46 protein-coding genes (1 of these 46 running past the window's edge) are annotated in these 57,671 nt (G+C 71.2%); 23 read left to right on the top strand and 23 right to left on the bottom strand.

Annotated features, from left to right (window positions below):
* A protein-coding gene (locus ABZ272_RS28045; protein WP_355052928.1) for a histidine decarboxylase crosses the window boundary here: on the bottom strand, positions 1–404 show its beginning. It extends 811 nt beyond the left edge of the window; the window shows 404 of its 1,215 coding nt (coding positions 1–404); the start codon lies at positions 402–404; the stop codon falls past the left edge of the window.
* A 348-nt stretch (positions 405–752) separates the two neighbouring features.
* Here ABZ272_RS28045 and ABZ272_RS28040 point away from each other — a divergent pair, with 348 nt between their 5' ends.
* Positions 753–1,565, top strand: a complete 813-nt coding sequence (locus ABZ272_RS28040) for a hypothetical protein (protein ID WP_355052927.1) — start codon at positions 753–755, stop codon at positions 1,563–1,565.
* A gap of 60 nt (positions 1,566–1,625) precedes the next feature.
* On the opposite strand, the gene ABZ272_RS28035 is transcribed toward ABZ272_RS28040, so the two are convergent.
* Positions 1,626–3,050, bottom strand: coding sequence for an APC family permease (locus ABZ272_RS28035; protein WP_355052926.1), 1,425 nt, complete (start codon positions 3,048–3,050; stop codon positions 1,626–1,628).
* 411 nt (positions 3,051–3,461) lie between these two features.
* Here ABZ272_RS28035 and ABZ272_RS28030 point away from each other — a divergent pair, with 411 nt between their 5' ends.
* Entirely contained in the window at positions 3,462–4,649 is a 1,188-nt protein-coding gene (locus ABZ272_RS28030) for an amidohydrolase family protein (RefSeq protein WP_355052925.1), read from the top strand.
* A 14-nt stretch (positions 4,650–4,663) separates the two neighbouring features.
* On the opposite strand, the gene ABZ272_RS28025 is transcribed toward ABZ272_RS28030, so the two are convergent.
* A complete protein-coding gene (locus ABZ272_RS28025; protein WP_355052924.1) occupies positions 4,664–5,929 on the bottom strand; it encodes a prolyl oligopeptidase family serine peptidase in 1,266 nt (421 codons plus the stop codon).
* A 138-nt stretch (positions 5,930–6,067) separates the two neighbouring features.
* Positions 6,068–6,670 (bottom strand): hypothetical protein, encoded by a 603-nt coding sequence (locus ABZ272_RS28020; RefSeq protein ID WP_355052923.1) that lies wholly within the window; start codon positions 6,668–6,670, stop codon positions 6,068–6,070.
* A 112-nt stretch (positions 6,671–6,782) separates the two neighbouring features.
* On the opposite strand from ABZ272_RS28020, the gene ABZ272_RS28015 reads away from it, so the two are divergent.
* The 3 genes from ABZ272_RS28015 to ABZ272_RS28005 all read left to right on the top strand — a co-directional run bounded on the left by ABZ272_RS28015 (position 6,783) and on the right by ABZ272_RS28005 (position 11,215).
* Positions 6,783–9,107: a tetratricopeptide repeat protein gene (locus ABZ272_RS28015; protein WP_355052922.1), complete on the top strand. Its 2,325-nt coding sequence runs from the start codon at positions 6,783–6,785 to the stop codon at positions 9,105–9,107.
* A 106-nt stretch (positions 9,108–9,213) separates the two neighbouring features.
* Positions 9,214–9,921: a TMEM175 family protein gene (locus ABZ272_RS28010; protein WP_355052921.1), complete on the top strand. Its 708-nt coding sequence runs from the start codon at positions 9,214–9,216 to the stop codon at positions 9,919–9,921.
* A gap of 190 nt (positions 9,922–10,111) precedes the next feature.
* Complete coding sequence (locus ABZ272_RS28005; RefSeq protein ID WP_355052920.1) at positions 10,112–11,215, top strand: NADAR family protein; 1,104 nt, start codon at positions 10,112–10,114, stop codon at positions 11,213–11,215.
* Positions 11,216–11,279: 64 nt separating this feature from the next.
* On the opposite strand, the gene ABZ272_RS28000 is transcribed toward ABZ272_RS28005, so the two are convergent.
* The 4 genes from ABZ272_RS28000 to ABZ272_RS27985 form a co-directional block, all read right to left on the bottom strand.
* Positions 11,280–12,635, bottom strand: coding sequence for a glycosyl hydrolase family 18 protein (locus tag ABZ272_RS28000; RefSeq protein ID WP_355052919.1), 1,356 nt, complete (start codon positions 12,633–12,635; stop codon positions 11,280–11,282).
* Positions 12,636–12,730: 95 nt separating this feature from the next.
* Positions 12,731–13,438 carry an alpha/beta hydrolase gene (locus ABZ272_RS27995; RefSeq protein ID WP_355052918.1) on the bottom strand — a complete coding sequence of 236 codons (708 nt, stop codon included), beginning with the start codon at positions 13,436–13,438 and terminating at the stop codon, positions 12,731–12,733.
* Positions 13,439–13,616: 178 nt separating this feature from the next.
* Complete coding sequence (locus ABZ272_RS27990) at positions 13,617–13,742, bottom strand: hypothetical protein (protein ID WP_355052917.1); 126 nt, start codon at positions 13,740–13,742, stop codon at positions 13,617–13,619.
* Between the two features lie 172 nt (positions 13,743–13,914).
* Positions 13,915–14,742, bottom strand: coding sequence for an SAM-dependent methyltransferase (locus ABZ272_RS27985; RefSeq protein WP_355052916.1), 828 nt, complete (start codon positions 14,740–14,742; stop codon positions 13,915–13,917).
* Between the two features lie 224 nt (positions 14,743–14,966).
* On the opposite strand from ABZ272_RS27985, the gene ABZ272_RS27980 reads away from it, so the two are divergent.
* On the top strand, positions 14,967–16,154 hold the full coding sequence (locus ABZ272_RS27980; RefSeq protein ID WP_355052915.1) for a cellulose binding domain-containing protein: 1,188 nt from the start codon (positions 14,967–14,969) through the stop codon (positions 16,152–16,154).
* Between the two features lie 26 nt (positions 16,155–16,180).
* The gene (locus tag ABZ272_RS27975; RefSeq protein ID WP_355052914.1) at positions 16,181–17,308 is read left to right on the top strand and encodes a glycosyl hydrolase 53 family protein; all 1,128 of its coding nucleotides are present in this window, start codon (positions 16,181–16,183) and stop codon (positions 17,306–17,308) included.
* Between the two features lie 71 nt (positions 17,309–17,379).
* On the opposite strand, the gene ABZ272_RS27970 is transcribed toward ABZ272_RS27975, so the two are convergent.
* The gene (locus ABZ272_RS27970) at positions 17,380–18,903 is read right to left on the bottom strand and encodes an RICIN domain-containing protein (protein WP_355052913.1); all 1,524 of its coding nucleotides are present in this window, start codon (positions 18,901–18,903) and stop codon (positions 17,380–17,382) included.
* Between the two features lie 269 nt (positions 18,904–19,172).
* On the opposite strand from ABZ272_RS27970, the gene ABZ272_RS27965 reads away from it, so the two are divergent.
* A complete protein-coding gene (locus ABZ272_RS27965; protein WP_355052912.1) occupies positions 19,173–20,411 on the top strand; it encodes a hypothetical protein in 1,239 nt (412 codons plus the stop codon).
* Positions 20,412–20,422: 11 nt separating this feature from the next.
* On the opposite strand, the gene ABZ272_RS27960 is transcribed toward ABZ272_RS27965, so the two are convergent.
* Together ABZ272_RS27960 and ABZ272_RS27955 are read right to left on the bottom strand one after the other, a co-directional pair.
* Positions 20,423–21,643, bottom strand: coding sequence for an MFS transporter (locus ABZ272_RS27960; RefSeq protein ID WP_355052911.1), 1,221 nt, complete (start codon positions 21,641–21,643; stop codon positions 20,423–20,425).
* 22 nt (positions 21,644–21,665) lie between these two features.
* Complete coding sequence (locus ABZ272_RS27955) at positions 21,666–22,226, bottom strand: hypothetical protein (protein ID WP_355052910.1); 561 nt, start codon at positions 22,224–22,226, stop codon at positions 21,666–21,668.
* A 93-nt stretch (positions 22,227–22,319) separates the two neighbouring features.
* On the opposite strand from ABZ272_RS27955, the gene ABZ272_RS27950 reads away from it, so the two are divergent.
* Positions 22,320–22,820 carry a YcxB family protein gene (locus tag ABZ272_RS27950; protein ID WP_355052909.1) on the top strand — a complete coding sequence of 167 codons (501 nt, stop codon included), beginning with the start codon at positions 22,320–22,322 and terminating at the stop codon, positions 22,818–22,820.
* On the opposite strand, the gene ABZ272_RS27945 is transcribed toward ABZ272_RS27950, so the two are convergent.
* Positions 22,783–24,765: a GTP-binding protein gene (locus ABZ272_RS27945; protein WP_355052908.1), complete on the bottom strand. Its 1,983-nt coding sequence runs from the start codon at positions 24,763–24,765 to the stop codon at positions 22,783–22,785. The two genes, ABZ272_RS27950 and ABZ272_RS27945, sit on opposite strands and share 38 nt — an antisense overlap.
* Positions 24,766–25,149: 384 nt before the next feature.
* Here ABZ272_RS27945 and ABZ272_RS27940 point away from each other — a divergent pair, with 384 nt between their 5' ends.
* From ABZ272_RS27940 to ABZ272_RS27930, 3 genes are all read left to right on the top strand, one after another.
* Entirely contained in the window at positions 25,150–26,418 is a 1,269-nt protein-coding gene (locus tag ABZ272_RS27940; RefSeq protein WP_355052907.1) for a cellulose-binding domain-containing protein, read from the top strand.
* Between the two features lie 137 nt (positions 26,419–26,555).
* Positions 26,556–27,167, top strand: coding sequence for a YdeI/OmpD-associated family protein (locus tag ABZ272_RS27935; RefSeq protein WP_355052906.1), 612 nt, complete (start codon positions 26,556–26,558; stop codon positions 27,165–27,167).
* A gap of 87 nt (positions 27,168–27,254) precedes the next feature.
* A complete protein-coding gene (locus ABZ272_RS27930) occupies positions 27,255–28,850 on the top strand; it encodes a Na+/H+ antiporter (RefSeq protein ID WP_355052905.1) in 1,596 nt (531 codons plus the stop codon).
* Here the strand turns inward: ABZ272_RS27930 and ABZ272_RS27925 are convergent.
* The 4 genes from ABZ272_RS27925 to ABZ272_RS27910 form a co-directional block, all read right to left on the bottom strand.
* Positions 28,847–29,149 carry a transcriptional regulator gene (locus tag ABZ272_RS27925; protein WP_355052904.1) on the bottom strand — a complete coding sequence of 101 codons (303 nt, stop codon included), beginning with the start codon at positions 29,147–29,149 and terminating at the stop codon, positions 28,847–28,849. The genes ABZ272_RS27930 and ABZ272_RS27925 overlap by 4 nt on opposite strands.
* Before the next feature lie 2 nt (positions 29,150–29,151).
* Positions 29,152–29,607, bottom strand: coding sequence for a hypothetical protein (locus ABZ272_RS27920; protein WP_355052903.1), 456 nt, complete (start codon positions 29,605–29,607; stop codon positions 29,152–29,154).
* A gap of 141 nt (positions 29,608–29,748) precedes the next feature.
* On the bottom strand, positions 29,749–30,501 hold the full coding sequence (locus ABZ272_RS27915) for a GNAT family N-acetyltransferase (protein WP_355052902.1): 753 nt from the start codon (positions 30,499–30,501) through the stop codon (positions 29,749–29,751).
* A 51-nt stretch (positions 30,502–30,552) separates the two neighbouring features.
* Positions 30,553–31,509 (bottom strand): sigma-70 family RNA polymerase sigma factor, encoded by a 957-nt coding sequence (locus ABZ272_RS27910; protein ID WP_355052901.1) that lies wholly within the window; start codon positions 31,507–31,509, stop codon positions 30,553–30,555.
* A 248-nt stretch (positions 31,510–31,757) separates the two neighbouring features.
* Here ABZ272_RS27910 and ABZ272_RS27905 point away from each other — a divergent pair, with 248 nt between their 5' ends.
* The 3 genes from ABZ272_RS27905 (at position 31,758) to ABZ272_RS27895 (ending at position 36,998) form a co-directional block, all read left to right on the top strand.
* Complete coding sequence (locus ABZ272_RS27905; protein ID WP_355052900.1) at positions 31,758–34,658, top strand: BTAD domain-containing putative transcriptional regulator; 2,901 nt, start codon at positions 31,758–31,760, stop codon at positions 34,656–34,658.
* Between the two features lie 91 nt (positions 34,659–34,749).
* Positions 34,750–35,958 carry an alcohol dehydrogenase catalytic domain-containing protein gene (locus tag ABZ272_RS27900; RefSeq protein ID WP_355052899.1) on the top strand — a complete coding sequence of 403 codons (1,209 nt, stop codon included), beginning with the start codon at positions 34,750–34,752 and terminating at the stop codon, positions 35,956–35,958.
* A gap of 116 nt (positions 35,959–36,074) precedes the next feature.
* Positions 36,075–36,998: a hypothetical protein gene (locus tag ABZ272_RS27895; RefSeq protein ID WP_355052898.1), complete on the top strand. Its 924-nt coding sequence runs from the start codon at positions 36,075–36,077 to the stop codon at positions 36,996–36,998.
* Between the two features lie 83 nt (positions 36,999–37,081).
* On the opposite strand, the gene ABZ272_RS27890 is transcribed toward ABZ272_RS27895, so the two are convergent.
* The 4 genes from ABZ272_RS27890 to ABZ272_RS27875 all read right to left on the bottom strand — a co-directional run bounded on the left by ABZ272_RS27890 (position 37,082) and on the right by ABZ272_RS27875 (position 40,983).
* A complete protein-coding gene (locus tag ABZ272_RS27890; protein ID WP_355052897.1) occupies positions 37,082–37,798 on the bottom strand; it encodes a zf-HC2 domain-containing protein in 717 nt (238 codons plus the stop codon).
* The gene (locus ABZ272_RS27885) at positions 37,795–38,343 is read right to left on the bottom strand and encodes a sigma-70 family RNA polymerase sigma factor (protein ID WP_355052896.1); all 549 of its coding nucleotides are present in this window, start codon (positions 38,341–38,343) and stop codon (positions 37,795–37,797) included. Before ABZ272_RS27885 ends, ABZ272_RS27890 begins: the two co-directional genes overlap by 4 nt.
* Before the next feature lie 235 nt (positions 38,344–38,578).
* The gene (locus ABZ272_RS27880; RefSeq protein ID WP_355052895.1) at positions 38,579–39,163 is read right to left on the bottom strand and encodes a type VII secretion system-associated protein; all 585 of its coding nucleotides are present in this window, start codon (positions 39,161–39,163) and stop codon (positions 38,579–38,581) included.
* On the bottom strand, positions 39,160–40,983 hold the full coding sequence (locus tag ABZ272_RS27875) for a putative T7SS-secreted protein (RefSeq protein ID WP_355052894.1): 1,824 nt from the start codon (positions 40,981–40,983) through the stop codon (positions 39,160–39,162). The genes ABZ272_RS27880 and ABZ272_RS27875 overlap by 4 nt, the downstream gene beginning before the upstream one ends.
* 200 nt (positions 40,984–41,183) lie before the next feature.
* Between ABZ272_RS27875 and ABZ272_RS27870 the strand changes: the two genes are divergently transcribed.
* Entirely contained in the window at positions 41,184–41,489 is a 306-nt protein-coding gene (locus ABZ272_RS27870) for a hypothetical protein (protein WP_355052893.1), read from the top strand.
* Positions 41,486–42,160, top strand: a complete 675-nt coding sequence (locus ABZ272_RS27865) for a hypothetical protein (protein ID WP_355052892.1) — start codon at positions 41,486–41,488, stop codon at positions 42,158–42,160. The genes ABZ272_RS27870 and ABZ272_RS27865 overlap by 4 nt, the downstream gene beginning before the upstream one ends.
* 53 nt (positions 42,161–42,213) lie before the next feature.
* On the opposite strand, the gene ABZ272_RS27860 is transcribed toward ABZ272_RS27865, so the two are convergent.
* Positions 42,214–46,602 carry an FtsK/SpoIIIE domain-containing protein gene (locus ABZ272_RS27860; protein WP_355052891.1) on the bottom strand — a complete coding sequence of 1,463 codons (4,389 nt, stop codon included), beginning with the start codon at positions 46,600–46,602 and terminating at the stop codon, positions 42,214–42,216.
* An 87-nt stretch (positions 46,603–46,689) separates the two neighbouring features.
* Positions 46,690–46,986 (bottom strand): WXG100 family type VII secretion target, encoded by a 297-nt coding sequence (locus tag ABZ272_RS27855; protein ID WP_007457407.1) that lies wholly within the window; start codon positions 46,984–46,986, stop codon positions 46,690–46,692.
* 233 nt (positions 46,987–47,219) lie between these two features.
* On the opposite strand from ABZ272_RS27855, the gene ABZ272_RS27850 reads away from it, so the two are divergent.
* The 3 genes from ABZ272_RS27850 to ABZ272_RS27840 all read left to right on the top strand — a co-directional run bounded on the left by ABZ272_RS27850 (position 47,220) and on the right by ABZ272_RS27840 (position 49,026).
* Positions 47,220–47,900, top strand: coding sequence for a hypothetical protein (locus ABZ272_RS27850; protein ID WP_355052890.1), 681 nt, complete (start codon positions 47,220–47,222; stop codon positions 47,898–47,900).
* 16 nt (positions 47,901–47,916) lie between these two features.
* Positions 47,917–48,363, top strand: coding sequence for a DUF4333 domain-containing protein (locus tag ABZ272_RS27845; RefSeq protein WP_355052889.1), 447 nt, complete (start codon positions 47,917–47,919; stop codon positions 48,361–48,363).
* 147 nt (positions 48,364–48,510) lie between these two features.
* Complete coding sequence (locus ABZ272_RS27840; RefSeq protein ID WP_355052888.1) at positions 48,511–49,026, top strand: sigma-70 family RNA polymerase sigma factor; 516 nt, start codon at positions 48,511–48,513, stop codon at positions 49,024–49,026.
* Between the two features lie 27 nt (positions 49,027–49,053).
* Here the strand turns inward: ABZ272_RS27840 and ABZ272_RS27835 are convergent, their stop codons facing one another.
* Positions 49,054–51,117: a glycogen debranching N-terminal domain-containing protein gene (locus tag ABZ272_RS27835; RefSeq protein ID WP_355052972.1), complete on the bottom strand. Its 2,064-nt coding sequence runs from the start codon at positions 51,115–51,117 to the stop codon at positions 49,054–49,056.
* 355 nt (positions 51,118–51,472) lie between these two features.
* Between ABZ272_RS27835 and ABZ272_RS27830 the strand changes: the two genes are divergently transcribed.
* The 3 genes from ABZ272_RS27830 to ABZ272_RS27820 all read left to right on the top strand — a co-directional run.
* Positions 51,473–54,442, top strand: coding sequence for a BTAD domain-containing putative transcriptional regulator (locus ABZ272_RS27830; RefSeq protein WP_355052887.1), 2,970 nt, complete (start codon positions 51,473–51,475; stop codon positions 54,440–54,442).
* A gap of 535 nt (positions 54,443–54,977) precedes the next feature.
* Positions 54,978–56,309, top strand: coding sequence for a cellulose binding domain-containing protein (locus ABZ272_RS27825; RefSeq protein WP_355052886.1), 1,332 nt, complete (start codon positions 54,978–54,980; stop codon positions 56,307–56,309).
* A 487-nt stretch (positions 56,310–56,796) separates the two neighbouring features.
* The coding region (locus ABZ272_RS27820) for a non-reducing end alpha-L-arabinofuranosidase family hydrolase (RefSeq protein ID WP_355052885.1) at positions 56,797–57,671 on the top strand (875 nt) is incomplete at its 3' end.

The raw sequence follows: 57,671 nt of genomic DNA, 5'->3' as shown, positions 1-57,671 counted from the left end.
AGCATGCTGGCGGTCTTGCGGATCCAGTCGTGGGTCGCCTGGCTGTAGTAGAGGACGGGACTCGCGCCGGCGAACCGGTCCCGGGCGAGCAGAATGGCCGCCTGGTTGGCCTCCGTGCCACCACTGGTCAGATATCCCCACCGATCGTCGGCGGGAGCGCCGAAGAGATTCGCGTGCCAGTCGATGACCTTGCGCTCGTAGGCCTTCGTGTGGCCGGTGTCGGGGTCGGTATCCGGGTCACCGACATTATTGATCAACAGTTCGAACAGGGAGGTCACGGGTCCATAGTCGATATCCACCGCGGCCGGGAAGCCGATCGACCTGCGTGCTGACAGAGCGGCTCGTAACTGCTCGATCTCAGCGGTGAGGGAAAGGTCGTCGGGAACGCTTGTGGGGGAGGTCACGGGCTCTCCGTTGATAGGCGACTCAGCGAAGAGTGGACCATGACGCCGACGTACAGGCAACCGTCTCCGAATCGCGATCAAGCCGACTGGCGGTGCATGGTTGATCGCGGTGTGTGTGCAATGAGAGGCTGTGGCGACGTCTTTGGAGGGACTGACACCGTGGCGTACGACAGGCCGGGAACGCGCTCGAATCCTTTTGAGAGGAGCGCCGACGATTGGAGAGCGGCGGCGAGTGCCGGAAGGACGGCAGCGGTCCCCTGGGACCAGCACTCGGGCAGCCAGCCGTCCCTCCCTCCGGAGCCGGCGCCGGCGGTCGGACGCCACGGTTGGGTCGCGCCCACGACCGCGATGCCGTCGCCCGCCGTCGAGCAGCAGCCGCCGGTCCCCTGGCAGCCCACGCCGTCCGCGTACGCGCCGCCACCGGTGGAGCCGCCGCCGACCACGCGCGAGTCGCCGAGCGCGCCCCCGGTCAGCGATCCGGAGACGCGGCGGATCTGGGCGTCGTTGCGGTCCTCCGCGTTGAGCCGGGTCGGGTTGATGAACACCATGCACGGCCGGCACGCGTGGGCGCAACGCCGGCGCAACCCGCTGTGCCCCTACGGCTTCGCCTTCCTCTACGCCGTGCCGGTCGTCGGGTCCACAGCGGATCGATCGGTCTTCGAGGTGGGCGCGGCGACGCGCCTCGACAAGGCCGGCGAGGACGTCTCACACCTGCCCAGGCTGCTGTACGACCTCGCCCAGACGGCGCGGCACTACCTCGACAACGGGGGTCTGGATCCACGTCAGCCCCCGCAGATGTGCAACCGGGTCGACGAGCGGATCACCGCCGAGTCGACGTTCATCGGGCTCGCGGTCAGCTCACTCGACGGTCCGCTCGGTACCTGGGAGCAGACGATGCGCCGGGTGGAGGGTGAGGACCGAATTCCCGGCCGCTTCTACATCCAGATGATGGATCCGGAAGAGACGCGGATCGTCGTCGACCGGCCCACCGATCCATGGGAGAGACCGCTGATCCAGTCCACCACGCCGCTCTACGAGTCGTGGCGACCGTTGCAGAGCTACTCGGGCGACGCTCCGATCTGGACGGGGATCGCCCAGTTGGCGACGCTGGTGCACCTCGGCGCGCAGCGAATCAGCCCGACCAGGGGCGCGACAGCCTAGGGCCTGAGGCAGGCGGCGCCGCTTCGGCGGCGCCGCCTGCCTCGACGTGTGGACGAGGGCTCAGAGCGTGAGGTGACCCAGGTCCTCGTCGACCTGCCGCGTCGGGTTGGTCTCCCGTTCCCCGATGCCGGTGAGCAGGTCCGGCCGGCGGGCCCGAACGCTGATCGCCCACAGCACGCCGATGACGACGAAGGCGCCGACCGTTCCGGGCACCAGCCAGGCGGTGTGGGAACCGGGTGGCGTGCCGAGCGCGGCGCTGATGTTGACCAGCGTGACCAGCAGGATCACCGCGATCGCGATACCACCGAGGGTGGGAGCGATCGCCCGCGCCCACAGCGACTCGCTGCGTCCGCCGCCACGGGCGAAGTAGCGGACGGTGGCTAGTGAACTCACCGTCATCAGGAGCATCAGACTGATCGCGGCGATGTTGCTCAGCCAGGTGAACATGGTCAACGCCTCGGCGCCGCTCACCACGAACAGCAGGATGACGATCAGAGCGGTGATCGACTGGGTGATCGAGCCACCCAGCGGCGCGCCCGACCCACCCTCGCGGATGGCCGCCAGGCGAGCGGGCAACAGCCGGTCCTTGCCGAGCGCGAACAGGTATCTGGCCACGCTGTTGTGGAAGCTGATCATCGCCGCCAGGACGCTGCTGACCAGCAGCAGACCACCCAGCGCCACCAGCAGCACGCCGGCGCTACCGGCGCGGGAGCCCGAGAAGACCTCGAACGGCAGCGGCGCCGCCGGGTCGCGGGCCAGGTCGACGACCCGGTCGGCGCCCACCGTTGCCACCATCGCCCACGCGCACAGCGCGTAGAGCAGGCCCAGGCCCAGGATCACGTAGATGATGCTGCGCGACACCGCCCGTGGGGTGCGCGCCTCCGCACCGTACGCGGCGATGGTCTCGGTGCCGAAGAACGCGGCGAAGCCGAGGGGAAGGACCGCGAGCCCGGCCACCACCCCGGTGTCGAACAGTTGCGTCGGGTTCAACGCCGCGAAGGTCAGTTGACCGCCCGCCGGGTGGGCCAGTCCGACCAGCACGAACACCAGCAGCAACGTGATCTCGACGATCAGGATGGTGCCGAACATGGCGGTGCTGACGCCGGTGCGTTGCAGACCGAAGGCCGCGACGATGGCCCACGCGAGGAGCGCGCCGACCCACCACGGTCCGCCGACCAGGCCGCTGATCACCGAACCGAGCAGCCCGTACAGCGATATCTGAATGGTGTTGTAGGCCAGGAGCACGACCGGCGCGCCCGCGACCCCGACGAGCCGGGACAGGCCGGCGGCGAGGGCGGTGTAGAAGATTCCACTGGGCTGCACGTAACGGGCGATGGCGATGTACCCCGGTGCCCACAGGAGCATCACGACCGTCAGGAGCAGGAAACTGGAGGCCACACCGGTATTGCCGGTCGCCGCATAGGTGGCGACGATACCGCCGACGAGAACGGCCATGGGAGACGACGCGGTCGCGCCGAACGTCACCAGAGAACTCGTTCGCAGAGTTTTGCGTGCCAGTCCCCGCTCGGCGGACACCGTCAGGGGGGTCACCGAAGGCGTGACCATAACTGAACCTCCCCAGGTTCTAGGCGATAGGTCAGGGACGGGACTCGATGACCTTACAGGTGATCTCGCCGTTACTGGGAGCAGCGGGTCGCAGAATTTGAGCGCCCCGGGGAAGCGCTGCGGTGACTCGGCAGGACGCACCTCGCGTCCTGTGTGGACATCAGCTCCGATGATCGTTGGCCGCCTCGGAAGAGGGAGGAAGGATCACCCCGCCGAGGGAGGCTGGACACCCGCCGCCGGTGCGATGGTCGAGTCACGGCCGGTGGTTCGCCGGAGGACGCGAGACACCGCGGCGGGGGTGATGGCCGCGGTCGTGCGGATGGGGTGACGATGACGAAGCAGGCTGTCCGGGCGGCCCGGATGTTCGACGGCGAGCGGCTCACCGATGGTGGGGTGCTGGTCCTCATCGAGGGCGGGCGCATCGCCGACGTGCACCGGGGCTGGATCGACGCGCCGGTGGGCTGGCCGGTGCGCGAGGCGCCGGACGGGACACTGTTGCCTGGTCTGGTCGACGCACACGTGCACCTCTGCGCCGACGCCGGGCCGGACGCGCTCGGTCGACTCGCCGGGTGCGCCGAGGCGGATCTCGGCGCGGTCATCGAGGCGTCACTGCGCGCGCACCTGGCGGCCGGCGTCACGACGGTACGGGACCTGGGCGACCGACGCGACGCGGTGCTCCGATGGCGGGCTCGGGGAGTACGCGACGACCTGCCGACGGTGGTGGCGTCGGGTACGCCCATCACCAGCGTTGGCGGACACTGCTGGGCGCTGGGGGGCGAGGCGAGCGGTGTCGACGGTGTGCGGGAGGCCGTGCGGCTGCGGGCGGCGGCCGGCGCGGACCTGATCAAGATAATGGCCAGCGGCGGGGTCTTCACCCCTGGCACGGACACCAGTGGGTTGCAGTTCAGCGATCAGGAGATGACCGCCGCCGTCGCCCAGGCGCACGACCTGGATCTGCCGGTGACCGCGCACGCGCACGCCCTGCTCGCGGTCGAGCAGGCGCTGCGCGTCGGTGTGGACGGCATCGAGCACTGCACCTGCGTGACCGCGGCCGGGGCCCGCGTCCCCGACGAACTCGCGGACCGCCTGGCCGCGTCCGGACCAGCGGTCTGCGCCACGCTCGGCACGGATCCGGCCGTGGTCACGCCGCCGGAGGTGGTGGCGATGGCGGAGCGGGCCGGGCTCAGTGCCGCCGCGCTACGTGCCGGCGCCACCACCCTCTATCGGGCCGGGGTCCGTCTGGTGGCCGGTTCGGACGCGGGCCTCGGCCCCGCGAAACCGCACGGGATCCTGCCGGAGACACTCGTCGAGTACGTGGCCTGCGGCATTCCCGCCACCGCCGCCCTCGCCGGGGCCACCGCGGTCGGCGCGGAGGTGTGTGGCGTGGGCGGCGCCAAGGGCCGTGTCCGGCCCGGATTCGAGGCCGACCTGTTGATCGTCGACGGTGACCCGACGAGCGACATCGGGGTGCTACGCCACCCACTCGCCGTGTACCGCGCAGGTGTTCAGGTGGGCTGACCTTCGCAGGTAGATCACCGACGACGGCGGGCCATCCACTGCCAGATGTGGGTGCCGTGCTGGTTGGGGTCGTTGCGGGCCACGTAGATCCAGGACCAGTGACCGGGGAACTGATAGCCGTTCCAGACAACGTGGTCGTACAGGGTGACCAGCGATCCTCGGATGAGGTTGTGCGCGTGGATCGTGTTGGTCTCCGGCGGCACGGTGTCGTCGTCGAGCGAGGTGACCAGCCAGGTCGGCGTCCGGATCGCCGCCAGCTCCGTGTCCGTGACCAGCGGCGGGCCCTCCCCGCCGAGCGGCTCGACGACGCCGCAGATCGGCACCGACGCGGCGAACAGGTCGGGATACGTGACGGTCATCTCCAGGGACATGTAGCCGCCGTTGCTGCAACCGACCACGTAGATCCGGTCGGGGTCGACGCGCTCGCGACGGACGAGATCCTGGACGATCTCGCGGATCAGCGGTGCGAACCGGGGGCCGTCCTCCATCCAGTAGGAGGTGCTCTGCGGGGCCACGACGTACGCGCCGGAGAAGATCCGTTGGGCCTCCGGGGTGGCGAAACCCAGCGCGCCGCGGTTGGCGCGCAGCGTGGTCTCGTTGTCGTAGTAGCCGTCGGGGAGGGAGGCGCCCTCGCCGGCGCCGTGCAGCCAGAGGATCAGGGGCCGTCGGCCGTGCGGGCGCGGCCGCTGGGGGGAGTACAGCCGGTACTTGAGGCCCGACCCCGATACGTGGTGGGTGAAGGAGTCCACCTCGGGGTTCGACAGTCGTCCCTGCACGAAGCGCGTGATGGCGAGCGGGGAGCCGTGGCGGCGCGCGAGCGGCGTGTTCTGCGTGATGGTGTAGACGAGGTCCAGCCGGACGTTGCGGCCCTTGCTCAGGATGTAGCCGAGGGTGCCGCCGCCGGGTTGACCCTCGGCGTGGCTCAGCTCCAGCACGATGTTTCCGTGCCGGTCGAGCCGGGCCGCGGTTACCGTGCGGTCCAGGTCGTACTCGCTGAAGATCAGATCGCCGGGAGCGATCGGGAGCGGGCTGGTGGCCTTGGCGTGCACGGTGAACGTGTCCGGGGTGAGCCCCGCCGGGTCGATCGGGCCGAGGCGACGGGTGTCGAGGGTGACCGAGGTGACCTGCTCGCCACCGTCGAGCGTCCGCGCGTCGAGGGTGAAAGTCACGCCGGCCTCGTGGGGGCGGTCGTCGGCCTGGGCAGCGCCCGGCAGGGTGAGACCGAGAGCGGCGCCGGCCCCACCGGCCAGCACGGTACGGCGAGTGACAGGCGTGGACATACGGCCCCCCGTTTGTAGACAAACGTCGATGGCACACCACCGTAACGGCGTGGAAATCCATCGGCAACCGGTGCGGACGCGCGGCCAGGGCGCCGCAGGCCGGAGTGACCCGAACGGCGCCCTGATCACGGCAGGGGGTCAGCTCAGGCGCTGGAACACCGAGAACGGGTAGACCCAGGCGGGATTGAAGATCAGGCCCAGCCGGTGCAGGTAGCGCTGACAGGTGGTGGGCTGCGCGGGATCGGTGCAGAAGGTCACCCACAGCTCGGAGTACCCGTCCTTCTCGGTCGGGCTGTAGGTCACGATCTGGTCCCGCACGACGAACTGCATCGAGGTCAGTCGCGGGTCCTGTACGTCGTTGGGAAAGGAGAGGGACGTGTCCAGGCCGTACAGCACGATCTCCTTGGCGAACAGGCAGACGCTCGCCTGGAAGTACAGCTCGTAGATGGTGGTGTAGGTGGCGGTCTCGTAGACCTGCTCGGAGACCTCCTCCCGATAGCAGGGGGTGCCCGCCGGGAAGCCCGCCGGCGGGGGAACCGGGATGACGTTGGTGCCGACGCCGCCGATGGCGCGGGCCGCCCGGTGCGTCGACGCCACGGCGAGATCGCCGTCGGCGCAGGCCGTCTTCGTCGTGCAGATGGCCGTGTCGGAGGTCGCCGCCGACGCGGCCGCCGCCGGAACGGCGAGCGTCGCCGCGAGCAGGGTCAGGGCCAGAACCAGAGACTTGAGATGTACGGACACATGCCCTCCATCGATCGGATCGGTGCGCTGTGCTCTGCGCACGAGCAGGATCGCGGATCCGATCGGGCTCTGGCCGGAATTCCGTACACCGCCGTACAATGACGAACGTCTATTGTCGACTGTTGGGGGCAGGGCACTGGATGCCGCGGGGGCGCAGACGTCCGACGACCTCGCCGGCCTGTTGCGGGCGTTGCGCCGCAGGCACGCACGCCAACAGGGTGACGGCGAGCTGACCTATCGAGAGCTGGCCGCCCGCACCGGCTGGTCGCACACCGCGATCGCGGAGTACCTCACCGGGAAGACGCTGCCACCCACCGACCGGCTCGACGCCCTGGTCCGGCTCCTCGGCGCCACGCCGGCCGAGCAGGGGGCGCTGGCCACCGCCCGGGACCGCATCGAGGAGAGCCGTCGTCGCGCGCCGCGTACGCCCGGCCGGCTGGTACCCCGGCAACTGCCCGCAGACGTGGCCAGCCTCGCCGGCCGCGACGACGAGGTGACCCTTCTCGACAAGCTCGTTGCCGCGCCCACCTCCGTCGTGGTGGCCGCGATCTCGGGAACCGCGGGGGTGGGCAAGACGGCCCTGGCCGTGCACTTTGCGCATCGCGTCGCCGATCGCTTCGACGACGGGCAGCTCTACGTCAACCTGCGCGGCTTCGACCCGCGCGGGCAGGCGGTGAGCGCGGCGAAGGCGCTGCACGGCTTCCTGGACGCGCTCGGCGTTCCGGCCACCCGGGTGCCCGCCGACCTCGACGCCCAGGCCGCCCTGTACCGCAGCGCGCTGGCCGGCAAACGGATCCTCATCGTGCTGGACAACGCCCGGGACGCCGAACAGGTCCGCCCGCTGCTGCCCGGCACGCCCACCACGATGGTGCTGGTGACCAGCCGCAGCCAGCTCACCTCGCTGGTCAGCCTGGACGGCGCGCACCCGCTCCCGCTCGGCCTGCTCAGCCGCGACGCGTCCGCCCACCTGCTCACCAATCGGCTCGGTGTCGAACGGGTGGCCGCGGAGCCGAAGGCCGCCGAGGCGATCATCACCGCGTGCGTCCGGCTGCCGCTGGCGTTGAGCATCGCCGCCGCCCGGGCCCAGCAGTCCGGCTTTCCGCTGGCCACCCTCGCGGCCGAGTTGGGCACGGCCGGTCAGCGCTTCGGCGTACTCGACGCGGGCGACGCGGTCGGCGAGGTGCGGACGGTGTTCTCCTGGTCGTACACGGCGCTCAGCGTGCCGGCCGCCGGGCTGTTCCGGCTGGTGGGCCTGCACCCCGGCCCGGACATCACGGTGGCCGCCGCGGCGAGCCTGGCCGGTCGGCCGGTGGACGACACCCGCCGGCTGCTGACCGAACTGACCCGCGCGAACCTGCTGGCCGAGTACCGGCCCGGCCGGTTCACCGCGCACGACCTCCTGCGCGCGTACGCGGCCGAACTCAGCGACGGCACCGACCCGACGCCCGACCGCAGGTCCGCCACGATCCGGCTCCTCGACCACTACACCCACACCACCCACGCCGCCGACACCCTGCTGCGCCCGCACAGCGACCCGGTCGACCACCTCATGGCCCCGGCGGCGGCCGGTGTGCTCCCGGAACGGCCCACTTCCCACGCGGAGGCGTTGCAGTGGTTGACCGCCGAACATCCCGTGCTGCTCGCCGTGCTCCGCCTGGCCGCGAGCGCCGGTCACGACGCACACACCTGGCGGTTGGGGCGGGCCCTCGACACGTTCCTGGACCGGCAGGGGCACTGGCACGACCGGGTCGAGACCTGCCGGGCGGCCCTGCTCGCCGCCGAACGTCTCGGCGACCCGGTCGCCCAGGCGGTCGCGCACCGCTTTCTCGCCGGCGCCCACACCGTGGTCAACCGGTACGCCGACGCCCACAGCCACCTCGAACGCGCCCTCGACCTGTACGTCGCCAGCGGTGACACCGAGGGCGAGGCGCGTACGCACCAGAACCTCGCCTCGCTCTGGGACCGTCAGGGCGAGCACCGCAGGGCCCTCGAGCACTCGAAGCGGACCCTCGACCTCGCCCGGGCCGCCGGCCACCGTCGGGCCCAGGCCGACGCGCTCAACGCCGTCGGCTGGTGCCACGCCCAGCTCGGCGAACACCTCGCGGCCCTGGCCTACTGCGAGGAGGCGCTCGACCTGCTCCAGCAGCTCGACGACCGGGCGGGCGAGGCCGCGACCTGGGACAGCCTCGGGTACGCACACCACCACCTCGGCCAGTACGGCCGGGCCGTGGAGTGTTACGAGCGCACGCTCGGCCTGACCCGGGATCTCGGCGACCTCTGGGGCGAGGCGGACACCCTCAGTCGGCTGGGCGACACGCGCCTCGCACTCGGCGACCCCGCCTCGGCCCGAGCCGACTGGCAGCGGGCACTGGAGATCTTCACAGCCCTGGACCACCCGGACGCCGACGCCGTCCGCGCCAGGTTGCGGGCTCGGTAGGCGTTCGCGCCGACCAGGCGAGGGCGCGGGTGCCGGTTTAGCTCCTTGCGCGGCGGGGATTCCCGGCAGCGCTCCGGCGGCGGCCGGGTACGGGTGAGGGAGGCTGATGCGTAGGATCCGGGCGTCCCGCGGCGCCACCTCGAACGGGGCGACCAGATCCCGAAGGCCGTTGGGGGCGGAACGCGACCCGAGCCGGGTGGTCACCTTCAGCGACGCTGTCACGGCGATCGCCATCACCCTTCTCGTGCTGGAGATCCGGCCGCCCGAGGACACCGAACACCTCATGCGCGGGCTGCTCGACCTGTGGCCGTCCTACCTGGCCTACGGCGTCACCTTTCTGCTGCTCGGTCAGATCTGGGTGAACCACCACGTCATGTTCGATCACATCCGCTCCGCCGACCGCCTGCTGCTACTGCTCAACACCCTGCTCCTGATGGTGATCGCGTTCCTGCCGTTCGTCTCGTCGGTGCTGGCCCGCGCCTTCGAGGAGGGGCCCGGCAAGCGGGCCGCGTTGGTCTTCTACGGCATCGTCTACGGGGCCGCCGCCATCCTCTTCAACGTCATCTGGGAGTACGCGAGGAGCGGTCACCGCCTGTTGACGTCCACCACCGACGAGGCCACCGCCCGAGCGATCAGCAAGCGTTTCCGGGTGGCCCCCATCTGGATCGCCGTAGGAACCGCGCTCTGTGTCGTCCACCCGATCGCCGGCCTGATCGCGGTCGCGGCGTTCATTCCCTTCTACTGGCTGCCGATCAACGGTGAGATCGACAGCATCAGACGCACCCGGGCCCAGGCCGCGAACGGCCCGCCCTGAACCTGTCCTGCCGCAGGCTCGGGGCGGGCCGGCGCGGGCGCCTCAGCGACCCTGGAGACGCTTCACGTTGTCGCCGAAGGTCGACCCCTTCGACCCGTCCCAGTTCGCCGAGCAACGCCGGTAGGTGCTCTGACGGAGATGCGCGCCGGGCAAGCCGGATCCGGCAGCACGTGCCGTTAGGCTCGCCCACATGCCGGACAGCACCTCAACGTCGCGGATGGTCGGCGACGACGTCATCGAGGGGCGGCAACGCCTCGTCTTTGTCAACAAGGGTGATCATTACACTCTCAGCACACTCGGCGTCTTCGCGGACGGCGTCGTCCTCTGGCGATTCGGATCGACTGATCTCGACGGCCTCCGCGCCGCGTTCGACGACGGCACGCTGACATTGACACCGCCCGAGGGCGCATCGTTGATCATCACCGGCACGGCATGCGGGACCGTGCCGGCGCTGGAGTCGTGGCTGACTCCGGAACTAGTGATCGGCGAGCTCGCCGACGAGGTGGACGATCTCAACGGTCGGCCGGATTCCTCCCGGCGCTGCTGGAACGCGCTTCTGGCTTATGCCGCGAATCCGACCGGGGCCAACCTGGAAATCGTCCGCGAGTTGTATCACGCGGTGCCGGAGCACCGCCGAATCTACATGCTCGGCGACATGGACCAGAACGACGTTCCGGTAAGGATCCTGCTCGCCGAGGTGGGCGAGACGATCCCGGCCCGACACCCGGACCACCCGCTCACGGTGACCCCGGAAGCCCGGGAGCGGGCGCTCGACTATTTCCGCCGCAGTGAGGCCGGTGTCGCCCGAGTCCAGGCGCAGCGGGTGGCGGACGGGCCGGAGACTACCGTCCCGCTGGTCGTCGGCGGGCACGTCTACCCGAACGGCTGGCCGGACCCGGCGGGCTTGGAGGTCCTGCAGATCGACTATCCGGCGGCGGTGACTCACGGCGGCCGGGAATATGCGAGCGTCATGCACGCCTACTGGGCGCTGTCCACCGATGACGCCGATTGGCACGATCGCATCGCCGCCGCGAGCCGTGGTCTCGACGCCCGGACACTCGGGGAGGATGCACCCCGGCGGCCGGGCTGGCCGGCGGCCCGGCTGGGCGCGATGGCCGCGCTGCTGCGGGACAAGTTCGAGCGCCACCCGGCGATGGCGGCGACGTTGCTGGGTACCGGTGACGCCCGGCTGCTCTACAACGACTGGGCTTCGAAGTTCTGGAGCTCGAGCGGCGCCAACTGGCTGGGGCGATTGCTGGAACTCGCCCGCTCCGAGCTGGCCACCCGACAGTAGGGCCGCCCCTGACATAATCACCGGCCCGGGGACGGCCCGGGCCGGTGATCGTCGGTGCGTCGGGTCAGCGGCCCTGGCGAGCCTTCACGTTGTCGCCGAAGGTCCAGCCGCGGGAGCCGTCCCAGTTGATCGACCAGGTCATCAGGCCCTTGATGTTCGGGACGGTGTTGTAGGCCTGGTTGACCAGCGACGGGGTCAGGTAGCCGCCACCGGCGCCGGGTTGGGCGGGCAGGCCGGGAACCTGCTTGTCGTAGGGGACGCGGATCGTGGTGCCCTGGATGGTCAGGCCGTTGTTGAGGCACTGCGTCTGGACGGTGAAGCCCTGCACCGTGCCGGCCGCGTAGGAGTCGCCGTTGCAGCCGTACATCGAGCCGTTGTAGTACTGCATGTTGAGCCACCACAGCCGGCCGTTGTCGACGTACTTCTTGATGATCGGCAGGTACGAGCCCCAGATCGAGCCGTAGACCACGCTGCCGCCGGTGACGTACGCGGTCTCCGGCGCCATGGTCAGGCCGAAGTTCGACGGCATCCGGGCCAGCACGCCGTCGATGATCCGGATCAGGTTGGCCTGCGACGTCGACAGGGTGTTGATGTTGCCGCTGCCGCTGAGGCCGGTCTCGATGTCGATGTCGATGCCGTCGAAGTGGTACGTCGTCAGGATCGGCACGATCGTCGCGATGAACCGGTCGGCGACCGCCGTGGAGCTCAGGTCGATGCCCGCGGCGGCGCCGCCGATCGACATCAGGATCGTGGCGCCGGCCGCCTTGGCCTGGCACATCTCGGCGGGGGTCGCCACCTTCACGCCGGCGTCCATGCCGTTCTCCCAGAGGACCGTGCCGTCCGCGCGGATCACCGGGAACGCTGCGTTGATCACGTTGTAGCCGTGCTGTGGGAGCCGGCTGTCGGTGATCGGGATCCAGCCGAGCCCGGGGTGTACGCCGTTGGACGCGCCGTCCCAGTTCTCCCAGTAGCCCTGCAACACCTTGCCGGTCGGCCGGGACTTCACCGCGCAGGTTCCGCCGGTCGGCGGCGGCGTGGTGGGGGGAGCCGTCGTCGGGGGAGCGGTGGTCGGGGGCGGCGTGGTGGGCGGCGCGGTCGTCGGCGGTGGCGTGGTGGGTGGGGGAGTGCTTCCCGAGCAGGCCCCCAGGTCACGCCAGAGCGACGGGGTCGAAGCGGGGTTCCAGCCGGCGCCGACGTACGCGGTGTGGGTGACCAGAGCCTGGTAGAGCCGACCTCCGTAGGTGACCTGTGCGCCCACCTGGTAGGTGGTGCCCTCAGCCCAGGCGGGTGCGGTGCAGGCGACCAGCGCGACGGCGTTGGCCGAGGAGACCGCGGCCATGCTGCTGGGGACGAAGGCGACGGCGGCCGTGACGGACATCGCCGCCCCGGCCAGCGCTGCGACGATGCGACGGCTTCTCATGGCTCACTCCCCAGGCTTCGGCGACCCGCGACCTCCACATATTGACGTTCGTGACGTTTAATATCAAGGGTTGTTTACAGATAACCTGTCAACCGTCACCGGGCGGTGTCGTGGGCCGCCATGATGATGAGGTCGGCTATCGCCTCCGGGTGGGTGACCATGGCGAGGTGCGACGAGTCGACCTCGATCGTCGTCGCGTTCATCCGCTCGGCCAGGAACCGCTCGAGCTCGGGTGCGGTCGTACGGTCCTGGCGCGAGATGGAGTAGTAGCAGGGTTTGTCCCGCCAGGCCGCCGTTGTCGTACGGGCCTTAAACAGGTCGCCGGCGATCGGACCCTGGACGGCGTAGAGGGCGAGCGCACGGGCCTCGTCGACGCCGCCGGCGAAGTCTTCGAGGAAGGCGCTCTCGCTGAGCTGCGCGTACCCGTCGTTGTGGACCAGGCCCGCGTTCGCCGGCGGCGTGGGGAATTTGGCGGCGAGCGCGGTGAAGTCCTCGGCGGCGTCCGGCGCGCGGGCCGCCACGTACACCAGGGCGGTGACCGACGGATGGTCCCCGGCCTCGGTGATGACCGTACCGGCCCAGGAGTGGCCGACGAGCACCGTCGCCCCGTCCTGGCGGTCGAGGGCGCGGCGGGTGGCGGCGACGTCGTCGGACAGGGAGGTCAGCGGGTTCTGCACGGCGGTCACGGTCAGGCCGGCCCGTTGGAGGAGCGGGATGACGTCGGACCAGGAGGAGCCGTCGGCGTACGCGCCGTGCACCAGGACGACGTTGCGGGCGGGACCGCCCTGGGTTCCGTCGGTCATCGGAGTCTCCTACGCGATACGCGGATTCGTCGGCGCACAGGGCTGCCTCACCCGACACTCTTCCCCAGGCGGGCACCGGCGACGTCGCAAACGCCGAGGCTTCGACCGCGCGTGGAGGTGTCCGTCCCGCCCGGCGAGGTGCGTTGGTGTCGGACGGAGCCTCCGCACAGGGGGCGTCTCAGCAGGTGCGCGTCTGCCACGTCACCTTCGTCACGAACATGGGGACGTAGAAGTTCCCGTCGCCGGGGGCGGTGGCCAGGACGCCCGCGACGGACGCGGTAACGGCGATCGACTTCCAGTGCACGCCCGTCCACTTTGATAGACGACTATCAATGCAAATCTAAGCTACCGGTGGAAATTTGCGTCGTCAATAACTGAGGGTGAGTCGTCTCCGGGATCAGTAGGGCTCGGTCTGGCGCGACACGGCGGATCCGTCGACGAGCGCTCTCGTCGACGGACCGCATCGGGGGTGGAGCCTATGGTTTGCGGGCGAGCAGCCCGACGAAGGTGTGATAGGTGTCGGTCTGCTGCGGAGCGGACGCGCCCGGCTCCGGCCGCCACTCGGCCAGCGGCACCAGCCCCGGCTCCAGCACCTCCAGCCCGTCGACGAACGAGAGGATCTCCTCGTCCGTACGCCAGCGCCCGGTGCCAAGCGACTCGTTGAAGACCCGCTCGACCTCGCGTGCCTTGCGGGAGCCCTCCGGGTCCCGCTCGCCGGGGTCGCGGAAGTGTGAGATCGCCACGTAGCTGCCCGAGGGCAGTGCGTCGATCAGCTCCGCCGCCACCGCGCGCGGATCCTCGTCGTCGCCCAGGTGGTGCAGGATCGCGAAGAGGAGCAGCCCGACCGGTCGATCGAAGTCGAGGAACCGCCGCACGTCCGGGTGGTGCAGGATCTCCTGCGGCGTCCGGATGTCCGCCTGGATCACCGTCGCGGTGCCGTCCGCGGCGAGCAGTGCCCGGCCGTGCGTGAGGACGATCGGGTCGTTGTCGACGTAGACCACCTGAGCCTTCGGGTTCTGCTCGGTGGCGACCTCGTGCACGTTGCCCTGGGTGGGCAGCCCCGATCCGATGTCGAGGAACTGGTCGATGCCCGCCTCGGAGACCAGGAAGCGGATCACCCGGCGCAGGAAGGCCCGGTTCGCCTGGCCGGCTGCCGGCCCGTCCGGGGTGATCCGCAGGGCGTGCTCGGCGACCTGCCGGTCCGACTCGAAGTTGTCCTTGCCGCCCAGAAAGAAGTCGTAGACCCGGGCCACGCTGGGAATGCGGGGGTCGATGCCCGGGGGTGCCGCCTTGTCGCGGGTCACAGGCGTCTCCATTCGATTCGAATCAGCGCAGGCTGAGGACTGTGGACGGTGCCGGCGTTGGGGGGAGTGTAGCGATCGGGCGGACGGAATTCCGCCCCGGCTGGTATCGCTCCCAGTGAATCGTCGATCCACCAGTGCGTTCACGGGGTGACACGCCGAAGGAGGGGCGACCGAGTAATGAGATACGTTGGCGATCATCAATATAACGGCCGCATCGTCGACGTATGACAGGCGTCTCGTCGTCCTCGCTGTTCCGCCGTCTGGGTCCGGGTCTGCTGGTCGCCGCCATGCTCTCGACGGCGGTGATCGTGACCGTCGCGGGCATCGCGCCGGCGGCCGACGCCGGCACCGCCGCTCCCGCCGCGTACCCCGGGGTCGCCCCGGCGCCGCGCGGCGGCGCGATGCCCGCCGCCGAACCGACCGGGACCGCGCCGCCGCCCACCACCCCGCCCGGCACGCCGGGCACCTCGCCCTTCCCGCCGAGCCCGCCCACCAACCTGACCGCCAGCGAGGTACGCACCGGATCGGTCACCCTCACCTGGACGGCCGCCAAGCCGGGCTGCTGCGCCGTCGTCGGGTACGACATCACCTACTACCAGGCGTTCGACGACGTCATCTACAGCGCCAGCGTCGGGGCCGTCACCAGCACCACGATCACCTCGTACATCGGGCCGGGCAGGCAGTACTCGTTCCGGGTAGCCGCCCGGGACACCCTCGGGCACCGGTCGGCCTCCACGGACACGCTGACCGTGGTCACGCCGGTGACGGACACCGGCGGGGACACCACCCCGCCGAGCGCCCCGCAGAACCTGACGGTCACCGAGGTGACCGCCTCGAACGGCACGCTGTCCTGGTCGCCGTCGACCGACAACGTCGGCGTGCTCGGGTACAACGTCTACCGCTTCGACGGCTGGTTCAGCTCGACGCTGATCGCCACCGTGCCGGGAACGACGTACACGACGCCGCTGCCCGCGTCCACGCCGCTGCGGAACCTCTACTACGTGCGGGCCCGGGACGCGGCGGGCAACGTGTCGATCGCGTCCAACACGGTCACCCTGCCCACGACGTCCACGCCGTCGCCCCCGCCGCCCTCGACGTGCCGGGTGACCTACCGGAATCAGTCGGAGTGGCAGACCGGCTTCGTGGCGTCCGTGACCGTCCAGAATCTCGGTGCGGCACCGGTTGACGGTTGGATCGTCACCTTCTCCTTCAATGGGGACCAGCAGGTGACTTCGGCGTGGAACGCCACAGTCGGTCAGACCGGCTCCACCGTGACCGCCCGTAACGTCGACTGGAACCGCGTCCTGGCGCCGAACGGCTCGACGACCTTCGGCATCCAGGGGCGGTGGAGCGCCAGCGACGCGCCGCCGCTCGGCTTCACGCTGAACGGCGCCCCGTGCGCGGTGGGTTGAGCCCGCCCCCCTTCCCAAGGAGTCCCGTGAGCACATCCCACCGTCGCCGTAGGACCCTGGCCGGGGCTGTCCTGGCCGGCGTCCTCGTCGTCTCCACCACGCTCGGTGGCCTGACCGCGTCCGCCTCCGCCGCGAACACGCTCAGCATGCGGGGCGCCGACGTCTCCTCGTTGCAGCGCAGCCTCGACCTGGGCGCGCGGTACTACGACGCCGGCGGTGTCGCCCGTGACCCACTGGACATCCTGCGGTCCGTCGGCGTGAACTACGTCCGACTGCGCGTCTGGAACAACCCGACCAGCGGCTACAACAACAAGAGCAAGGTGTTGGCCCAGGCCAGGGCGGCGAAGGCGAAGGGCCTCAAGGTACTCATCGACTTCCACTACTCGGACACCTGGGCCGACCCCGGCAAGCAGTACAAGCCGGCCGCGTGGGCCGGCCACACCCTGAGCCAACTGGGCGCCGACGTGTACAACTTCACCTACGACGTCTGCGTCGGCCTGCGGGGGCAGGGCACCCTGCCGGACAGCGTGCAGATCGGCAACGAGATCAACGTCGGGATGCTGTGGAACGAGGGCAAGGTCGTCAACAACGACTTCGGCCCGCTGGCCGGCCTGCTGAAGCAGGGTTACAACGCGACCAAGGCGTGCGGCGGCGGCATCCCGGTGATGATCCACACCGCCAACGCCGACAGCAACGCCAACGCCCGCTGGTTCTACGACGGCATCCGTGCCCAGGGCGTGCAGTGGGACATCACGGCCCTGTCCTACTACTGCATGTGGCACGGCAGCCTCGCGAACCTGTACAACAACATCGTCGACCTGCGCGGTCGCTACGGCAGGCCGGTGGTGATCGCGGAGACCGCGTACCCCTTCACCCGGAACAACGCGGACAACGAGCCGAACGCCATCGGCGACGCGACGTGCGACGGCATCAGCGCGACCTGGTCGGGTCAGGCTCAGGAGTTCGACTGGGTGCAGAACACCGCCCGCAACGCCGGGGCCATCGGTGTCTTCTACTGGGAGCCGACCTGGTACGCCGTCAACGGCAACGGCTGGGACCCGGCCAACATCAACGGCACCGGAAACCAGTGGGACAACATGGCCGTCTTCGACTGGTCCGGGCGGGTCAACCCGAACGTACGCTGGACGCCCTGATCTTCGCGGTGCGGACGACGCGCCCCCGCGCACCGTTACGACGGTGAGCGGGGGCGCTGGCGTGCCGGTCGTCAGACGGCCGTCCGCGACCACTGCTGGTTGGCCCCGCTGTTGCAGGTGTACTGCTTGAGGACCACCCCGTCCGCGGTCGACGCGGCGGGCACGTCCACGCACTTGCCGCTGTGTCGGGCGCGGAGTTGGAAGTAGCCGCCGTTGGTGACCATCTGGAACTGCTGGTTGGTGCCGCTGCCGCAGGTGTACTGGATCAGCTCGGCGCCGTCGGCGGTCGAGGCGCTCGTCACGTCGAGGCACTTCCCGCTGTTGCGGCTGATGATCCGCCAGTAGCCGCTGCCGGCGTCCTGGAACTGCCACTGCTGCCAGGCGTTGCCACCGTACGTGTACTGGCCGACGCGTGCGCCGTTGTTGGTGTTCGGTGACTGGACGTCCATGGCCTTGCCGCTGTGCCGCACGTCGATCCGGTAGAAGGTTCCGGTGGTCGGGGGAGGCGTCGTGGGATCGCCGCCGCCGACGGTGTCGCCCCAGCCGTAGCGGATCCGGTCCGCGCCGGAGGTGTTGCGGACGGTGAGGTTGAGGTCGGTGCCGCCGCCGCTGAGCGCGTACATCGAGTACCAGTCGTAGCCGATGCTGCCGGGTTTGCCTCCGAGGGCGGGCCAGTAGGTGCCGCCCATCTGGTTGTCGCGCATGACCTGGGCCATGGCGCGGATGTAGCGCACGAAGTTGTCGGTGCTGTTCGGGTCGGCGTAGTTGCGGCCGTCGTTCATGGGCGCGCCGAACTCGGTGGCGACCGCCCGGGAGGCGCAGTTGCCCAGGCGCGTCTGGATGTGGCCGCGGAAGGCGTCGTAGGTCATCGCGCCGTAGAAGAAGGCGTAGTAGTGGAAGGAGAGCAGCGTGGCGTTGAAGCGGCTGTCGTTGCAGATGTCGCGCAGGTCCTGGCTGAAGCCGGTGCCACCGATGAGCACCCGGCCGGGCGGGGCCGAGTAGTGGTAGGTGAGCCAGTTGGCCGCGACGGTGCGCCACTCCGCCGAGCTGTAGCCGTGCGGCTCGTTCATCGGCTCGAAGTAGACGTTGGTGTTCGAGCCGTACGTGTTGGTCACCGTGGACCACATCGCGTTCCACGCGGCGAGGTTCGTGATCCTGCCGCCGGAGGCGGCGCCGTCCTCCCAGTACGCGAGGATCACCTTGAACCCACGGGCGGTGGCGGCGTCGATGGCGCCGCGATACGCCTCCCACCAGGCCGTCCCGACGGTGTGGGTGTTGATGGGCAGCCGGACGGTGTTGACACCCAGCGTGGACGCCAGGTCGTCGTAGAGGGCGTTGGCCTTGGCCCGCACGGTGGCGTTGCTGTCGGACATGCTCAGGCCCTGTACGACGAGAGGGCCGGTGCTGAAGTTGTCGCCCAGCACGGCCCAGTTCATGCCCCGGAACTGACTGGTGGCGGCAGCGGCCGGACCAGGTCGGACCGCGACGCCGCCGACCATCGCCGTCAACACCGCCACCAGGGCGACGAGCGTCCGTCGTAACAGGCGAGGATCGCGCGTCGAATCGAGTGCGCGGTCAGCGGGTGGTGTGACCATGATGCCTCCGAGGCGGTGAGTGTGTTAGCGCTAACACGAACCGCGGACATGAATGGTCGAATCGCGGCGTGACTGGCCTGCCGCACAGGTGGACCCGGCACCTCACCCTGATGCGGACAGCGTGTGTTCTGTGTGTTAAGCGCGTGTTGCAGCCAAGTGTTAGCGATCGCATGTGGAGTGTCAAGGCATCGATGTTTCTCGCTGACGAGGTGGTCGCCCGCCTCGTCGCGGGACAGTGGATGGCGATCGGTCGATGACAGGATCGCTCGATGCGCGTTCTCTTCGACGGCCCGGCCCCGGTCGACTACGGGCAGATCTACGTGACGAGCCGAGATCTGCCCGACATGGAGAGGGCGTTCGCCGGGCAGACGAATGGCCTGTGCGGGGCCGGTCACCCGGGTGCGCTGTTCCTGATGACCGGCACCCACTCCGGACGGGTCCGGTTCCGGATCGAGCTGCACGACACCGAGCCGCCGACCGCGGCCGCCGAGTGGGAGGACGTGGTGGAGGTGTCGCTCCAGCCGAGGGCCCCGGTGGTCGACCTGGTCCCGTGGGGCGATGGGGCGCTGGCTCACCTGCCGCTGACCTCGGAGGAGGGTGACGGCGGCCGGCTGCCGGTCTACCGCGTGCGGTACTGCGCGGCGGGGATGGACGAGGGGAGCGATCCGTTCGGCGGTCTCGACCCCGACGAGATCGACGAGGACGACCACACCTACCTGGACCGACGACCGGACCGCTACCTGCTCTGCTTCTGGCCGGAGGCCAGCGCGGGCGGCGACCCGGGTGACGGCACTGTCCGTGTCGACGCGGTGCTGCGCCAGAGCAGCGGCAACGCGGCGTACTGGCACGGTTGGGCTCGTGGACTGCCGGCCCCCCTCACGCTGTGGGAACGGGTCGAGGCCGAGGTGCGCAGGCGGGCGGAGGAGGATCGCCGCAACGAGGAGTACCGGCGGCGCGAAGAGTTGCGGCGCTGGAACGGGCGCCTGCCGAGCGAGCGACTCCGAGAGGTACGCGGCAACATCCACGGCATGCTGTTGCTGGACCGGGACCTGGTCGACGGGGTGGCCGATGCCGACGCCGTCACCCAACGCGAGATCGCGGTCTGGGCGGCGCGGCAGGCGTGCGCCCTCGCCGGCATCGCGGATCTCGACTGGATGAGGCCCGCGTGGACGGCGCTGGAACGGGGTGGACCGCTGCCCGCCGATTTCATCGACACGACGGCGCTCAGGACACGCATTCAGGGCAGGGCGACCGTCACGATCGCCGTCGCCTCGCTGCGCCGCAGGAAGGCTGCGCCGACCGACCTGCTGCGCGCGGCGCTCGACGGTCCGGTGGACCCGGTCGCGATGGCCCTGCCGGCCCTCGTGGCCGCCGGGGAGTCGGATCCGTTGCAGGCTGCGCTGGAGGCGCTGTGGGCGGCGGTCGGCACCTACGCTTCCCGCCGGGACGAGTTCCTGGCGGCCGTACGGCGGGCCTTCCCGATCGTCGACCAGACGCAGGCGCGCTGACCCGCTCGTCCTCAGGCGACGGGATCCGGTTCGGCACGGTCGACGACCAGTGGGCCACGGCGTCCCAGCGCCCACACGGTGAGCGCCAGACAGCCCAGGCCCGCTCCCGCGATCGCGACCGCTGACCAGCCGCCCGCGGACCAGAGCGTGCTCGCGGCGGCGGAACCGGTGGCGGCGCCGATGAAGTTGCTGGTCGCCAGAGCCGTGTTGAGCCGGCTGCGCGCCTCGTGGGCGAGGGCGAACAACCGTGCGCGGTTGAGCAGGGCCTGCGTCTGGAAGGCGACGTCGACCACGACGGCCACGGTGATGAGAAGCACGAGGGACCGGCCGCCGAACGCCGCGACGACGAACGCCCCCAGGGCCAGGGCCCAGGCCGCCCCGGTGGCCGGTAGTGACCAGCCGCGGTCGTGCAGGCGACCACCGCGCAGGCCGGAGAGGACACCGGCGAGTCCGACCAGCCCGAACATCCCGATCACCGCCGGCGGATAGTGGAACGGTGGACCGCTGAGCAGGAACGTCAGCGCCGTCCAGAAGAGCGAGAAGGCGGCGAAGCCGGTGGCGGCCAGGACCAGCGTCCACCGGACCGCCCGCTCCCGCCGGACCATCGCGGCGACCGAGAACAGGAGCCGTGGGTACGGGATGCGCGCCCGTGGTGGCAGCGGCGGCGTCGCGCGGTGGAGCAGGACCGCGAGCAGGGCGGCGACGACCGCGGCGAGGGCGTACATCGCACGCCAACCGGCGGCGCCGGCGACGAGTCCGCTGATCGTGCGGGAGGCCAGGATGCCCGTGAGGGTCCCCGACCCGACGACACCGACGATCCGACCACGGTCGGCGTCGCCGGCCAGGTCCCCGGCGAGCGGCGTGAGGATCTGCCCGGAGATCGTCGTGACGCCCAGCACGCCGAGCGCGACCAGGAGCACGCCGATCGACGGCGCCAGCGCGCACAGCAGTAGCGCGGCGGCGGAGGCCAGGAACATCAGCGGGACGAAGCGGCGGCGGTCCAGGACGTCGCCGAGCGGTACGAGCAGCAGGACGCCGACGGCGTACCCGATCTGCGTCGCGGTGACGAGCCAGCCGGCCGTGGACGTCGACGCGTCCAGGTCGTCGGCGATGGCGCCGAGCAGCGGCTGCGCCCAGTACAGGTTGGCGACGGCCGCGCCGGCCGCCAGCGCGAGCAGGAACGTCAGCGGGCGGCTCAGGTGCGGGGGCGGTGCCGGGCGGGGCGCGGCCACCCCGCCACGCTAAGGGCGTGTGTCAATGCCCCTTGCCGGCCGAGGGCCCCTGGTCGATCAGCGGTCCGCGCCGTAGTTCGCGTAGCACGCCGTGCCGGCGCGCGGCCCACGCCAGACGTCGCACGCTCGGGTGCCGTACGAACAGCGCCGCCGCCCGGCGGATCATCCCGAACCGGTGGTCGCTGAGCTGGTTTTCCATCGCCTGCCAGATCAGCTCGCGCACGTTGGCGCTGTCCAGCGCCGCCCGGACCGCACGCCGTACCACGGGGTCCTCGGCGGCCGAGGCGATGGCGGCGGCGAGGCCCGGTCGGTCGGCGAGCGGCTCCACCGCCGCCGCCACGAGAGGCCGGCGCACCTCGTCCCGTTCCAGCAGCAGCAACACCGCCTCCCGGATCTCGACCGTCTCCAGGCCGGACCGCAGCAGGTCCACCAGGCTGCGGTCGACCGCGCCGTCGTGATCCGGCACGGCCAGCGTGGCCAGCAGCACCGACACCTCGTCGAGGTCGATGAGGTGTCGCAGCCCGTCGCGGAACTCCGGCAGCCCCCACGCCACCTGGACGGCCTTCAGGAGATCGCGGTTCATGCGCCATCCGCTACCCGAAAGCCACTCTCCCCGAAACGTCCGCGACCCCGCGTCCGCCGCGACCCGGGCCGATGCAGGCACTATCGTTCTGGCGTGCGCATCCGCTTCGACGTACCCGCCGATCCCGCCTACCCCGCTCGGGTGGCGACCACCCTCGCCGGTGTCCGGCTGCGTCGGTTCAGCTACATCGGCGCGGTGCTGGTGGTGGTCGGGGCGGTCGGCCTGGTCTTCTCGCGCGGGCTGGGTTGGGGTGAGCGCGCGTCCCCGCTGTGGCTGACGTTGGTGGTCGCCGGTGTGCTGTCGATGCTCTACCTGCCCTGGGTACGGTCGCGGGCCCGCCGCCGCTCGGGTGACTACGCCGTCGAGGGCGCGTACGAGATCACCGACGACAACATCATGATGCGCAGCGGCTCGGAGTCCGGCGGTATCGCCTGGGACGGGGTCGCCCGGGTGGGGGACAACCCGGATTTCTGGATCGTGTTCGTCGGCCGGATGCCGGCGACCGTGATCCCCCGGTGGCTGATGTCCGCCGAGGACGCCGAGACGTTGCGCGCCTTCATGACCGATCGGGGCCTCCTGGGTCCGCGGCCCTGACGGCTACGGGTCGGTTCTTCGGCTGGGCGAGGAAGCGCAGGTACTCCGCCCGGTCGAACGGGTTGCCGTCGGTGCGCGCCCGGCGCGGCGGCTCGCCGGACACCGGTCGGTCGCCGCCGGGCGTCGACGACCACAGCCCCTCGCCACCGGACAGGTCAGGCAGACGCCGCTGCGCCTGGAGTTCGAGCCGCGCCGGCAGCACGCCACTGATCCGCCAGCCGGCCGCGACGTCGTCGGTGCCGTCGATTCGGGCGCCGAGCCGACCCAGGTACGACGTGACCGGGCCGAGCCGGTCGACCGGCACCTCCGCCTCGAACCGGCGGCACGGCTCGAAGACCCGGGTGCCGGCCTCGGCGAGCGCCTGCATGAGGACGTACGGCGCGAGGTCCCGGAAGTGCCCGGCGGTCGTGATCGGCGACCAGTAGCCGCTGCGGGTGAGGGTGATCCGGATGTCGGTGACCGGCCAACCGTGACAGCCCTGGTCGAGGGCGGCGCGGGCGGCCTCCTCGATGGCCGTGTGGAACGACAGCGGCAGCGAGCCCAGCTCGACCTCCCGTCGGTAGTCCACGCCGACGCCGGGCTCGACCCGGAACCCGACGGTCCCGAAGAAGCCGTGTCCGATGATCTCCACGGCGGTGCCCGTGCCGGTCGGCCGCTCGACGTGCATGAGCCGTCCCGCCCCGAACTCCGCCTCGATCCCGTACGTCTCGGCCAGCGTGGCGCTCAGCACCTCGCGCTGCACCTCGCCGTAGAGGAGCACGCTCGTGCCGCCCTCGGGGGCCACCCGGGTCCGCAGGAACGGGTCGGTGTCCGCGATGTCCAGCAACGCGGCGTGCAGCGCCAGCGTCCGGGACGCGTCGCGGGGTCGCACCACCGCCTCCAGGGTCGGCGCGGGGAAGTACGACCGTCCGTCGAGGCCGGCCGGGCTGCCGAGCTGGTCGCCGAGGCGTACCCCGGTCAGGCCGCCTACCCGGGCGATGTGGCCGGCGGTCAGCGCGGCCTGGTCGGTGGCCGCGCCGACCACGTCGAGCCGCGTGATCCGCCCGCGCGTCGCGGTGGTCCGGCCGTCCGGCTCGCGGCGGTACGCGCTGACCCGCTCCCGCGCCCGGAACTGCCCGCCGTACGAGCGCAGGTAGGCCACGCGTTCGCCGGAGGGGTCGCGCTCGATGGCGAACACCCGCGCTCGCGGGTCGGATTCGGCCGGGGGTGCGGGCGGAAGCAGGGTCGCGATGGCGTCCAGCAGCTCCGGCACGCCGGCCCCGGACAGCGCCGAGCCGAACAGCAGCGGATACGCCTGCCCCGCCGCGACCTGCGCCCGCAGGGCCTCGTCGATGCGGTCGGCGTCGGGCGGCAGGTCGTCGACGAAGGCGGCCAGCAGTTCGTCGTCGTGTTCGGCGAGCAGCTCGGCGAGGCGGTGGTCGTACCCCCGATGGCGCGGCCGGTAGGTGGCCTCGGGGGTGCCGGGCGCGCGGACCGTGCCCAGCGGGACGACGGTCGGCGCGAGGAGCCGGCGCGTGTCCGCGACCAGCTCGTCGACGCGGGCGCCGACCCGGTCGATCTTGTTGACGAAGATCAGGGTGGGCAGCCGGAGCGACCGGAGGATGCGCATGATCCGGCGGCTGTGCGGCTGGACGCCCTCGACGGCCGACAGCACCAGCACGGCCGCGTCGAGCACCCCGAGCGCGCGTTCGACCTCGGCCACGAAGTCGCTGTGCCCGGGGGTGTCGAGCAGGTTGACCTGGCGGTCGCGCACGGTGAACGAGGCGACGGCGCTGCGGATCGTGATGCCCCGCCGACGCTCGATCGCTCCGGTGTCGGTCTGGGTGGTGCCCGCGTCGACGCTGCCGAGTCGGTCGATGACCCCGGTGGCGTGGAGCAGGCGTTCGGTCAGGCTGGTCTTACCGGCGTCGACGTGGGCGACGATGCCAAGGTTGATGGTCTGCACAGGCGCTCTGGTCCTCGAAAGCTCGCGTCCGGATGGGCGGGGTTTCGAGTCCTCGCATCGCCGTGCTCCTGTCCGCTGGTGATGCCGGGCCGTACGGGTCCGGTCCTTCTCCGGCCAGGCTGGCACGGCCGGTGACGTCGGGCCACCGATTTACGCGCGCTTGATTAGATAGTGGTCTGTCAATACATTGGGGGCGGGCGTCACCGCGTTCCGGGCAACGGCCCGAAGCGGTGACTGACAGCTTTACCTCGAGCCGGGCACGTCGGTCGTACGCATCGACCACTCGCTGTGGCGCATCGCCGCGCCGTACCCGGCGTGTCGCCGCGTCCGCCCTGGACGCGCGCTGCCGCGCCGATTTCCCGCTCGATGGCAGAAGGACTTCCCATGACCATTCTCCGCGCCCGCCCCGCCCCGACCCTCGCGGTCGTCGCCGCGTTGGCCGCCGCCGTGACCGCGACCGGCACGGCCCTGCTCGTCGCTCCGGCCGCGGCCGCCCAGGGCTGCCGGGTCGACTACACGCCCAATCAGTGGCCCGGCGGTTTCACCGCCAGCGTCAAGGTCAGCCCGGGCGACACCGCCGTCTCCACCTGGACCGTCACCTGGACGTACGCCGGGAACGAGCGCGTCACGAGCGGCTGGAACGCCACGGTCAGCCAGTCCGGATCGACGGTGACCGCCCGCAACATGTCCTACAACGGAAGCATCCCGGCCGGCGGCTCCACCGAGTTCGGCGTGCAGGGCACGTACGGCACCAGCGGGGGAGCGCCGACCGGCTTCAGCCTGAACGGCGTACCGTGCAACGGCGTCGCGCCGACGACGCCTCCGCCGACGACACCGCCTCCCACGACGCCTCCGCCGACCACGCCGCCTCCCACCACGCCGCCTCCCACCACGCCCCCGCCCACCACGCCCCCGCCCACCACGCCGCCTCCCACCACGCCCCCGCCGACCACGCCGCCGCCGGTCGGCTGTGCCGGAGCGGTGCTCTGCGACGGCTTCGAGAACCAGACCGGTTCGACACCGTCCGGCGACTGGGCCGTCGTGAGCCCGGACTGTTCCGGCGCCGGAACCGCCACCATCGACACGACCACCACGCACAGCGGCAGCCGAGCCGTGCGGATCAACGGGGCGGCGGGGTACTGCAACCACGTCTTCATCAGGTCCACCAGGAACCTCGGCAGCGTGGGCAGCGTCCGCTACGGCCGGATCTGGGTCCGGCACACCACCGCCCAGCCGACCGACCACACCACGATGATGGCGATGACGGACGCCGCCGACGGTAACCGGGACCTGCGGATGGGCGGCCAGAACGGCGCCCTGCAGTGGAACCGCGCCTCCGACGACGCGACCCTGCCGGAGCAGAGCCCGGCCGGGGTGGCACAGAGCCTGCCGCTGCCCACCAACCGGTGGACCTGCCTGGAGTTCATGGTGGACGGCTCGTCCGGTCAGCTCCGTACCTGGCTGGACGGCGCCGCCGTCGCGGGGCTGACCGCGGACGGCGTACCCACGCACGACATCGACGGGCAGTGGTACAACCGCACCTGGCGACCGCAGCTCACCGACCTGAAGCTGGGCTGGGAGAGCTACGGCAACGGGTCCGACACCCTCTGGTACGACGACGTCGCGGTCGGAGCCAGCCGGATCGGCTGCTGACCACCGGAGGTGGGATCGGGGGTGTGGCACGGTCGACGTGCCGCACCCCCGGCCGTCCCCCGCGTCCACCGTCGGTCCGTGCCGGAACGGCCCACCTGGTGGAGGCTGGCCGACCGGCGCGACGATAGCCTGCTGTGATGGCGAGCGCCGAACTCCAGGAGCTGATCGTCGTGGACGCCGAGGCGCTCCGCGCGTGGTTGTCCGCCAACCACGCCACGTCGCCGGGCGTCTGGCTGGCCCTGACCAAAAAGGGCGGCACGGTCACCACGTTGACCTGGCAGCAGGCGGTCGACGAGGCGCTCTGTTACGGCTGGATCGACGGGCAGGCCCGCAAGCGGGACGAGGAGTCCTCCTGGATCCGGTACACCCCCCGCCGTCCGCGCAGCATCTGGTCGCAACGCAACGTCGCGCACGTGGCCCGGCTGGAGACGGAGGGACGGATGACGCCCGCGGGCCGGATTGCGGTGGAGGCCGCCAAGGCCGACGGGCGCTGGGCGGCCGCGTACGCGCCGCCGTCGGAAGCCGAGGTGCCGGCCGACCTGCTCGCCGCCATCGCCACCGATCCCGCCGCCCAGGCCATGTTCGACGTGCTCACCAAGACCAACCGGTTCTCTCTCATCCACCGCGTCAACGCGGTCAAGCGGGCCGAGACCCGCGAGCGGAAGATCGCCGAGTTCGTCGCCATGCTGGCCCGCCACGAGACCCCCTACCCGCAGAAGGCCAGGCCGTCGAGCCCTCCGTCGTCGTGATCCGGGGGAGCGTCAAGTAGCCGTCCACTGGGTCCGGTCATCCTTGCCGGACCCGAGTCACCCCCCAACGAAGGACAGAGGAACCTCGTGTCCAGCCTCGCCCTGGTCGTAGCGGTCGGTGTCGCGATCCTGGTCGGTACGGGCGCGGCCCGTCGGCTTCGGATCGCCCCGCCAGTGCTGCTGCTGATCGCCGGTGTCCTCCTCGGCTTCGCCCCCGCCCTGCGCGGGGTGCACCTGCCGCCCGAGGCCGTCCTGTTGGTGTTCCTTCCGGTGCTGCTCTACTGGGAGGCGTTCTCCTCATCGCTGCGCGAGATGCGCCGGAACCTGCGGGTCATCGTGCTGCTGAGCACCCTGCTCGTGGTGGCGACGGCAGCCGGTGTGGCGGCCGCCGCGCACGCGCTCGGGCTCGGCTGGGGAGCGGCGTGGGTGCTGGGCGCCGCGGTCGCGCCGACCGACGCGACGGCGGTCGGCGTCCTGGGCCGCATGCTGCCCCGTCGTATCGCGACCACGTTGCGCGCGGAGAGCCTGGTCAACGACGGTACGGCGCTGGTGATCTACACGCTCGCGGTCGGGATCACCCTGGGCGAGGAGCACCTGAGCGTCGGTCGGGTCGCCGGGTTGTTCGCCTTCTCGTACCTCGGTGGCATCGCGTCCGGCGCGGTCGTGACGTTCCTCGTCCTGCAGATCCGTCGCCGGTTGACCGACCCCTTCCAGCACAACCTGCTCGCGCTGCTGACGCCCCTGACCGCCTACCTGATCGCCGAGGCGGCCGAGGTGTCCGGTGTCCTCGCGGCCGTGGTCAGCGGACTCTGGGTGGGCCGCGCCTCGCCGCGCCTCTTCCCCGGTAACGCGCGCCGGCACGTCCACACCGTCATGGAGTTCGTGACGATGCTGGCGAACGCCGCGCTGTTCGTCCTGGTGGGGCTGGAGGCGCAGTCGGCGGTGCGCGGGCTGGACCACACCGGTCTGGCACACGGCCTGCTGGTCGCGCTCGTGGTCTGCGCGGTCATCGTCGCGGTGCGGTTCGGCTGGCTGTTCACCAGCCCGTACGTGATCCGGGCGATCGACCGCCGACCGCAGCAGCGGGAACGACGACTGAGCGGGCGACCCCGCGCGCTCATGTCGGCGGCCGGATTCCGGGGCGCCGTGTCGATGGCGGCGGCGCTGGCCGTACCGCACACGCTTCCGTCCGGAGCGGAGTTCCCGGACCGGGACCTCATCGTCTTCGTCACGGCTGTCGTGATCGCCGTGACCCTGCTGGTGCAGGCGCCGCTGATGCCCCGGGTGACGCGCTGGGCCGGACTGGGCGCCGACTCCGAGGCCGAGCGGGAACGCCGGCAGGCCGAGATCACGTCCATGGACCGGGCGTTGGAGTCCCTGCCCACGATGGCCGCCGAGCTGGGTACGAGCGACGACGTGCACGAGCAGCTGCGCACCGAGTACGACCGCCGGCTAAGGGTGCTGCGCGACGGTGACGCCGCCGCCGGCCCGGACGAGGCCGCGGCCGACTACGAGAAGCAGTACGCCGACCTGCACCTCGCGGTCATCGACCACCGCCACGAGACCGTCGTGCGCATGCGCGACGCGGGCGAGATCGACGACGAGGTGCTTCGCCGGGTCCAGGACGGACTCGACCTCGAACAGGTCCACATGACCCAGCGCCGGGACAACGACGCGCGCTAGACCCCGTCCACGCGGGCGGCGATGTCCCGCAGGGCGGCGATGTGGCCGCTCAGGGCCACGCGCCCGGCCGCCGAGAGGTTGATCCACGTGCGGGGTCGCTTGCCCACGTAGCCCTTGCGCACCTCGACGTAACCGCCGTCGCCCAGGTTCGAGATCCGCTTGGAGAGGGCCGAATCGCTCAGGTCCATGGCGTCGCGGACGAACGCGAACTCGGCCCACTCGGTCCCCGCCAGCAGCGCCAGGATGGCCAGCCGGGTGGGATCGAGCAGGACCGGGTCCAGCTTCGGGTCGGCCGCCACGGTCAGGCCGGGCGGGTGAGGACGCGGCGCTGCCACCACGGCCCGGCGGCGGCCAGCAGGACACCGCCCACCAGGCCGAACCACGCCCAGAGGTGCGGGACGTCCAGGGCGGTGGCGAAGGCCGCGCCAGCGATCAGGAGGGCCAGGACCAGGGCCGACCACAGCAGGCTCGACGTGTCGGGGGTGGCCCGGGGACGCACCGGCCGCCGCAGCAGCGCCGCTCCCCATCGGGTGTTGGCCGCCATCGAGGCGAGCAGCAGCAGGATGACGATGGTGGTGCCGTAGGTGCGCACGAAGTCCGGATACCGATCGGCCACGATCCCGTACGCCGCGACGAGGATTCCCGCCGCGAGCCAGGTCCACCGTGACCGGCTGGCGGCCGCTGCCGTCTGGTCCCGGCGCCGGTCGACGTCCTCGAGAGCCTGCCGTGCCTCTTCTGGGGTCGGGGTGGTGCTCATCGCGCAACTCCTTGAGCTAGGGAAAGTACTTGCTCGTACGGAAAGTTAACACTCACTTTCCGTACGAGCAAGTTGTTGCCGGATCGGCCAGCGCGCCGCCGAGCGGACCGGCGGGCGACCCGCCCGACAGCGCCGTGGGACTCACTCCGGGAGCTGGTAGAGGCGGTAGCGGGTGACCGTTTCGAAGCCGATCTGCCGGTACACCGGCTCACCCTCGCTGCTCGCCTGCAGGGTGGCGATCCGCCGCCCGGACTCCTGGGTGATGCGCAGCGCCTCGCGGGTGAGGGCGGTCGCGATGCCCTTGCGGCGGTGGTCGGGCTGGGTGGCGATGCAGTACAGGGCGCCGACGTCGGTGCCGAGCGACAGGGTGCACGTGCCCACCATGCGGCCGTCCACGATGCCGGCGAGGCGGACCACGTCCGGGTAGGCGAAGGACAGTTCCCGGTCGACCACGAGCCCGAGGTCGCCGGGGACGCCGAGCGGCCCGGCGTACGCCTCGACGTACTCGCGCATCTCGGCCGGCGTGGCGGCGACCTGGATCCGCAGGTCGCCGGGAACCTCGACCTCGGGCAGCGTGGTCACGTCCACCGCCATGACGGGCATGTCGGAGATCTGCGTCGCGCCGCGCGCGAGCAGGCCCTCGGCGGTGCCCTCGTCGCTGTCCGCACCCACCCACCAGCCCCAGACCGAGCCGGTCAGGTGCTTCCTCGCCTCCGTGATCGCGTCGTCGAGCTGCCGCCCGCGCACGCGCATGACCCCGTTGAACAGCGGGTGGGGGATGTCGGCGCGATAGATCGGCAGGTCGGTGTCGGGCTGGGCGCCGGCCCAACCGCACCAGTACGTGCGGTTCGCGGCGAGCTGTGGTTCCAGCTCGTGGATGGAGTACGTCGTCATACCCTCAGGACAAGGTTCGGCGGGGGAAAGTTCGATTCCGCGGTGGATTCTCTAGAACCGGGGCGGCCGTGGGGTGTGCAGAAGGCGCACCTCGCGCACCAGGCCCTCTTTCTCCCTCAACAACCACGTCCCCCCGGGCGGGCAGTGGTACGGATCCTCCGGCGGGTTGATGAAGGCGTTCTCCCAGATCGTGACGCCGGACCCGGCGAGCACTCCGGTGACCCTGGCGGAGACGCCGGACTCGTAGTCCTGCCGCATGACGGCGAAGACCGGTTCCCGACCGATCGTCCGGATGCCGCTCGGCCACCAGAAGGTCATGTCCTCGGCCCAGCGGGCGGCCACCTTGTTCAGCCGGGCGCCGTCCGGCACCGCCGACAGGATGGTCGCCGCCTCCTGCTGTCGTTCCGCGCGCAGCGCCACGGTCCCGCCGTGCCGCTCGTCGTGCACGCGGGGAAGGACCTCGGCCAACTGCCGGCGTGCCTCGCTCAGGCGACTACGGACAGTGCCGACCGGCGTACCGCAGAGGTCGGCGATCTGCTCGTACGAGTTGTTACTGGTGAAGTACCGCAGCAACGCCACCGTCTGCGCGGCCGGCGACAACTGCTGGATCGCGTGCCAGACCCAGTCCCGCACGGCGCTGCGTTCGATGCTCGCGACCGGGTCGTCCAGCTCCGAGGCGAGCAGGTTCTCGCCGGCCACCCCGACCGGAACGGGGACGCGGGCGCGGAGCATCGTCCGGCAGTTGTTGCGCACGATGGCGTGCAGCCAGGACCGCGCGGCACCGGGGTCGCGCAGCTCACCGATGCGGCTGAACGCGGTGATCGCCGCGTCCTGGCAGGCGTCCTCGGCGTCGGGCCGGGAGCCCAACAGACGGTGTGCCACCGCGAGCATGCCGGCGTAGTGACGGTCGAGAAGCAGCGCGAAGCTGGCCGGATCACCCTGCTGGGCGCTCCGGACCTGCTCGACCGTGTCGCCGGCCGACACGTGCGCCGAGGTCGAAAGAAGCATCCGGGAACGCTAGCTCGCCGGTGGGAGAAATCCATCGAGGGGATCGAACTTTCGTCGCGCGGGCGACGTCTGCTGGACATGGGTTACGAGACAGGACCGCGCCTCGGCAGCGCCGAACCGGTCGATGCGTGCCGCCTTCGACCCCGGTGTCGGCTTCCCCGCGCCCGGGAATGTCGGATCCTGCGGCGAACTGTCCGATCCAGTCGTCGTCAAGTAAACCTTCACTCGGTGGACGCAGCGTGATCAACGTGACGGACGATGTCGGCTCCGGTCGGACAGAGGAATCGGCGTCGCAGGGGGAACCGCGCCTGCAGATCATGGGCCCGCTGCGGGTCTGGCGCGGCGCAGCCGAACTCGACGCGGGCCCGCGCCAGCAACGTCGCCTCCTGGCGGTCCTGCTGGCCCGGCAGGGGCGTCCCACCACCACCAGCGATCTGATGGATCTCGTCTGGGGCCCAGATTCTCCGGCCAGCGCCGTGAACGTGATCCACAAGTACGTCGCGGCGCTGCGCCGCCTGCTCGAACCCGACCTGCCCGCGCGGGCCGTCGGCTCGTACCTGCTGCGGCACGGCAACGGGTACCTCTTCGTGGCCGGGCCGGAGACGCTCGACCTCGTCGCGTTCCGCCGCGACGTCTCGGCGGCGAAGTCCAGCCTGGCGCAGGACCGCCCGGACGAGGCGTTGGAGCACTATCTCGACGCGCTGGGGCGCTGCCATGGTTCGTCCGGTGACGGGCTTCTCGACAGCGCCGCCGCCGCGGCGGTCTGCGCGGGCATCGACGGCGAGTTCTTCGACGCCGCGATCGCCGCCGCCGCGGTGGCCGTACGGCTGCGTCAGCCCGCCCGGGTCCTGACGCCGCTGCGGCTCGCGGCGACGATGGGTGAGCTCAACGAACCGGTCCACGCGAGCCTCGTGACGACCCTCGCCGCAGCGGGGCAGCAGGCGGAGGCGTTGGCCGTGTACGGCGTCATCCGGGCGCGCCTCGACGAGGAGTTGGGCATCGACCCCGGCTACCACCTGCAGGATGCCCATCGGCGGGCCCTCACCCAGACGGCGCTGACGCCCGCCGAGGACGCGGACCGTGTGGTGGCCCGGCCGGCGCCGCTGGTCCGCCCGGCGCAGCTCCCGCCGGACCCGCCCTTCTTCGTGGGCCGCGAATCCGAACTGCTGATCCTGGGCGACCTGACCACGGGGATGCGGACCGCCGGGCGGACCAGTCCACTGGTGATCGCGATGGACGGCATGGGCGGGGTGGGCACCTCGACGCTCGCCACGCACTTCGCGCACCGGGTGGCCGACGGGTTCGCCGACGGGCAGCTCTACCTCGACCTGCGGGGGCACCTCTGCGCGGACGAGCGCCTGTCGGCCGACGACGCCGTACGCTCGCTGCTGCACATGGTGGGCGTGCCCGCCTCCGACGTACCCGACACGTTCGACGCGCGGATCGGCACGTACCGGAGCATGACGGCCGGTAAGCAGATGCTCTTCCTGCTGGACAACGCCCACGACGCCGCCCAGGTGCGCCCGCTGCTGCCGAACTCGGCACGAAGTCTCGTGATCGTCACCAGCCGGCGGGCCCTGGTCGGCCTCGCGGCCTTCGACGGCGCGCACCTGCTCCGGGTCGACCCGCCCGACCTGCCGACGGCCCGTCGACTGCTCGAACGTCGTCTCGCCGGCCTGCCAAGCCGGTCGACCGACGACGGGGAGTGGGCCGGCACGGCCGACGAGATCATCGAGCTGTGTGGCCGGCTTCCGCTGGCGTTGGCCATCCTGGCGGCCCGGATCGCCGCTCGTCCGGCCCTGTCGCTCGCCACCATCGCCGCCGAGTTGCGCGACAGCGCCCGCCGGCTCGAGGCGTTCGCGGGCAGCCGCGGGCTGGTCGATCCCCGGACGGCCTTCTCGTGGTCCTACCGGCAGCTCAGTCCGGAGGCGGCCCGGCTGTTCCGACTGCTGTCGGCCGCCCCGCTGCCCGGTGTCACGGCCGAGGCCTGCGTGAGCCTCGCCGACCGCGACCCGGACACCACGCGTGCCCTGCTCGCCGAGCTGATCGACGCGGCGTTGGTGAGCGAGCACGAGGACGGCAGGCTCACGTCGCACGTGCTGGTGAAGGCGTACGCCGAGGAGCTGTTGGAGGCCGAGGAGCCGGCGGCGGAACGACAGGCGGCGCTCAGCCGCCTGCTGCAGCACTACCTGCACAGCAGCTACCAGGCGCAGCTCGCGCTGAACCCGAACCGTTCGCCGATCGAGCCGGCACCGCCGCTGCCCGGTGTCGTGGTCGAGCGGCCGGGCACGCACGACGAGGCGATCGCCTGGTTCGACCGTCAGCGGGAGGTGCTCACGGAGGTGGTGCGCCTCGCCGCCGACGTCGGGTACGGCGTCGTGCCGTGGCAGCTCGCCATCTCGATGCAGCAGTACCTGCAGTGGGCCGGACGCTTCCAGGACTGGGAGGACGTCATGCGCTGCGCGCTGCGTGCCGCGCGAGCACGCCACGACGTCGTCGGGGAGGCGCACGTTCTGCGCAGCCTGGCGGGTGCCCGGTACTTTCTCGGAGCCCACGAGGAGGCGCTCGGCCTGCTCGGCGAGGCGGCACCGACCTACCAGGACCGGGGCATGCGTCTGGAACAGGCGTTGGTGCACAACAACTGCCACCAGGTGCTCAGCGTGCTGGGCCGACACGACCGTGCGCTCACGCACAGCACGGAGGCGCTGGCGCTCTTCCGCCTGCTCGGCCACCGGCAGGGCGAGATCTGCAGCCTGCTGCGGATGGGACGGTCGTTGACCGCCCTGGGGCAGGTCGCTGAGTCGATCCAGGTGCTCCGGGAGGCGCTCGACCTCAACGAGCTGGCGGGGCGTGCGCACGAGGAGAGCGCGATTCGTGCCGCCGTCGCGGACAACCTCGTCGAGACCGGCCGTGTCACGGAGGCGGTGACGGAGCTGGAACTCGCGGCGAGCACGGCGCGGCGCGTGGGGAACCGGCCGTCGCAGTTCGCCGCGCTGCGGCAGATGGCCGACGTTCTCATCGCCGTCGGTGACCTGCCCGGTTCCCGCCGGGCGTTCGAACAGGCGCGCACGCTGCTGCGGGAGTTTCCCGACGGTGGTACCGACGTCATGCGTGCCTCGGTCACCCGACTGGCCGAGGAACTGGCGTGACCGGGCGGTTTGTCGTGGCCCGCCCGGGGAAGCCGGGTCCCGTTGTCGAGGGCTGGCGCCACCGCGGCGACCAGCGCGGATGGGAGTACGCGTGAAGGCCGTCGTTTTCCACGGAATAGGTGACATTCGGGTCGACGACGTGCCCGAGCCCCGCATCGAACAACCCACGGACGCGATCGTCCGGGTCACCACGGCGGCGATCTGCGGCACCGATCTGCACTTCGTCCGCGGCACCATGCCCGGGATGTCGCCGGGCAAGATCCTCGGCCACGAGGGCGTCGGGGTGGTCGAGGAGGTGGGCTCGCAGATCCACAACTTCCGACCGGGTGACCGGGTGGTGATCTCGGCGGTGCTGGGCTGCGGGTCCTGCTGGTACTGCCGCCGGGGCCTCTTCGCGCAGTGCGACAACGCGAACCCGCTCGGACCGCGGACCGGTACGGCCTCGCCCGGCTCACCCGACATGCAGGGTCCGTTCAACGGCTTGCAGGCGGAGTACGCGCGCGTGCCCTTCGCGCACACGAACCTGATCTCGCTGGGCGAGAACGTCACCGAGGCGCAGGCCATCACGCTGTCCGACATCTATCCGACCGGCTACTTCGGAGCGGTTCTCGCCGACGCCGACGACGGCAAGATCGTCACGGTCTGGGGTTGCGGTCCGGTGGGCCAGTTCGCCATCCTCTCCGCCTACCAGCGCGGCGCGTCCCGGGTGATCGCGATCGACGGGCATGCCGACCGGCTGGAGCATGCCCGTAGCCGTGGCGCCGAGGTGATCAACTTCAACGAGGTCGACCCGGTCGACGCCATCATGGAGTTGACGAACGGTATCGGCGCCGACTGCGCCATCGACGCCGTCGGAGTGGACGGCGAGAGTGCCAAGTCGGGGCCCGCGGCGGGTAAGGACGCCGAGCGCAACGCCGAGGAACAACGCGGAATCTCCCCGAACCTCGACAGCCAGGGCCAGGGCGGGCACTGGAAGCCGGGTGACGCGCCGAGCCAGGCGCAGACCTGGGCGGTCGACAGCCTGGCCAAGGTCGGCACGCTGGGCATCGTGGGTGTCTATCCGCCCGGCGACCGGTACTTCCCCATCGGTGTGGCCATGGGACGCAACCTGACCATCCGCGCCGGCAACGGCAACCATCCCCGGTACATCCCCAGGCTGGCGGCCATGGTCGCCTCCGGTCAGGTCCGTCCGGAGGATGTCGTGACGGAGCACGAACCGCTGACCGACGCGGTTGGCGCGTACCGGGAGTTCGACCTGCGCAGCCCCGGCTGGCTGAAGGTGGCCCTCGGCACCACCTGAGTTCCTCGGGGTCGACTGCGGCAGCACCCGCCCTGAACCGATTCCGGACCTGTTCCGTGTGAGGGGCGAACGGTTTCCGGACCTCCTGGGAGCCGGGTGACTGCTGGAGATTTCCGATGATGCGCAACCACGTGACACCCCTCATCGCCGCGCTGGCCGTCGGCGCGGTGACGCTCACGGCGTGCGGCCCGAGCCAGGTGCCACCCGGCCCGGCGCGGGCCGCCGACCTGAGCGGCAGCCCGGCGGCATCACCACAGGGCGGGGCCGGCATCGCCGACCTCGCCCTCACGTCCGGCACCGCGAAGTCCAACAACGCGCCGCAGGGCACCGGCGACTGGGCGGTACCCGACGGCGGGGTGGCGACCGGAGCCGCCCGCGATTCGGCGCAGCGCTGGGTCCAGCTGACCCTGGGCAAGGCGGGCAAGCTCGACCCGGTCGTCGTCAACGGCGCGGGGTTGACCCTGTACCGGTTCGACAAGGACAGCAACAACCCGCCGACGTCGAACTGCGACGGTGACTGCGCCACCACCTGGCCGCCGGTCACGGTGACGCCGGGCGGCAAGATCTTCGTAGCGGGGGTCAAGGCCGAGGCCGTCGGAACGGTCCGGCGCTCGGACGGCAGACGGCAGGTCACCATCGGCGGCTGGCCGGTCTACCGCTTCGCCAAGGACACCAAGCCCGGCGAGACCAAGGGTCAGGGTGTCGGGGGTACCTGGTTCGGCGTGACCCCGACCGGCGGCAAGGCCGGCGCGTCCGGTGGCGAGCAGCCCGGCGCGGAGTCGCCCGCCCCGCCGGCCACCAGCGCCGTCTTCTTCGACGACACCAACTTCGGCGACGGCGCCGGCTCGCAGGGGGTCGCCGGCACCGGCTGCCGGAACCTGAGCCGTCCGGGCGTCTCCTCCTCGGTGGCGGCGCCCGGCTCACTCAAGCTCTGGACGGGCCCGGACTGCACCGGCCGTTCGAAGGTGATCAACGGGGACGTCGCGGACCTGGCGACCGTCGACTTCGACAACGCGGTCGTCTCGGTACGCCTGGGCTGATCCCGGCGGTGCGGCTCGCGCCGGCCCGGCCACTGGCCGGGCCGGCGCTTTGCTGCCTGTCGGGGATGGAACGTGCCGCCGGGCTACAGCGTCGCGCTGACGTACACCGTGCCGTCGGTCGTCTCCACCCGGACACTGCCGATCTGGGCCTCGTCGATCAGGGCACTGCCGTCCAGGGTGACGCCCTCGGCGGCCCCGCGCTCCGACACCAGCCAACTGCCCGCCAGCACCGTGCTGCCGTCCTTGCCCACGACCAGCAGGCGACAACGCTGGCCCTGCGGGATGCCGGACACCGTGGCGTTGAGGCGTACCCAGCCGGGGGCCGGCCGGACGGCGACGGCGAGACGAGCGCCGGTCCGTGGGTCGGCGGCGCTGGTGGAGCGGACCGTCGGATCGGCCGGGACGCTCGGGCTCGGCGGCGGCGCGGTCGCGTCCGTCGCCGTGTCGGCGCGCGGAACGAGGAAGGCGCCACCGAGAACGGCCGAGGCGACGACCGCCGCCGCGACTCCGGTCACGGCATGACGACGGCGGCGCTCGTCGGCAGCCTCGCCGCGGATCTGGCGCAGGGTGCGCTGCAACAACAGATCGCCGTCCTCCGGCGGGCCGTCGAGCAGCATCACATCGGGTACGTTCCCGAGCGCGCCCGCCCACGTTCGCAGCGACTCGACCTCGGCCCGGCACTGCGGGCAACCCGCCAGGTGCTCCTCGGCTCGGCGGGTCGACTCCTCGTCGAGTTCCCCCAGCAGATAGCCGCCGACGTCGAAGTGGTCGGCGTGGGGCGATGAGCTGTCGGTAGTCATGAGGCAGGCCGTTCCACCCCGGCGCGACGCTCGGCGAGATCGCGGAGGGCTCGGAGTGCGTAGTAGGAGCGGGACTTCACGGTGCCCGGCGGGATCCCGAGGACCTGGGCGGCTTCCGCGACTGTACTCCCGCGCAGGTAGACCTGCTCGAGCACCTGTCGGTGCTCGGTGGAGAGGCGATTGAGGGCGTCCGTCACGACGATCGAGTTCACCACCTGGTCGGCGTGGTCACGTTCGACCGCGGATTCCGTCGGGCCCTCCGGTACCTCGGGTGGTCGCGCGTTCCGGGCGCGGACGGTGTCGGTCACGATGTTGCGGACGACCGTCAACAGCCAACCCCGTACCGAGCCCTTGCCGTTGACCAGGCTGTCGGGGTGACGCCACGCGCGCACCAGCGCTTCCTGGACGACGTCCTCCGCGGCCGCGCGGTCGCGGGTCAACTGTGTCGCGTAAGCGAGCATCGCGCGTCCGTGCTCCTCGAATATGGACCGGACCAGTGCCTCGCCTGCCACTTCGCGCCGACGAACAGGTCCTGATCCCGCCATTGCTACCACCCTTTTGCCGACCCTCACGTCTCCGGCGTGCCCGCCGGTTGTCTACGGGTCATCAGGATGCACGTCCTGTTAGTACCGATAGTTGATCAATAGAAGATTTGTCTACTGACCCACGTCGAGACCGATTCGAGACGTCAGGGTCTGTCGATCCCCGTCCGGCGGGTCTGTCCCCGCTGGGCTCGGACGTGCCGTCCATGCCCAGCGGGGAGGTGTCCGGCCGCTGTGACTACGGGGCGAAGGGCCACGGCTCGTCGCTCTGCGGGACGTCCTCGGCGGCGAGGTCGCGCAACGCGTCGGCGAACAACCGCATGGCACGTGGGCCACCCGGGTTCAGCAGCACGTCGACGCCGTCCGGCAGGAGCGTCAGCAACTCGTCCAGGTCGACCTGCCGCCAGTCGACCGCCTCGACCCGGGCCTGGTCCACGGCCCCGGTCGCGACGAGCACACACGGAACGTCGTCCGGTGCCGGTGCCACGATGACGCCACCCGCACTGTCCAGTGCCACCTCGACAAGGCTGTCGCGCAGCGCCAGGAGCACCGCGTCGACGTCCGCGCGGCCGGTGGCGACCAGCGCCGCCGTCGCGTCCACCGGGCTCGTGGGCGCCGCCGGATCCTTTGGTCGGTAGAGGGGATTGGCCGTGAACCGGGCGACGGTACCGTCGGGCTCCACCAACCAACCACCGACGATGGCCTCCGCCGGCGGCATGGCCGCCGCGCCCGTCTCTTCGCTGTCGGAATCCGTCCACTCCTCGTCCAGCAGCAGCATCCAGTTGCGCTCGTTGTCCGTGTCGTCCACGCGCTCGTCCGTCACTTGGTCACGTCCCGTGTCACTCCAGGCTTCATTTCCTTGAAAACGCCCATGTTCTCCACCGTCACATTGGCAATGCTGTTGCCGGGGCTGGTGAACAGGCCGTCGACGTCCACGCCGCGGCTCGCCTGTACGACCTCTGTCGACGCGAAGACCTTCCGATTTTCGCCCAGGTCCCGCATCACGTCGGCGAAATCCTGGCCCGCGGTTCCCGCAGGGTTGGCGAAGTTGCAGGAGAGCAGGGCGATCGATCCCTTCGGGTTGTTCTCCGCAGCCGCCCGGAAGACGTTGTCGAAGTGCACGACCTTGGCGAACTGCGTGCCCGGAACCGACATGACCTTGCCGTTCTTTAGCGTGATGTCCACGGAGTGTGGATCACCGTGCGCGATGACGAAGATGGGTGGACTCTTCAGTCGGGCCCAGGGCGCCAGATCGAACTGTTCGGTGCTCATCGGCGCGTCCCTGCCGGGAATCGACCGGACCAGCTTGGCGCCGCCCACGTTCAGCGACCCGCCGAGGTTCCGGCCGAGCGGGACGTTCGCCTCCAACCTCGCCCAGTCGGTGAACGTGTCGACGTCCCCGGCCGTACTGGGGAAGAGGACCCCGATCTGCTTGCCATTGCTGTCCTCGAGCGGTACCGACCGGACGTCCGACGCGTGGAACGTCTTGAGGCGTCCCTTGCTGTTCTGCCCGATGATGAGGGTCGGATCCAGCTCGGTCTGCTTCCGGGCGTTCTTGAGATCACGATTGAAGCGAATATCGGTGATCTTCTGCCGGATTCCTCCGAACAAACCCTTGATGGTCTTGCCGACGCCGATACGGGTGACGTTCTCGTTGATTCCGCGCCCCACCGTGGTGGCGCTGCCGCCGGTGACTTCTTTGGTGCTGTTCTTGATGCCGTCGGCGACGCTGCCGGGTTTGATTTTGCCGGCGAACTTGTTGGCGAACTTGATGACACGGCTGACTATTCGCCCGCCGGGGACGAGGCCGAGGGCGAGTCCGCCGGCGGCCAGGGCGATTTCGGCGGGGTCGCCGCCGAGGGCTGCGGCGGCGAGGTCGATGGCGCCGGAGAGGAAGCCGATCGCCGAACCGAGGGGTGGAAAGATGAACGAGGCGACCACGGAGAGCACGTCCAGGATGGTGGTGATCCACTCGATGACGGTGCTCTGCAGGAAGTCGATGAACGCCTCGAACGCTTCGACGATCTTGTCCCAGAGGGACCGCTGTGGTGCGTCCTTGGCCAGTTGGTGCAGCGTGTCGGCGGCGGTGCGGGCGGCCTGGTCGCGCAGGGCGGTGGCCTGACCGAGGAGTGACTTCGCCCCGTCGAGTGCCTGCTGGGCGTCGGCGGCGCGGTTCTTGGCGGCGGTCGCGTCGTCGGTGGCCTGTTCCTTCGCGTCCGGAGTGGTCGTGGTGTCGGCGTTCAGGACGAGGAGCGCGGCCGCCGCGCTGACGGCCGCCGCCTGGGCGGCGCTCTGGTCCCCGGCCGCCTGTCGGGCCTGGTCGAGGGCGCGCAGGGACATGGTCTGCGCCTCTTCCAGAGAGGGCAGGTAGCGCAGGTACGCGTCGGCGGCGCTGGCGTAGGAGTTCGCCATCTGGTCCAGGCGTCCCGGCAGTTTGCCGATCAGGTCGCGGAAGGCGTCCATGGCCTTGCCCTGGCCGACATCGATCTGGCTGCCGGACGCGAGCAGGTCGTGCGCCTCCTGGGTGGTTCTGGCCAGCTCCTGATAGGCCCGGGTGATCTCCTCGAAGGACTCCGGATCACCCGGCACGGGATCTGAGTCGAGCTGCAACACGGACCACTCGGCGTCGCCCGGACGCGTCATGACGAACCTCCCCATCGCATCGTCAGGCCGGCGCCCGAGCCATCCGCCGGGAGCCGAGTCGCACACGTAGCGCGGGGTGGATCGGTTCACCCGGTGAACCGGGCCGGCCGCCGATCCGTGTACGCCCCAGTTGCCGTGACGGGTCTGGAGGGTGCGGAGATGAGCGATGCGATGAGCAGGCCGGCGGGGGAGCGCGCGCGATGAGCGAGATCCTCGTTCCGGGCGCCGAGCTGGAACGCGTACACGAGCTGCTGCGGCGTACCAAGGAGTTGATGGACAGCGCGTCGGTCCGGTCGATGGGCGCGGTGGTCGACACGCTCGGGCAGCGCGGCCTGGAGGACGCCGCCCGGCACTTCGAGAAGCGGTGGGGCGACGGTCGGCACGTCGTGGGCAAGGACCTGGGGGGCGTACGCGACGCCGCGAAGGCCGTCGCCGACGCGTTCCGGGAGACCGACACCCAGACGGTCAACGCGCTGACCGCGCCGGATGCGCAGGCGGCACAGTGAGCGCCCCGACCCAGGCCCATGCCGCGACGCCCACCCCGACCGGCTTCGAGCTGCGCACACCCGAGGCGTGGGTCGACTTCTCGGTGGCCGACGAGGCGAGCGAGAACCGGCTCGGCGAAGAGGCGCGGGGCCACGCCCTGACCGGCGGGTTCACCGCCGACCAGGCGGGCCGCTTCGCCGAGCAGGTACGCCGGTCGGTACGCCAGGCCCGGCGCGGCGGCGCGGTGCACGCGGCCGGCGTCTTCGAGATGTACGAGGACGGCCCGCTCACCGCCACCGTGGTGGTCGCGGTGGTCACGCCACCGGCCAACGGCGACATCCTCGGCGCGTTGACGGCGGTGGCGCACCCCAACCGGGCCGACGGGACCTGGCGGCGGGTGACCACCGCGACGATTCCCCGCATCGGCACCGTCGGTCGGGTGTACGGCATCCAGAACGTCGTCCAGGACGGCGTCACGATGCGGTGCGCGGTGATGCACACCGTCGTACCGATGCCCGGCTCGGCGGACGTCGTGGTGGTCACCGGGTCGAGCCCGAACCTCGCGGAGGCGGAGGACATCTTCGAGCTCTTCGGCGCGATCACCGAGTCCCTGGCGTTCACGTGGGACGACGACCGGCCGGAGCTGGCCGCGCGGGCGGAGTCGACGGGGGAGACCGCGCCCGACGCCTGAACCCGCACACGACAAGGGGGACACCGCGCGGCGGTGTCCCCCTTGGCCTTACCTCACTTCTCGACCGCCGCCGCTCCCAGTGGTGTCACCAGTGACCGCAGCGCCACCGGATCGGTTCGGGGGACCTGCACCAGGCGGACGGTGCCGTCGCCCAGGTGCAGCAGCGCCCGACCCAGGCGTCCCCCGCCGAGCTGGCCCCGGCTCAGCTTGGCGCCGATCAGTTCGCCGTCACCGAGGCCCTGTGGGCTGAGCAGCGCGCCCTGCCGGTTGCGCCGGGCGTCGACATGCCAGCCGCCGAAGCCGCCGGACAGGCCGTCGATGGTGCCGGCCATGACCAACCCGAGCCCTCGTTCCGTGCCGCTTCGGGCGATCTCCCCGAGATCGCTGCCCGCGTCGCACTTGAGCAGCAACTCGGCGTCGTCCAGCACAACCACGGCCGGTCCGCTCCTGCGCTCCAGCGCGGCCGTCAGAACGGCGGAGGTGAGGTTCTCGCTCGCGACGAGGTCGAGCACGCCCGGGAGGTCGGCCAGCTCGCGCAGCGGCGACCTGCGGGGCGCCGCCACGACCACCTCGGTGCCCCTGCGCAGCAGGGTGGCGACCATCGTCAGCAGCGCGGTGCTCCGTCCCGAACGAGGTGGACCCGCCAGGACCAGGGTCGGGACGACCGTCAGGTCGGGCCCGATCGCGGTGAGCTCGTCGCCGCCCACACCCAGCATCGTCCACAGCGGCCCGTCGGGCCGGTGGAGCGTCTCGGTGTCCGCGAGGGTCAGCTCGTCGGGCAGCACGTCGATCCGGAACGGGCGGTCGCCGGGCGCGACGTCCGCGTCCCGCCGCCGGGCCGTCTCGGCGATGTCGGCGAGTACGCGCGCCTGCCCCTGACCCGAGGTGTCCTCGCCGAGCAGCGCGATCTGCGCCTCGGCGCCGTCGGACGCCCGGATCGCGCGACCCGGCTCGATCTCGTCCGGCAGTTGTCGGTGGTTGATGCCGACCATGCTGTAGTCGCCGCGTTCGGTCAGGCGCAGCACCAGCTTGTCGTCGGTGGTGGACGAGATCCGGCTGGAGAACATCGCCCGGTCACCCGCGAGCACCACGTGGATGCCCGCCCCGGCGCCCTCGCGCAGCAGGGTCAGCAGAGCGGCCATGATCGTGCCGTTGTCGTAGTCGGCGAAGGTCTTGTCGAAGACCTCGAACCGGTCCAGGAGCACCAGGATGTGCGGCGGTCGCTCACCCGGGGCGGCGCCCGTCCGGTACTCCACCATGCTCGCCGAGCCCCGGGTGGCGAGCAGCTGCTGCCGCCGGCCCAGTTCCGCGACGAGACGGGCGAACAACCGGCCGAGCCGCTCCGCCTCGGTGCGCTGCACCACCGCCCCGCAGTGCGGCAGACCGGCCAGGGCCAGCAACGCCCCGTTGCCGCAGTCGACCCCGTAGAGGTGGACGTCCGCCGTGGACTGGACGCGGGCGACCGCCCCGGCGATCGTCCGGAGCGTCTGCGATCGGCCGCTGCGCGAGGAGCCGATGACGTGCAGGTGCCCGAGCGTGGAGAGGTCCAGCGCCAGCGGCACCTGGTCCTGCTGGGCGGGAAGGTCCACCAGCCCGTAGGCGACCGCCGGGAGGTGGTAGTCGGTGGTGCGCGCCGGGGGCAACGCGTCGACGGTCAGCGAGGTGGGCAGCGCCGGCAGCCAGGGGCTGTGCTGTGGCGCGATGCCGAGCCCTTCGCTGGCGTCCCGGATCGCCGTCACGAGCACCGCGAGGTCGGTCAGCTCGGCCGACGGCGCCGCCTCGCCGGAGCGGCGACGTGGCGCGGGGCGACCGAGGTCGGGAAAGGACAGGGGGGCCAACCAGGGGGCCGGGCGGTCGGTGCTGCGCGCGCCAGGGCGGAAGCCGCCGACCCGACCCGCCTGGAACGGCACCAGCGACGACTGGGCGAGACGCACGAAGGCGCGACCGGGCGTCGACTTCGAGATGGCGGCCGCGTCCGGGGCGTTCAGCACGTCCTGGCTCTCGCTGCTGTCGGTGACCCGCAGGGCGATGCGCAGGTTGGTGTTGGCCCGGATCTCGGGGGACACCACGCCGCCCGGTCGCTGGGTCGCCAGCACCAGGTGGATGCCGAGCGACCGGCCGCGCTGGGCGATGTTGACCAGACCGGTCACGAAGTCGGGCAGGTCACGCACCATCGATGCGAACTCGTCGATCACGATGAGCAGGCGCGGCATCGGGACACGGGACGGCTCGCGGCGCAGCAGCTCCACGTAGTCGTCGATGTCCTTCGCCCCGGCGTCGGCGAGGATGTGTTCGCGTCGGCGCAGCTCCGCCGAGAGCGACGTCAGCGCCCGGCCCACCAGGTGGGTGTCCAGGTCGGTCACCATGCCGACGGTGTGCGGCAGGAGGACGCAGTCCTTGAACGCGCTGCCGCCCTTGTAGTCGACGAGCACGAACGTCATCGCGTCCGGACGGTTGGCCACGGCGAGCGAGGCGACGAGGGTCTGTAGCAGCTCGGACTTGCCGGAGCCGGTGGTGCCGGCCACCAGGCCGTGCGGTCCGTCCCGCTTCAGGTCGAGGGCGAACGGCCCGTCGAGCGACACCCCGAGCACCGCCTCGGTGGTCCGACCACCCGAGGTCCACCGGGCCGTCACCGCATCCGGCTCCGGCGGCTCCATCCCGAGTACGTCGAGCAGCCGGCTCGACCCGGGCAGGGCGCTCTCCTCGTCGGCGCCACCGATGTCCCGCAGCGGCGCCAGCGCCCGTGCCGTCCGGTACAGCCACTCCGGCGACACGACGTCCGGGTGGACGTCGGCGATCGGGGCGGCGAGGGTCTGCGTCACCAGCAGCGACCCGTCCTCCTGCTGGGCGATGACCGCCTGGCACTCCTCGGGCAGCAGCCGCTCCTCGGCGTCGAGGCAGATGGCGTACACCCCCACCGCCGGTCCTTCGCGCAGGATCTGGGTGACGCCGGGCAGGGACCGGAGTTTGCGGGCGCCGTCGAGCACCACGAGGATGTCCCGGAACGCCCCGTTGCCCCGTTCGCCGGAGCGGGACGAGATGATGCTCACCAGCTCACCGACCCGGCGGGCCAACGTCTGGGTGTCGGTGCCGACCGTCGCGAGGGTGTCCTGACCGTCGCGGGGCCGCAGGTGCGGCAGCCACCCCGCCCAGGCCCAGCCGGTCTCGTCGGCGGTGCCGCAGAGCAGGTAGATCTGCAGGTCCTCCGGGCTGTGCAGGGCGCTGGCCTGGGCCATCATCCAGCGAGCCGTCGTCCGGGCGACGGCGTCGCCGGCCACCCCCACGACGCCGTGCTTGCGTACCGGCACGGTCGCCGGCACGTCGAGGGCGCTCCACCGGACCTCACGGCGGTTCTCGTCCTGGCTCAAGTCGCGCAGCACCACGTCCGACGGCAGGTCCGCGCTGCCGACCCGCAGCTCCAGGAAGTCGGGATCGGTGCGGCGTCGCTCCCACAGCCGGCGCTGCGGGCCGGTGGCGATCAGCCCCATCGACGCGGGGTCGGGAAAGTCGTCCCGGCGGACCGACCGCTCGGCGGCCAGCGCCTGCTCGGCCTCGCCGCTGATGCGCGCCCTCTTCTTCTCGTACTCGGCGAGCCGGGAGCGGTAGGTGGCCCGGCCCTGGCGCCGCGCGCCGATCTGACCGGCGATCAGCACCAGCGGCGACAGGATGGCGAAGAGCAGCGTGAGCGGGTTGCGGGTGATGACGAACGCGGCACCGGAGAGCACGACCGGCGCCAGCACGGTGATCAGCGTGAGCGGCCGTCGCTCCGGAGGCGCCGGCGGCCCGGGGAGCGTGAACTGGGTGGTCCGCGCCGCTGGCAGTAGGCGGGGCGGACGGTTGTAGTCGAGGCCCGTACGGTCCTCCGAGATCTGGAGCGCGGCCTCGTCCCGCAGGGGGCGGCGAAGCTCCAGCAGGGAGGAGCCCGCGGCGAGTTGCGCGCCGAGCGTCCAGATCCGCTCCTGCTCGTCGACCTCCACCCGGTCGAGCAACAGGCCGGGCTCCATCGGCCGGAGCCAGCACTCCCCGTCCTCGGTCACCCGCAGCTGGGCGAGCACGGGAGCGAGCGGGTCGTCGTGTACGCGAACGTGGTTGTCGTCGGCGGCGCCGATGGCGTGCTCGCCGATGGCGAGCGGGTACAGGTTGCCGGCGCCGAGACCGCTGACCACCCGGATCTCCAGCGGGCCGGCCGCCGGTGGCGGTGACACGGACGTCGGACGGTCCAGCTCGACGACGCTGCCCTGCCAGAGCGGGGCGTCGGCGAGCGTCAGCCCGGGGTCCAGGGGAGCTCCGGCGACGAAGATCGTGGGTGCTCGGGTGCCGGGTTCCGGACGGCGCCCCGCCAGCACCTCGGCGAGCTCCGCGACGGTGGAATCGAGGGCGGCCTCGACCTGGTAGTCGGTTGCGGGGGTGGACTGATCCGTGACGGTGAGCAGCAGGCGCACGGGTATCTCCTGGTCGGACGATCCGTCGGGAACACGGTCGGGGCCGCGTGGTGATCGCTCACCACGCGGCCCCGACCGTTCGTCGCGTCAGCGGCTGAGGCTGGCGGCGGTCTGCGTGTCGGTCTCCGAGAAGGCGTCGCTGACCTGCGTGAGGTACTGGCTGATGCCCTCCATGCCGTGCAGGGTCTGGTCGACGCTGCCCTTGTACTCCTCGAAGTACGGACCGAACTGCTGCTGCGCGCCCGGGGTGTTGTAGCCACCCTGGATCAGCGTGTCGATCTTGCTCTTGGCCTGGGTCATCCCGTCCAGCAGGGTCTGCATGTTCTGCTGCAGCCAGCTCGCGGACTCCTGGATGTCCTCGCTGACGATGTGGTACGTGGCCATGTCGCCCTCCCGTATTCCGGTGGTTCTCCGGGTCGGCGAGCGGTCCCCTCGTGGACCGTCTTGCGCCGACGCCGCCACCCACACGGATGCCCGCGCCATCCGGTTCAGGGCAAGTTCGAATCCGTCCGGGACGTCCGTCGCGGTACGGCGGTGAACCGTTTCGGCACGGCGTCCGTGTGGGTGCCGGACCTGCGCACGAGCCCGGTCCACACGGAATACGAGGTGGAGCGAACATGGTGCAGAGAGCGCGGATCGCGATCGCGGTGATCGGCCTGGCGGCGCTGACCGCGTGCGGGGACACCACGGGGGCGGGCGGCACCGCGAGCGCGCCGACCCAGGGGGCGTCCGTGGCCGCGTCGGTCACCGCGACTGCCGACCCGGGCCCGCAGGTCATCGAGGTCAGCCCGGTGCCGCCGCCGACCGTGGCGAAGACGCAGCGCCGCGTCCAGATCTTCAGCGGGCCGTCCGACGTCCCCGTCTCCGGTAGCCCGGACCGCGGTCAGGGCAGCAACGTGGTGGCGTTGCGGGCCATGGAACAGCCCGACATCGGCACGTACGTCGCGGACGGCCAGGGCAGGACGCTCTACCGGTTCGACAAGGACTCGGCGAAGCCACCGAAGGCGACCTGCGCGGGTGACTGCGCCAAGACCTGGCCCCCGTTGCTCATCTCGTCACCCGGCCGGATCTATCCCGACGGCGTCGACCCCCAACTCGTCGGGTACGTCGAGCGGGCCGACGGCACCTGCCAGGTGACCATCGGCGGCTGGCCGGTCTACCTGTTCGCCAAGGACACCGCGCCCGGCGAGATCCGGGGCCAGGGAGTCGGCGGCACCTGGTTCGCGGTCGCACCGACCGGCGCGAAGACGAAGCCGCTACCGGAGGTCGTCGCCGTGCCCACCCCCACCGCCCGCTGAGAGCGTGGAGTCGACGATGAGCCCGGACGGCGCGTCCGACAGTCCTGCGGTCACCGGCGCGGGGGCGGCCCTGCTGGCGCCCCGCTGGAAGCCGGCCCCCGGGCCGCAGTGGGGGCCGGCGGCGACCGTGCCGTCGGCGAGACGCTGGCGACCCTCTCCGAAACTCGTGGTGGCCGTCGCGGTTCCGGTCGTCCTCCTGGTCGTCGCGGGGACCGTCGTGGCCGTGACCCGGCCCGACCTGCCGCGACCGAAGGTCCTCGACACGGCCGCCCTGCAGCGCCAGGTGCTGACCGTGCTCCGGGCCGACTACGGGCTGAACGCGGACACCGTCGCCTGCCCGGTCGACCAGCCGGTCATCGAGGGGCACCGGTTCACCTGCACCGCCGAGGTCGACGGGGCCACCGTCACGACCTGGGTGACGGTCCGGTCCACGGGTCAGCTGGAGGTCGCGCGCCCGAAGTAGTCGGCCGGGCCGGCCGGGTCGGTAAGAGTTCGTCACGAGGCTGGTAACTGGCCGACCGTAGCGTCGGGGCCGGGCCGATCGCCGGTTGCCGGACGGGCCGGCGGCGGCCCGCTCGTCGACCCGCTCGTTAAGGACCAGGCACCAGCGATGACAACGGCTCCCCACCCCTGTGCGGCGTCCGGCCGGATTCCCGCACTGGACGAGTTGATGGCCGAGCATTTCGGGCCGTTGCTCACCTTCGTCGAGAAGCTCGTGGTGGACCACCACCTCGCCGAGGACATCGTGCAGGAGACGTTCATCCACGCCTGGCAGAGCGGCGCCCGCCGCCGCCTCGTCGCGGTCCCGATCCGCGACTGGTTGATGACGGTGGCGCGTGATCTGGCCGTCGCGTCGCTGCGGGCGGTCGCCGTCGGGCGGGAGAGGACCGAGCCGGAGGTCGACGCCGCCCAACCGGACCACGCGGACGCCGCCGTCGCCGCCGCCGAGGCGGTCTCGATGCTGCGCCGGCTGTCCGTCGAGCACCGCGCGGTGCTGCTGCACACCTACCTGGCGGGACGGACCACCCACCAGACGGCCCGTGCGCTGGGCGTCCCGGTCCGGACTGTCCGTTCCCGGCATCAGGACGCGCTCCACACGCTGCGGACGAGCCGCCAGGCGGCCTGACCGGGCCGGGCCGGGCCGCCCGCCAGCTCAGGTCGGAGAGCGCAACCGCGAACCGGAGGCGTCGACGATCCGTTTCGCGCCGTGCACGGTGACCCCGGTCAGTCGGATGCCCCCCAACGTCTCGGGGATGTGCGGATCGGTGGCGAGGACGCCGTCGCGGACGTCGAGCCCGAGCATCGCCCGCAGGAGGAGCAGGGGCGCCCCGCTGGCCCACGCCTGCGGGTTGCAGGCGGTGGGGTAGGGCACGGGTCGGCGTCCCAGGGATCGGTCGTACCCGGAGAACGCCTCGGGCAGGCGGTAGTCGAAGTGGGCCGCCGCTTCCAGCATCGCCATAGCGATGCGGTTGGCCTCGTCCCGGTGGCCGTACCGGGCGAGCCCGGCGGCGATGATCGAATTGTCGTGCGGCCACACGGTGCCGAGGTGGTAGCCGATCGGGTTGTACCCCACGTCCGCGGTCGACAGCGTCCGTACGCCCCAGCCGGAGAACATCTCGTCGGACATCAGGTGCCGCGCCACCAGGGCCGCCCGCTCGGGCGGAACGATCCCGCTCCACAGCAGGTGGCCCATGTTCGAGGTCATCGAGTCGATGGGTCGTTTCTCCGCGTCCAGGCCGATCGCGTAGTAGCCACCGCGCTGCGGCAACCAGTAGTCACGGTTGAACCGCTCGCGCAGATCGGCGGCCTCGGTCCGCAGCCGTCGCGCCAACGGGGCGTCGGCCCACGGCCCGTCGGCGAGTTCCGCGGCGCGTACCTTCGCGTCGTAGGTGTAGCCCTGGATCTCGCAGGTGGCGACCGGCAGGTCGGGGAGCCTGCTGTCGGCGAACTGCACGCCGTCCGGCGAGTCACGCCAGCACTGGTTGCGCATGCCGTTCGGGGAGCGCGTGCCGTACTCGACGTACCCGTCGCCGTCGCGGTCGCCGAACTCGTCGATCCACCGCAGCGCCGCGTCGGCGTTGGGCCGCAACTGCCGCACCAACGCGTCGTCGCCGGTCCACCGCCAGTACTCGGAGAGCAGGATCAGCCAGAGCTGGGTGGTGTCGGCCGCGCCGAAGCAGGGGCCGTAGGGCTCGATGCCGAGCTGCGTCAGCTCACCCGAGCGGAACTCGTGCAGGATCTTCCCGGGGTCCTGGTCGCTGAAGTCGTCGACGACGGTGCCCTGGTGCGCGGCGAGCGTGACCAGCGCCCCGCGTGCGACGTCCGGACCGCAGGTGACGCTCTGGTACGCCGTGATCAGCGTGTCCCGGCCGAACACGGTCAGGAACCAGGGCATGCCGGCGGCCAGCAGCACGACCTTCTGGCCGTTGATCTCCTTGACGATGCGCATCGACACCAGGTCGACGGCCGATTTGTGGTAGACGTTGCGCAACAGCTCCGATTCCGCGCTGAGGTCCGGTTTATTGGCCGCCCACCGCGATGCCACGTCGTCGGCGTCGGTGGCGTGTGCCTCGCCGAAGACACGGCTGGTCGGCTGGAAGTCCGTGCCCTGACAGTTCAGCAGCACGCGCACCTCGCATCCCCACGTGTCGCCGCGTTCCAGGTGCACGTCCCAGGCCAGCGAGTCGCCCTCGACCCGGTCGGCCGGGGGGTTGACCACGACGGTGGTGCCGGCCGACCAGCCCGAGTTCCGGTAGGAGAAGAGCAGGGCGGAGCCGTCCCGCCGGTGGTCCCGTCGGATGTCGGCCAGCCGGCTCCGTCCCGCTCGCTTGATCTCGAAGAGGTCGGCGAAGTCCACGCCGACGTCCAGCCGCAGACGTACGGAGACGGGTTCCACGCCGAAATACTGCAACTCGACGCGCTCGTACATGCCGTCCCCGACGAACCGCTCCCGGCGCAGCCCGATGCCGTTCGCCCGCAGGTTCGGTAGCTCCGGGTTGGCGAGGAAGAAGCCCGCGGAGTAGGCGTCGACGGTGCTGGCGCTGAGCACCAGCGGAGCTTGTCCGTCGAGGGTCATCTCCCAACGGCTGAGGTAGCGGGTGTCGTCGTGCACCAGTCCGGCGATGGAATCGGCCGGCACGTCGCCGACAGCATTGGACAACATGAAGGTTCGACCCTCGAATATGCCGACGGAATCGGAGCCGAGTTCCGGAGGCATGTCGCGGTTGGCGCCGCCGTGAGGGCGTTCCTGCTGTTTCGTCGGCCGAGAATTCATGGCACCCGCACCTCCCCCGTTGGCAGGGGCGGCCCCGCCGTACACGCCCGCAGTCTAGGAGCCGAAAGGGCGGTCTCGCGGCCGTATCGCCTGGTATCCACGGAGTCGGCGAAAAAGCGACGAACGGCGTCGGAGCGGCCCTGCCTCGTGTATTCCGCGCAGTGACATTTCTAATGTCGGGTGCCGTGCTCCACCATTTCGTCCGGATCGGGTCTCGGCGACGGGTCGTCCTCGGCGGGGCACACGTAGACTGGCAAGCTCGGTGGTGGCAGCGGGTACGGGGCAACAGGAGATTGAATTGTCGATTTCGACCGACGCCCGCCACGGAGAAGACGGACCCCGGCCGACCGACGGCAACCTGCGTTTCGAGATCCTGGGTCCCCTGCGGCTCTGGCGCAACGGTGTCGAGGTGGACGCCGGCCCCCGACAGCAGGGCCGCCTGCTGGCCCTGCTCCTCGCCCGGGCGGGGCGACCGGTCAGCGCGACCGACCTCATCGAACTGGTCTGGGGCGAGGATGCTCCGGCCAGCGCCACGAACGTCATCCACAAGTACGTCGGCGCGCTGCGGCGCCTGATGGAACCCTCGCTCCCGCTGCGCGCGCCCGGCACGTACCTGCGGCGGCACGGTTCCGGCTACCTCTTCGCGCCCGCGCCCGGCTCGCTGGACCTGTTCCGCTTCCGTGAGCTGGTCGGGGCCGCCCGTGCGAAGCTCGCGGCCGGCGACCGGCACGCGGCGCTGGATCGCTACGCCCTGGCCCTGGGGCTGTGGCGCGGGCCCGCCGGTGACACGTACGCCCACGGCACCACCTCGATGTCGATCTTCGCCGCGCTCGATCAGGAATTCCTCGACGTGTGCGTGCCGGCGGCCGAACTCGCCATGTCACTGGACCGGCCGACGCGGGTGCTCCGACCCCTGCGGCTGGCCGCCTCGATGGCGCCGTTCCATGAGCCGGTGCAGGCGGGCCTCATCGCCACGCTCGGGGCGAGCGGCCACCAGGCCGAGGCGCTGGGACTCTTCCGGACCGTTCGTACCCGTCTCGCCGAGGAGCTGGGCATCGATCCGGGCGAGGCCCTCCAGGCCGCGCACCGGCGCGTCCTGGCGGGGACGGCGACCTCGGTGCCGAACGCCCCGACCGGCCCCGGGGCGCGGCGACGCGCCCGCTCGTGGCCGGTGCCGCTGGTGCGTCCGGCGCAACTCCCACCCGATCTCCCCGCCTTCGTCGGGTGTACCGCCGAACTCGCGACCCTCGCTGGGTTGATCGAGGACACGGCCGACGACCGCGGGACGGCTCCGCTGGTCGTCGCACTCGACGGGATGGGCGGCGTGGGCAAGTCCACGCTGGCCGCGCACTTCGCCCACCTGGTCGCCAGGGACTTCACCGACGGCCAGCTCTATCTCGACCTGCGCGCGGAGCAGCCCGAGATCGACCGCCTCTCGGCCAGCGACGCGCTCGGATCCCTGCTGTCGTCGCAGGGTTTCCACATGTCCAGCGTCCCGGAGACGCTCGCCGCGCGGGTCGGCATCTACCGGAGCCTCACCGCCGGCCGGAAGCTGCTCGTGTTCCTGGACAACGCGCTCGACGCCGCCCAGGTGCGCCCGTTGCTGCCCAACTCGCCGGAGTGTCTGGTTCTGGTGACCAGCCGCAGTCCGCTCGTTGATCTCGCCGTCCGCGACGGCGCCCACCTGCTGCATCTCGACCCTCCGGACATGCCGACCGCCCGTAGGCTGGTCCAGCGCCGGCTGAAGGACGCGCCGAACCGCTCCCAGGCGGGCAGCGCTCCGGTGTCCGACACCCTCGACGAGATCATCGAGATGTGTGGCCGCCTGCCCCTTGCGTTGGCGATCCTGGCCGGGCGGTTGAGCGCGCGTCCGCGACTCGCCCTGGAGGATGTCGCCGCGGAACTCCGGGACGGCGCGCGGCGACTCGCCGCCTTCTCCGGCAGCCACGGCGTATGCGATCCGCGTGCCGCCTTCGCCTGGTCGTACCGTCAGCTCAGCCCGGACGCGGCACGGCTCTTCCGGCTGTCCTCCGCGGCCATGGCGGCCGGCATCTCGGCCGAGGCCTTCGCCAGCATGTCCCAGACCCCGCCGGTCCGGACGCGGGCCGTGGTGCGCGAACTCGCCGAGGCGGCCCTGCTCGACGAGGACGACCGGGGCCGGTTCACCTCGCACGTCCTCGTCCGGGCGTACGCGCAGGAGCTGATCCTGGCGCAGGAGTCGGTCCGCGACCGGGAGGCGGCGATCGACCGACTTCTGCACCACTACCTGCACAGCAGCCACCAGGCCGCGCTGCGGCTCGTACCGACGAGCCCGGCGGCGGCCCCCACTCCGGCCCCGGCCGGCGTCATCGCCGAGCGACCCGATTCGTACGACGCCGCGATGCGGTGGTTCGACGATCACCGGGAGGTCCTGTTCGAGGCGGTGCGCCGCGCGGCGGAGGGCGATTCCGGTGTCCCGCCCTGGCGGCTGGCTCTCACCATCTGGCCGTGGTTGCGGCTCACCGGGCGGTTCCACGACTGGCAGGACGTGATGCGGGTGGCTCTGCGGGCTGCCAACGGTACCGGGGATGACCTGGGTGCGGCGCACGCCATGTGGAGTCTGGCCGATTCCTGCTACCACTTCGCCAGCTACGACGAGGCACTCGACCTGCTCACCCGTGCCCGAGAGATCTTCACCGAGCGCGGCATGATCGTGGAGTTGGGCGGCGTCCACAGTGCCCTGCACCGGATCCACAGTCAGCTCGGCCGGCACGAGCGGGCACTCGCGGAGAACGAGCGGGCACTGTCCCTCTACCGTGCCGCCGGCTTCGAGCAGGGCGAGATCTGGGCGTGCGTGGCCCGGGGTCAGACACTGGTCCGACTCGGTGCTGCCGGCGAGGCCATGGTGTGCCTCGACGAGGCGCTGGCCCACAGCGAGAAGTTCGGACCAGGGACGGACGAGCCCTCGATCCGCATTCTGATCGCCGAGTGCCTGGCGTTGCTGGGGCACCGGAGCCACGCTCGGGACCAGCTCGAGCAGGCCCTCCGAGCGGCCGTCGAGGCGCACAGCCGGATCGGCGTCTTCGACGCGTCCGCCCAGCTCTGCGCGACCCTTCTGGATCTCGACGACGTGCCCGGCGCCTGCCAGGCGTGGCGGGAGGCCTGCGACGCCATGCACGCCATGCAGAACGGCGGGACCCGTCGCATGCGGGACACGGTCTGCGACCTGGGGGACAGGCTGCTCGAGGTCACCCCCTTCGCCTCACGATCCGAGGACACGCAGCGCTGACACGTGTTCCCGGGGACCGGCGTGCCGCTCCGCGGTCCACCGCCTGACCAGGGTATCGATGGATCGGACCGACCATGTCGGTCGATGGCGCGGCAATCGGTCGGTTGAGCATGTTATCGATAACATGCTATGTTCCGGCCCGGGGAGCGAAGGGCACGCTCCCAGTCACCGCAGTCAGTCGGCGCAGGCATGCCGAGGGCCCGCCCTCCCGCCGCCTCACCGATCGGTGACCAGTCCGGGCCGCTCCGCCACTGCCAGGCGACCGCGCGGTCGTCGGACGCGCCCCCCGGTCCGGCCGCATTCCCCGCATTCCATGCCCCGTCGCGGACAACCCGGCAGCGACGGTACGGCCCGTACACCACCCGTGTACGCCGCACCGGCCGCACGAGCACGTCGGCCCGCAACGGAAGGACGTCCTGTCACGGCACCTCGTCGGTCGGCCCTCGTCCCGCCCGCGCGGGCGAGCACCCCCCACCCGGCACGAACCGGCTCGAGGTGCATGTCGTACGCACGATCAACGGCAAGGAGTCGAGCAATGGTCAGACGGAGACAACTACTGACGTTCGTCGCGGCCGCGGCGGTTCTCGTCGTGGCTACCGGCGGCGCGTTGACCGCTGGTTTCCGCGGCGAGGCGGCGGCCGCCACGAACGGCACCCTGGCGGCGACCGCGGGCTGCGGTAAGGCGCCCACCCTCACCAACGGGACACGCACGATCACCAGCAGCGGCCAGAGCCGCACCTACATTCTCCAGATCCCGAGCGGGTACGACCGGAACCGCCAGTACCGCCTGGTCTTCGGTTTCCACTGGTTGAACGGGTCGGCCAACAACGTCGCCTCGGCCGGCTACTACGGCCTCGCGCCGCTGTCGAACAACAGCACGATCTTCGTCGCGCCGCAGGGCATCAACGCCGGGTGGGCCAACACCAACGGGCGGGACCTGACCCTCTTCGACGACATCTCCCGCCAGGTCGAGAACGACCTCTGCGTCGACACGACGCAGCGTTTCGCCCTGGGTTGGAGTTACGGCGGAGCCATGAGTTACGCGGTGGCCTGTGCCCGACCCAACGTCATCCGCGCGGTCGCGGTGCTCTCCGGCGCGAACCTCAGCGGCTGTAACGGCGGCACCCAGCCGGTCCCGTACTTCGGCATCCACGGCATCCACGACAGCGTGCTGAACATCTCGCAGGGGCGGGCGTTGCGCGACACGTTCGTCAGGAACAACGGCTGCACGGCACAGAGTCCGCGCGAGCCCAGCCAGGGCAGCCTGACCCACATCACCACCACCTACTCCGGCTGCCGCGCGGGGTACCCGGTGCAGTGGGCCGCGTTCGACGGCGACCACACCCCGAGTCCGGTCGACGGGTCGGGCAGCCCCAACGACTCGCGGACCTGGACCTCGGGTGAGATCTGGCGGTTCTTCAGCCAGTTCCAGTCGACGACTCCGCCCACCACGCCCCCGCCGACCACGCCGCCGCCGACGACGCCCCCGCCCACCACGCCGCCGCCGACCACCCCGCCGCCGACGACGCCGCCGCCGACCACGCCGCCGCCGACCGGTGAGCCGGGCGCCTGCGCCGCCACCTACCGGGCGATCAACAGTTGGCCGGGCGGCTTCCAGGGCGAGGTCACCGTCACCAACGGGACTGCCAGCACGATCAACGGCTGGACGGTGGGCCTGACCCTGGCCAACGGCCAGGCCATCAGCAGCCTCTGGAGCGGTGTCAACACCGGGACCACCGGCAACGTCACCGTCCGCAACGCCGCCTACAACGGCACGCTCGCGCCGAACGCCTCGACGACCTTCGGATTCACCGCCACCGGAGACGGCGCCACCCCGCCCGGCAACGTCACCTGCACCAGCGCCTAGAACGGATGCCCGGGTCCGGAGCCACCGGCTGCGGACCCGGGCACCAGGGCGGGCGCGGTCGGCAGTCCGTCGACGAATCCTCGCGAGCGCGGCTGTGGCAGCGGGGGAGACGCGGCGCTTTATGCGCGAATGTCGATGTTAGCGTCAGTCATTCTGGGTTGCCGAGTGCGTCCGCCCGGGTTGCGGCACGGTGCGTGGCCGGGCAGCAGGCGTGCGACCGGCGTCAATGGTCGGACCCGACGGGCCGGCCCCGCTTTACGCGGATGTTACGTCTTGACGAACAGCATGTTATCGCTCACAGTCGATGGTCAAGGACGACGTCGGGTGCGATGTACCGCCGGCCGACTTCGTCGACCGTCAATCCGACACTGTCCGCAGCACGCAGGGATCGTGTTAACGCGAACATTCCCGCCGTGTGCGCCCGGTCGCGTGTCGTGGTGCGCCCAGCTTCGGGTAGCCGTTCGGCTCCCTGTGATTGAGGAGGAACATGTCCGCCATTGGTACGTCCCCGGCGATAGCGCCGCCCTCGCGGCGGCGAGGGTGGTTGGTACGAGCGGCAGCCGCCAGTGCGGCGGCGGTGGTGGTCGCTGGCGCCGCCGCGATGGCGGTGTCGTCGCCCGCGTCGGCGGCGACCGTCGACACGAGCGCGTGGTACGTCCTGGTGAACCGCAACAGTGGCAAGGCGTTGGACGTCTACAACCTGGCCACGAACGACGGTGCGCGGATCACGCAGTGGACGCGTAACAACGGCAACCAGCAGCAGTGGCAGTTCGTAGACTCGGGTAGCGGTTACTACCGGGTCAAGTCGCGGTTGTCCGGCAAGGTGCTGGATGTTTCCGGCCGTTCGACGGCCAACGGCGGGGCGATCGTGCAGTGGTCCGACAACAACGGCACCAACCAGCAGTTCCGGCTTGCCGACTCGGACAGTGGCTATGTGCGGTTGATCAACCGCAACAGCAACAAGGTCATGGAGGTGCAGGGCGCCTCGACGGCCGACGGCGGCAACATCGTGCAGTACGACGACTGGAACGGCGCCAACCAGCAGTGGCAGTTCGTTCGCGTCGACGGCGGCGGCAACCCGACCACGCCGCCGCCCACCACGCCGCCGCCGGGTGGCACCTGTGACCTGCCGTCGTCGTACCGGTGGTCGTCCACCGGAGCCTTGGCGCAGCCGAAGTCGGGCTGGGTCTCCCTCAAGGACTTCACCGTCGCGCCCTACAACGGCCGGCAACTCGTCTACGCCACCACCCACGACTTCGGTTCGTCCTGGGGCTCGATGAACTTCGGCCTGTTCACCAACTGGTCCGAGATGGGCTCGGCCAGCCAGAACACCATGAACAGCGGCACCGTCGCACCCACCCT

The organism is Micromonospora sp. NPDC005979, assembly GCF_040614415.1.
In the GTDB taxonomy this organism is placed as follows: domain Bacteria; phylum Actinomycetota; class Actinomycetes; order Mycobacteriales; family Micromonosporaceae; genus Micromonospora.
Note: the sequence above shows the minus strand (reverse complement) of the source record. Positions and strands in the feature narration are given on the sequence as shown.

What these genes read in the sequence shown, in the direction of transcription:
- ABZ272_RS27855 (WP_007457407.1), bottom strand. Translation starts at nt 46,986, where the DNA reads ATGGCCACGTACCACATCGTCAGCGAGGACATCCAGGAGTCCGCGAGC.
- ABZ272_RS27840 (WP_355052888.1), top strand. Translation starts at nt 48,511, where the DNA reads ATGACAACGGCTCCCCACCCCTGTGCGGCGTCCGGCCGGATTCCCGCA.
- ABZ272_RS28030 (WP_355052925.1), top strand. Translation starts at nt 3,462, where the DNA reads ATGACGAAGCAGGCTGTCCGGGCGGCCCGGATGTTCGACGGCGAGCGG.
- ABZ272_RS27850 (WP_355052890.1), top strand. Translation starts at nt 47,220, where the DNA reads ATGGTGCAGAGAGCGCGGATCGCGATCGCGGTGATCGGCCTGGCGGCG.
- ABZ272_RS27940 (WP_355052907.1), top strand. Translation starts at nt 25,150, where the DNA reads ATGACCATTCTCCGCGCCCGCCCCGCCCCGACCCTCGCGGTCGTCGCC.
- ABZ272_RS27965 (WP_355052912.1), top strand. Translation starts at nt 19,173, where the DNA reads ATGCGCGTTCTCTTCGACGGCCCGGCCCCGGTCGACTACGGGCAGATC.
- ABZ272_RS27935 (WP_355052906.1), top strand. Translation starts at nt 26,556, where the DNA reads ATGGCGAGCGCCGAACTCCAGGAGCTGATCGTCGTGGACGCCGAGGCG.
- ABZ272_RS28010 (WP_355052921.1), top strand. Translation starts at nt 9,214, where the DNA reads ATGCGTAGGATCCGGGCGTCCCGCGGCGCCACCTCGAACGGGGCGACC.
- ABZ272_RS27890 (WP_355052897.1), bottom strand. Translation starts at nt 37,798, where the DNA reads ATGACTACCGACAGCTCATCGCCCCACGCCGACCACTTCGACGTCGGC.
- ABZ272_RS28005 (WP_355052920.1), top strand. Translation starts at nt 10,112, where the DNA reads ATGCCGGACAGCACCTCAACGTCGCGGATGGTCGGCGACGACGTCATC.
- ABZ272_RS27870 (WP_355052893.1), top strand. Translation starts at nt 41,184, where the DNA reads ATGAGCGAGATCCTCGTTCCGGGCGCCGAGCTGGAACGCGTACACGAG.
- ABZ272_RS28040 (WP_355052927.1), top strand. Translation starts at nt 753, where the DNA reads ATGCCGTCGCCCGCCGTCGAGCAGCAGCCGCCGGTCCCCTGGCAGCCC.
- ABZ272_RS27980 (WP_355052915.1), top strand. Translation starts at nt 14,967, where the DNA reads ATGACAGGCGTCTCGTCGTCCTCGCTGTTCCGCCGTCTGGGTCCGGGT.
- ABZ272_RS27915 (WP_355052902.1), bottom strand. Translation starts at nt 30,501, where the DNA reads ATGACGACGTACTCCATCCACGAGCTGGAACCACAGCTCGCCGCGAAC.
- ABZ272_RS27995 (WP_355052918.1), bottom strand. Translation starts at nt 13,438, where the DNA reads ATGACCGACGGAACCCAGGGCGGTCCCGCCCGCAACGTCGTCCTGGTG.
- ABZ272_RS27835 (WP_355052972.1), bottom strand. Translation starts at nt 51,117, where the DNA reads ATGCCTCCGGAACTCGGCTCCGATTCCGTCGGCATATTCGAGGGTCGA.
- ABZ272_RS27970 (WP_355052913.1), bottom strand. Translation starts at nt 18,903, where the DNA reads ATGGTCACACCACCCGCTGACCGCGCACTCGATTCGACGCGCGATCCT.
- ABZ272_RS27895 (WP_355052898.1), top strand. Translation starts at nt 36,075, where the DNA reads ATGATGCGCAACCACGTGACACCCCTCATCGCCGCGCTGGCCGTCGGC.
- ABZ272_RS27910 (WP_355052901.1), bottom strand. Translation starts at nt 31,509, where the DNA reads ATGCTTCTTTCGACCTCGGCGCACGTGTCGGCCGGCGACACGGTCGAG.
- ABZ272_RS28025 (WP_355052924.1), bottom strand. Translation starts at nt 5,929, where the DNA reads ATGTCCACGCCTGTCACTCGCCGTACCGTGCTGGCCGGTGGGGCCGGC.
- ABZ272_RS27885 (WP_355052896.1), bottom strand. Translation starts at nt 38,343, where the DNA reads ATGGCGGGATCAGGACCTGTTCGTCGGCGCGAAGTGGCAGGCGAGGCA.
- ABZ272_RS27920 (WP_355052903.1), bottom strand. Translation starts at nt 29,607, where the DNA reads ATGAGCACCACCCCGACCCCAGAAGAGGCACGGCAGGCTCTCGAGGAC.
- ABZ272_RS28000 (WP_355052919.1), bottom strand. Translation starts at nt 12,635, where the DNA reads ATGAGAAGCCGTCGCATCGTCGCAGCGCTGGCCGGGGCGGCGATGTCC.
- ABZ272_RS27845 (WP_355052889.1), top strand. Translation starts at nt 47,917, where the DNA reads ATGAGCCCGGACGGCGCGTCCGACAGTCCTGCGGTCACCGGCGCGGGG.
- ABZ272_RS27875 (WP_355052894.1), bottom strand. Translation starts at nt 40,983, where the DNA reads ATGACGCGTCCGGGCGACGCCGAGTGGTCCGTGTTGCAGCTCGACTCA.
- ABZ272_RS27825 (WP_355052886.1), top strand. Translation starts at nt 54,978, where the DNA reads ATGGTCAGACGGAGACAACTACTGACGTTCGTCGCGGCCGCGGCGGTT.
- ABZ272_RS27955 (WP_355052910.1), bottom strand. Translation starts at nt 22,226, where the DNA reads ATGAACCGCGATCTCCTGAAGGCCGTCCAGGTGGCGTGGGGGCTGCCG.